Origin of the sequence: Nonlabens dokdonensis DSW-6 (genome assembly GCF_000332115.1) — a bacterium.
GTDB lineage: Bacteria > Bacteroidota > Bacteroidia > Flavobacteriales > Flavobacteriaceae > Nonlabens > Nonlabens dokdonensis.
In genome coordinates, this window is record NC_020156.1 from 1960069 (window position 1) to 2017739 (window position 57671).

The window sequence follows — 57671 nt, forward strand, 5'->3', positions numbered from 1 at the left end:
GGGTTTAGCATATTAGAGTTAATATTGCAAAAATTACCTGCTTCATTGTAATTATTACTATCTAAAGTAATACTGGCAGCTAAAGTGTTCAAACCACAAAAATTTGATAAATTAGGGTTGATAACTATATTGATAAATTGCACATGTTGTAATGATGTTAGACCGTTTAGGTTTTGCAAATTATTATTATAACTTATCACTAAATTACCAGAGATGTTTGTGAGGTTTGGAAAATCAAAACCTTGAGCGAAATCGCTATCATCCAAAGTGAGACTACCTACATTATTTAAATTAGAAAATAAGAGGTGATTTAATTGGTGATTATCTCTGAAGGTAAGTATTGGAATAGAAGTTAAACTATTATTTTGAAAATTTGTCAATTGATCATTATCTTCAATTAATAATCGCCCACAATTTTGAAGCCCATCAATGTTTAGATTAGTTATTCCATTTTTTTGAATGTTAAAATAATTTACAACATTGGTTAAATTTGGCAAATCAATTGTTCCTAATGACATATTATTATTAATTGAAATATAATCATCTACTGATGTTAAATTATTCAAATTAGAAATATCGTTGAGCATAATGTTACCTACAATTTCTAACTGATTTAAAGTTAAAATGCCATTTGGAAATCCGTTAAGACTTGTTAGAGCCTCATTTCTGTTAATTTCTACACTTTCAACAGATGTGATTCCTTCTAATCCGTGTATACTTTGTAGAGCAGGATTAGTTTGTATATGTATTGTTTGAGCGTTTTGTAAATTTGATAAACTGGCAAGATTAGTTAATTGAGTATGTCCAATGAATAAACTGTTCACGGCTTGTAAATTACTCAAACCAGAAATATCAGTGATCAAAACATTAGTTCTAATATCAAGACTTGAATTTACCACATTCAAATTATCTAAACCATCTAAACTTGTTAATAATTCATTCCTATGTATGGAAACATATTCTACTTCTTGAGCACCTTCTAATCCTTCTAGATTTTGTAGCACCGCATTATTTTCTATAGTTATAGAACTAAAATTAACGACGTTTTCTAAAGAATTGATACTTACTAATTGCTCATTATCTGTAATCCTCAATGATTTGATATCAGATTCTATATTTTGCAAACCATTAAGCGTATTCACATTAGTAGAAATGATACTTAGATCGCCTTCAATAATATTAATAGAGCTTAATGCATTTAGATTCGTAATTTCATTTTGTTGTAAATCATAGCCGTCGATAACAACATCACCAGTAATTTTAGTGTAGTTTTCTGCGGCAAACGTGTCAATCTCCAGCTGACTTCGTAAGACTAAATCATAATCAAAAATTTTTTCTCCTTCATTAATTGTTGTGTCATCGTTGTTGTCACTGCACGATAGGTTTGTTAAAACGAAAAAAAGTAAAAAAAGGTTACAAAAAAGCTTCATACACTATAAATTTAGATCAAAATACAAAAATAAATATCAAATCATTGTAAGTGCAGATTTTTAGGGAATTGTGAATCAAACAAAACTTTCAATAATTATTGAAAGTTTAAAAAGTAGTTGTATATTTGGCGAATGAAATTAGAAGAAGGTAGATCAAAATTTATTCAGGCTTGGGGTTCTTTAGGAAGCTCTTGGGGAATATCTAAATCCATGGCGCAAATCCATGCACTGCTGCTTTCTCATCCTGATGGATTAAGTACGGACGAGATCATGGAAGAAGTCCAGCTTTCTAGAGGTAACGTGAATACAAACGTACGCGAGTTGATCAACTGGAGATTGGTAAGAAAAGAAACCGTTCTTGGAGAACGTAAAGAATTCTTTATAGCACTTCATGATGTACATTCTATTGCGCAAAATATTATGGAAGAGCGCAAAAGAAGAGAGCTGGAACCGGTGAGACGATTACTTAACGAGCTCAAAGCCGCCAAACTTGAAGGTAACAAAGAAGAAATTGAACATTTTCAAACTTTAATTTCTGACCTATCTGATTTTGTAAGCCAAATGGAGAACTTAACTAATCTAATGACTAAAATAAACAGCAACAACTACATGAAAAAGCTGATCAAAGCGATCTCGTAGCTTTTTTATTTAAATTAAACTTTCAGTTTTTATTGAAAGTTCTAAAACTATAAATTATGAAATCTCTGTATAAACTCAATCTAGTTCTTTTTATTATCATGTTGGTACTTTTTGTAACCATTTATCTAGGTCTACTAATGATGCCTGTAGTTGGTGTTGTACAAGTTATGTCTGCATTTTGGTTGTATTCTAAATATAGCGAGTTGCCGAAAGAGATACAGCGCAAGCTTAATATTTACAGCATATTAAGTGTTTGTTTACTTACAATATTTATAATTTCTATACAGAATTCGTTCCATGATTTCTTTTTGGTACCGCTCACAGGTTGTGGATTGATGTCTATAGTTTTTATGCATATCCTATATAAGAACTATAAGTATACCGAAGAGAAATTCAATTAAACATCACTTTAAATTAAAACATCATGATCGCAAATCACAAATTACTCATCGACCAGAATTGCCCTATGTGCAACATTTATGGCAAGACATTTAAGAAGTTCAACATGCTTGATCAAGAATCTATCACACCATATCAAATAGTAGGTGAGGAGTTGACTTGCTCGATCGATATGCACCGCGCTCAAAACGAAGTGGCGCTGCACGATACCGTTACAGGTAAAACAATTTATGGTCTTGATTCTATGATTGAAATATTTGCTCAAGGCAAAAACTGGATCAAGAAACCATTGCAATTTCCGCTAGTTTATCTGCCTTTAAAACAACTCTATAATTTCATTACTTATAATAGGAAAGTCATTGCAGGTAATGCGCCTAGTCCTGCAGAAGATAGAGTTTGCGAGCCAGATTTCAACTACTTTTATCGCACGCTATTTATAGTGCTTACGGCTTTATTTACCGGTTTGGTGCTCAACTCCTACACCAATCACATTACGAACTATTTTGGTTTTACAACACCATGGTTTGTAGAATATATAATCTGTTTTGGTCAGGTTGTCTGGCAAGGAACTATGATTTTACTTTGGTCTCGTAAAAACAGTTGGGATTATCTAGGCAATATGAGTGCCGTTTCTACACTTGGAGGAATTTTATTATTGCCGTTACTGTTTATGAATTCGTTTTTTGACTTCTCAGGAATCGTTTTTCTAGTCTATTTTATGGTTGTGGTAGGAATCATGTTATTAGAACATTTACGCCGCTGCAGCAATATGAATCTCGGTTATCTACCTACGATTTCTTGGTTATCTTTCCGCACCGTCGTTTTGTTCTCAATTATCTGGATATTCAATTAAAGTTTAATTTAAAAAACTATGCTTGTTCCCTTTCCTTTGGAAAGGGTTAGGGATAGGCTCTATTCTCATGAAAAAAGTTGTTATCGCTGGTGGAACCGGCTTTTTAGGAATCGCTCTCAAGAATTATTTTGAGGCAAAAGGGTTTGTTGTGATCTCGCTTTCAAGGAGTGCAACGACGCAGAAGTTCACACAGAGCGCAGTCGAAGTGCGAAAGCGGAACAAAGACACCACTTACTGGAACGGTAAAGATCTAGGTGAGTGGACCAAGCATCTAGAAGATGCTGAGGTATTGATCAATCTAGCGGGAAAATCAGTGGATTGCCGTTATACCGATAAGAATAAAGCTGCGATTTTAAACTCACGTATTGACAGCACGCGCATATTAAATCTGGCTATAGAACAAGCTATCCATAAGCCAAAAGTATTCCTTAATGCAAGTACAGCGACTATTTATGTACATTCTGAAACGACCATAAATACAGAAGAAACTGGCGTGATAGGTGATGATTTTTCTATGAATATAGCCAAATCATGGGAGAAAGAATTCTATGCTACTGAAATACCTAGTGTGCGTAAAATTGCACTTCGTACTTCTATCGTTCTCGGTAAAAATGGTGGCGCTTTTCCAAAACTAAAAACCATCACAAGATTAGGAATGGGTGGCAAGCAAGGTCGTGGCGACCAATTTATAAGCTGGATTCATATCCATGACTTTTGTAAAGTCTTAGATTTTTTGATCAACTCTAACGTATCTGGATCTGTAAATATCACCTCACCAAATCCTAAAACCAACAAAGATTTTATGAGTGATTTACGAAAACAGTTAGGTGTTTCTATAGGTATTTCGCAACCAGTTTGGTTACTTGAATTAGCTAGCACCATCATAAATACAGAAACCGAATTGCTGCTAAAAAGCAGATATGTATATCCGCAGCGATTGTTAGATGCTGGTTTTCAATTTGAACATGAAACGGTTGAGGATTGTTTAAAGGAGTTAGTTTCTTAGAACTAGGGAATTAACTAGATTATCATGAATAGCTTGTTTTCTAGAGTCACCATGCACGGTAAGTAGGGAAATCCATCCAAGGGAATATTTGATGATCATTCTTAAAACAGCTGCAAAGAAGTTGACGGCGTTACCTTTCTCATTTTCAACTCTTATATTAATAAACTGCTGTCCTATCGTGCCTTTGAAAAAAGCGATAGAAACAGGCTCGTAAAGAAAGAAATAGGATACAAAAAGGATGAATCTCAAGTATGTGGGGACATTCTCAAAATTACCCAATACTTCGGATGTCATAAACATTGTAACGATAAGGATAATCTGATCAATTACCAAAGCTTTTATTCTATCCGATAAGCTGGCGTATTCCATAATTAATCCAGTTTATTTTGCAATTTATAATCCACGTAGAAATCTTCAACCACCTCAAGAACTGCTTTTGAATTAGGCAATTTCAGCTTTTGAATTTTAGTTGAAGGTGTTATCCATTCGCTTTTTCCATCAATTAATATTTGGATAGGCATCTCAAAACCATCTACTACATTGGTCCAGCGGTAATGCATTTTCTTTTTTACCATGGCATACTCTAAAACGGGAACACGCACATCTCTCAGGTATTGATCAAAAACAGGTTTTAAATCCATTCCCATTTTATCAGCAATATAGTTTTCTATTTGTGCGGTTGTAACCGTTTGATGATAAAAATCTGAATTGAGACCGCGTAAAATTTCTCTCCATTTCTTATCATCATTAGTTATGGTTCTTAACGTGTGCAAAAGGTTAGCTCCTTTATAATACATGTCACCAGAGCCTTCATGATTCACATCATACTGACCTATAAGAGGTCGGTCATTTCTAATACTGCGACGTGTTCCAATGACATACTCACCGCTAGCTTGTCTTCCATAATGGTAGTCTAAAAATAAACTTTCTGAATAAGCTGTGAAGCTTTCATGAATCCACATGTCGGCTATATCTTTATTAGTAATATTGTTTGCAAACCACTCGTGTCCTGCTTCATGAATAATGATAAAATCAAATTTCATTCCCCAACCGCTACCAGAAAGATCATTGCCTAAATAACCTTTTACATATTTGTTACCATAAGTAACTGAGCTTTGGTGCTCCATTCCTAAATAAGGAACTTCTACGAGTTTGAAACTATCTTCATAAAACGGATAAGGACCAAACCAATGTTCAAAAGCTTCCATCATTTTAGGAGCATCTTTGAAGTGTTCCTTGGCTTTTTCTAGATTGTCTTTAAGAACATAGTAATTCATATCTAGAGGTCCTTTTTCTCCTTCATAGACCTCAGAGAAATTTGCATAATCACCTATGTTGATATTCACACCATAGTTGTTAATAGGGTTTTCTACCAGCCATACAAAAGTTTTGGTTCCGTCGTCTTTAGAAGATTCATCAGTGAGTCGACCATTAGCAACAGCTGTCAATCCTTGCGGTATAGTTATAGCGATGGTCATTCCAGTTTCTGGCTCGTCGTACATATGATCTTTACATGGCCACCACACGCTAGCACCTAATCCTTGATTAGAAGTAGCTATAAAATGTTTGCCATTGCTATCTTTCTTCCAAGAAAAACCACCATCCCAAGGAGCGTTTTTTGCCTGTCGTGGATTTCCCTCAAAGAATATCTGTATGCTGTTTTTTGCGCCTGCATTTTGTTCTTTTTCTAGAGTTATAAAGTGAGCATTTCCTTCTCTAGTTACCGATAACTCTTTGTTATTGCCTAATACTTTAGTAATCTTCATAGGTTCTTGAAGATCGATTTGCATGACTTGCTGTGATTCAAGAACTGTATAAGTTACCGTATTAGAACCTGAAATAAATTTCTTTTCTGGCTCCACTTTCACATCCAAATCATAGCGAACTAAATCCCACCAAACACGTTCTGGAGTGATAGAACCTCTTAGAGAATCTTGTCTAGTAAACTGCTTTTTGTTTTGGAGGAGTTGTGCGTTTGTAATCTGGCTTGATCCTAAAAGGACAGCTGCAATTATTATAATTCTAAATCTTTTCATTTTGTTTCTTTTTCTCTTTCCCATTCTCACGAGCGGACTGAAGTCCGCGGCTAGGAATTTATTTTGTCGCCTTCGGCGTTCTTTTTATTATGGTTTTGAAATCTAAAAGGTTTAAGGCGTTATATTCAATTTCAAGTTTAAATATTTAAGAAACCTACACTTAAGGGTTAGGGAAAGGTTTCGTGTTATTTTTTTATTGGTCTTTTTACAAAACCCCATACCACATAGATACCAACTAAAAACATAATAGGAATTTCTGATAGACTTACGCTTTCACCAACTATAATTTGAATAGCAAAATATATTGCCATCACAATTAACACAACTCTCAATGTCCAGCTATTTTTTAAAAAGAGTATTATTTCTTTCATTATTCATAATTTTTCTAATTTAAAATTAATTCGGCTTTTTACATTATCGTTTAAATCCACCATATTCGTTTCAATAATCATTGCTGGCAGAATAAATTCTGCCGCTAGGAATCTGTTTTGTCGCTTTCAGCGTTCTTTCTATTTGCCGAATGAATTCGGCTTTTTCCTTGCTAATTAAATTGAGAATTTCGATTTTCATTAAACATTAAACATTAAACATTAAACATTAAACATTAAACATTAAACATTAAACATTAAACATTAAACATTAAATCCTAACTCGACTTCCCATAAGTCTCTGTGATTATTTGTGCTGCTTTCTTATCTTGAGGTGTAAAACGTTTTTCAAAGCCATGCCAGCGGCTGTCTTCAGCATGGTATTTCCAGAAAAAGCCACCTGCCATCCAGTCTTCATTCCAAACGTTTTTGAAAAGGCCTTCATAAAGAATTTTCTGTGCTTCTTGATTTACTTCATATTCTTTAGGAGCATTTTTCCATGGCTCGCGACCAGCAAAGTCTGCACTTATGTAACCGTATTCGGTAAATAGAATTTTCTTGTTATCGTGCTTTTGAGATACGAAAGCCAATTCTTCTTTCCATTTTTTCCAACTGGCATCTATATTTTTTGTATCAGGAGTTTTAAGATCGCACATCGGGAAATAGGCGTCCACACCAATATAATCAAGGTCATTCCAAAAATGTACTCGTTTATAATTATCCCAGTTTGCCGCATAGGTCAATTTACCTTTATAAATAGATCTAATTTCTTTGATGAGGTTGTTCCAGTATTTAGGTCTGGCTTCCACAAAAGAATCTAACTCAGTACCAATACAAAAAAGTGGTATATTTTTCTCTTCGGCTATTTTTACAAAACGCATAATATAACTAGAATAGGTTTTTTCTAAAAGCTGCCATTCTTCCTCTTTTGTCAGCTCAATATTGCCAGTATAGTCGCCGCGTCTTATCCATAATTGAGGTTTGATCATGGCTTGTATACCTTGATCGTTCAACAGCTGATTGGTAATTTTTACACCATTGGATTTTTCACCCCAATCACCTCGTTCCTCACTATAGAAAATTTCTGGTTCATCTAGACCTCGCATCCATGCATATGGAATGATAGCTGTATAATTTGCGTTAAAATCTGCTAGCGGTGTTATTTGAGGTGCTGTAATTGGATTGTTAGTCGCTACTAGAGAGATACCATTGATTTTTGCTTCTCCAGGCGCTGGAATGGTATTCAGATTTTCTACAAGATCTTTATTTTTTGAATTGCAAGAACTTATGATTATCGCAAAAAGGAGGAATAGGATTTTTTTCATGAATTTACAGTGTACTTAACTCAATAACATGCTTATTTAACCATGCAATAATTTCTTCAATTTTCATTTTACCTTCGGCTACTTTTATTGTGAAATCGTATTGACTTTCGAGGTGAAGAATTACACATAAACCATTCACTCTTAAAATTAATTCCATTAACACATAGCCAGTCCTTTTATTACCGTCTATAAATGGATGATTAATTAAAGTGCTTTCTAAAATTGCTGCAGCTTTATCTATAGGTTTTGGATACAAGTCCAAACCATCAAAAGTGGCAAATGGTCTTGCTAGAGCTGCTTCTAATAATGATTGATCTCTAATTCCTTTGGCACCACCATGAATTTTAATTTGTAATTCATGTATTTTAAGCGCTTGTTCTAAGCTGATCATTCTGCTAGGCGCTTCAATAGTTCATGATTGTCTTTCATTATTCTTGTCACGTGCTTTTCTATATTTTCATCAGAATACAATGACTTCTTAGAATCTTGTTTATTTTCAACTAATGTCTTAATGGCTTCAAGAAAAGCTTTATCATTGATCTTTTTAATATTTTCCGATATATATTCTTTTAATTCTTGAGCGCCCATAGCTTTTTTACTTTTTATAAATTTACTGAAATTTTTGAGAATTCAGGTACTATTGTTACTACTCAATCTTCTTGCCAGTTTATTTTTTATAATGATGTTTTTATAGTTCTCGCTTTCGCGAAAGCGGAACACATAACAACGCTCTCCTGATACTAATGTGATACATAATGTTTATACTTGTGCTAGCTGGTGGTGGAATCACATAAACAAAGGGAAGAATATATCATAAGCAATGTACAATTCACCTTTGATTCACTGAAGCATAGTAGTTGATTTGTAAAACGATAATTAACCAATCCTAAGTCCATGGAACATATAGTCATTATAGGTAATGGTATCGCTGGCGTTACCGCTGCAAGACACATTAGAAAAAATTCTGATAAACGTATTACTATAGTTTCTGGCGAGACCGATTATTTTTTCTCTCGTACTGCGCTTATGTATGTGTATATGGGACATATGAAATTTGAGCATACGCAACCTTATGAAGACTGGTTCTGGAAGAAAAATAGAATCGACTTAAAAAATGCTTGGGTAGAAAAAGTTTCAGGAACAGATAAACAACTTCATTTTAAAAATGGAGAGACGATGGATTTTGATAAATTAATTATCGCAACTGGTAGTGTTCCTAATAAATTTGGCTGGCCGGGACAAGATCTAGGTGGTGTACAAGGATTATATCACAAACAAGATCTTGAAAAATTAGAAAAAAATGCACCTGATAATAAAACTTGTAAAAGAGCAGTCATTGTAGGTGGCGGATTGATAGGAATCGAGATGGCAGAAATGCTGCACTCACGACATATTCCTGTTACCTTTTTAGTACGAGAAGACAGTTTCTGGAATGGTGTTTTACCGGCTGGTGAAAGCGCGCTGGTGAATGAAGAGATTCTTGCTAATGGAATAGACCTAAGATTAAGCACAAATCTTGAGGAAATCATAGATAATGGTAGTGGAAGATGCAAAGCTGTCAAAATCAAAGAAACTGGAGAAATAATAGATTGCGACGTTGTAGGTCTTACTGCAGGAGTTACTCCTAACATTAATTTCTTGAAAGATTCTGATATTGAATTGGGTAAAGGAGTCAAAGTGAACCGAATGCTAGAAACAAGCGTGAAAGATATTTATGCCATAGGCGATTGTGCGGAGCAGCGTGAAGCGATAGGTAGAAGAAGACCTATTGAAGCAGTATGGTATACAGGTCGAATGATGGGAGAAGCACTTGCACAAACTATTTGTGGCAACCCAATGGAGTATAATCCTGGGCACTGGTTCAATAGTGCTAAGTTTATAGATGTAGAATACCAAACTTACGGTTGGGTAAGTGGAAAAAATAAACCAGATTTTGAAGAGCATTTTCACTGGAGACATGATACCGAAATGTTATGTGTCACGATTGCTTACCATAAAGATACAGAAGAGTTTTTAGGGATCAACACTTTTGGAATACGTATGCGTCATGAGATTTTTGATCGCTGGCTTACTGAAGACAGAAAAGTAGATGAGGTCATGAAGTACCTCAAGGATGCTAATTTTGATCCAGAGTTTTATAAGCTACATGAAAATGCAATTGTTAAACATTACAATGAGCAACGCGGTAAAAATATCAAGCCAGTAAACAAAAGCTGGAAACGCATTTTTGCTTAATCATTTACAACCTTAAGAACAACAAGCTTTATGAAAGCATTACATAATATAGGATTAGTTATTTTCCTTATAGGTCTAGCTATTTTTACCGGTTCTATTTTTGCAGGATCTTTTAATCTCACCACTGAGGATATTAATACCTTCATGGATTCTAAAGGAATCGATAATGAATTCTTGAAAAAGGAATTACAACAAGCGGTTGTAGGAAATGAGTCAATGAACATTTTTGCTTTTTCAGGGAAAGTAAGAAGTGCCTTAGAAAAGAATAATGAACATTTCAATGCGCTTATTGAAAAATATAATGCTGAGAAAAATTGGGAGGCAAAGGGTGCGCAATACCAGTATCGAGTAAATACAAAAGAATTTAGAGCGATGAGCTTTTCTCTTGCTAAAGTCGCAGGAACAGGTTTTATAGTCGAGAATAAAGGGTTGATGTGGTTTATGACATTTGGCCTAGGAATTTTAGGAGCCTTGCTTTATATATTCCCACAATTACAATTGTTAGGGCGACAAGGGATAAAAAACAATGGCATATACCATGCTTCTTCCACTAATCGTGGTTGGATTGCTTGGCTAGTATTTGTATATCTGGTTAGTTTTTACCTACTGTTATATTTCTATGCAGACTATGTGGTGAACTGGACCTTTATTGTTGATCCTATAAGTAAAGCGCTCAATGGAGGAGAAGCGAGTCAGTGGTTTGTATATGGATTTCTATATTGTGTGATCATGATGGTCATGGCTGTGAGAATGTATATCAAATACCGTCATAACAAGTACCAAATAATGAGAACAACATCTGTATTGTTCTTTCAGATTGTTTTTGCCTTTCTCATACCAGAGATCATGACCAGTTTAAGTATGCCTGGTTATGATTTTAAAAATGCATTTCCTTTAGATTATGATTTTTTCTTTTCTTGGAATTTGAATAGTCTTATGGAAAGTGGTGCTATTGGAATTTTCATATTGGTTTGGGGAATTGCCTTGACTTTAATTGTTGTTCCAGTAATGGTTTATTTTTTTGGTAAACGATGGTATTGTAGTTGGGTTTGTGGCTGTGGTGGACTAGCCGAAACGCTAGGAGATCCTTACCGTCAACATTCTAGTAAAAAATTGATTGCATGGCAATTAGAAAGATGGCTAGTGCATTCTGTTTTAGTTTTCTCTCTAGTAATGACTTTGGTGGTTTTGTATTGTTATTTCACAGGAGCCTCTTCATTGATAGGGATTCCTGCAGAGTGGATTAAAGATGCGTATAGTTTATTGATAGGCGCTTGGTTTGCAGGAGTAATAGGTACTGGATTCTATCCTATTTTTGGAAACCGAGTATGGTGTCGTTTTGGTTGTCCGCTGGCGGCATATTTAGGTTTAGTACAACGTTTTAAATCACGCTTTAGAATTACAACTAATGGTGGGCAATGTATTTCTTGCGGTAATTGTTCTACTTATTGCGAGATGGGAATTGACGTGAGAGCTTATGCTCAAAAAGGGGAGAACATCATCAGATCCAGTTGTGTAGGTTGTGGAATTTGTAGTGCTGTTTGCCCACGTGGAGTTCTTAAATTGGAGAACGGTCCAGAAGATGGACGTATCAACCCTACCGAAGTACTTCTAGGAAACGATGTTGATTTGATGGAATTATTAAATAAGAATAAGTAGGATAAGTGTTCCGCTTTCGCGAAAGCGAGAAACTAACAATTCCTAGAATTTATACTAATACCTTGAATCTTGACAAATTTTAAAAATGGCAAATAAAACACAACCAAGCGATGAATCTGTAGAAGACTATTTACAAACCGTGGAACCCCAACAAAAAAGAGCAGATTGTTTTCGACTTCTTGATATAATGGAGGATGTAATGGGTGAAAAAGCGCGATTGTGGGGTAACATGATAGGAGTAGGTAAGTACCATTACAAATATGATACTGGTAGAGAAGGTGACTTTTTTATTATAGGTTTTGCGCCTAGATCAAAAAACATCAGTATTTATGCAACGGCTTATAACGAAGCGTTAGATAAGAAAAAGGCAGAATTAGGCAAAGTCAAGCTAGGCAAATCATGTATTTATATCAATAAACTGAGTGATATTAGTGAAGAGAAATTGAGGATTGTACTGGAAGAAAGCATCAGGATCAACAAAGAACGCTATCCTTAAATAATATTAGAATGTGGTTTTCTTATGTCTCTCGGCAATAGTTGAAATGATTTGGTGAGCATGCACGCGACTATTTTCAATGAACCATTTATGAGTTTCTTCACCACCGCATATCACACCTGCTAGAAAGATGCCATCAACATTAGTTTCCATCGTTTCAGAATTGTAACTTGGAATTCTTTTATCATCTTCTAATTTTATGCCTATTTTCTTTAAAAAAGTGAAATTAGGTTGATACCCAGTCAGTGCAACTACAAAGTCATTGGGTAATTTTTGAACTTTATTTGCAGTCTTAACGATGATGTGCTCTTCTAGAATTTCTTTTATTTCACTATTAAAATAAGCTTTTATGGAGCCTTCTTTGATTCGGTTTTCTATATCTGGTTTTACCCAATACTTAACGCGATCTCCTATGGACGCTCCTCTTACGATCATAGTAACCTTTCCACCTTTGCGATAAATCTCTAAGGCAGCGTCTACAGCGCTATTGCTAGCGCCTACGACGGCAACATCTTGAAACGCATACAGGTGAGGATCGTTATAATAATGAGTTACCTTTATTAAATCTTCACCCTTGACGTTCATTTTATTAGGGATATCATAAAAGCCTGTGGAAACAATGATGTTTTTAGAATGATATTGATTTTTATCAGTTTTGATCTTGAAGCTTTTTAGCTTCTCAATTTCTTCAACTTTTTCAAAAAGATTTATGTTTAGATGATTTGAAGTAGCAATTCTTCGATAATATTCTAAGGCTTCTTGCTTACTGGGTTTTGCTTCTTTAGAAATAAATGGGATATCGTCTAGTTCTAACTTCTCACTTGTAGAGAAAAATTGCATGTTTGCTGGGTAATTATAAAGCGAGTTTACCAAAGGTCCTTTTTCAATCACTAAATATGAAAGGCCTTTTTTCTTTGCTTGTAGTGCACAATTAATTCCTATAGGTCCAGCTCCTATGATTATTACGTCAAATAGTTTTGAGTTTTTCATTGATAACAAAGGTAATTACCGACTTGTAATTAAGCTCTTAAGGAAAGATTAATGCTTTGCCTAGATTTACTATTTACGATTCAATTCGCTTCTTCTCATAGGCATCCCGTCAATTATTGCAAACAGTTCTTCTGAGCTTATTGCTGCATTGCGCTCTTCTTTTACACCACCATCAAGACCTATGAGGACCACCTTAAAAGGTTTCTTATTTTCATTGTAAGTAGAATAGAGCTTAGAATTTTTAATCCAATTTGCTTCTTGATTAGTCGTAATGCCAAGAAGTCTATATTTATTTGGTAAAACTGTATATACTATTAATTTACGCTCGGTGTAGCCTTCAAGAGAATCGTTGATAACTTGCAATTGATTAGAATACTCTTCATTAGAATTATTTTCTTCACTTATCACTAGTAGAATCCTGTTTTCCCAGCGATGTTTTTCAATAGTTTGTGAAGAAGTCATGAGTGAAATAATTGAGCATAAAAGAAGTAAAAGAAATTTCATGTTTCAATTTAGCTAAATGAAGGGCTGTCCATTATTAATTTATGGTTAAAATGTGAGCTGATATTGATCAATAAAAAACCGCTTTTAAATCAAAAGACTTAAAAGCGGTTTTATACTTATTTTTAAAAAAGCTTAGGCTGTAGCCTCCACTTTCCTATTCAATATTAAGTTGAGGTATAAATTCACTTTTTTCTTAAGCTCATGTCTAGGACAGATAAAATCTAAGAAACCTTTTTCAAGCAGAAATTCTGCTGTTTGAAAGCCTTCTGGAAGCTCTTTACCTGTAGTGTCTCTTACCACACGTGGTCCTGCAAAAGCAATTAAAGCTCCCGGCTCACCTATGTTGATATCTCCTAACATAGCAAACGATGCAGTTGTTCCTCCAGTGGTAGGATCTGTACACAATGAAATGTAAGGAATACCAGCGTCACTTAGTTGTGCTAATTTAGAACTCGTTTTTGCTAGCTGCATTAATGATAAAGCGGCTTCCATCATACGTGCACCTCCAGATTTAGAAATAATCATGAAGGGAATATTGTTCTTCAAAGAGTAGTCTGCAGCACGAGCGATTTTTTCTCCTACCACACTTCCCATAGAACCACCTATAAAAGCAAAATCCATACAAGCCACAACGAGGTCATTACCTTCAGACTTTCCTACTGCAGTACGTACAGCATCTTTAAGTCCCGTTTTCTTTTGAGCAGCTTCTACACGATCGGTATATTTTTTAGTATCCTCAAATTTCAAAGGATCTTTAGATACCATATTAGCATTGAGTTCTTTGTATTTATTATCGTCAAATAATATTTCAAAGTATTCATTACTTCCTATTCTTACGTGGTAGCCGTCTTCTGGACTTACGTAAAAATTATTTTTTAACTGATCTGTATCTACTATTTTGCCAGTAGGTGATTTATACCATAAACCTTTAGGCGTGTCCTTTTTTGCTTCAGTAGGTGTGGTAATTCCTTTCTTATCTCTTTTAAACCAAGCCATATCGTTTTCCATAAAAAAGCATTTAAATCATTAATTATTTAAATGCTAGGGTTAATTTATAAAGTATTGATGTTATTTAAATCTTCAAAAGCTTGCTTAAGTCTCGCTTTAAAAGACTCTTCTCCTACACGTAGCCATTTACGTGGATCGTAGTATTTTTTGTTAGGAGAGTCTGCACCAGTTGGGTTTCCTATTTGAGAAAGTAAATAGTCGTTATTACTATCCATGTAGGTTTTAATACCATTTGCAAATGCCCATTGAAGATCAGTATCGATATTCATTTTAATAACACCGTAACCTATTGCTTCTCTAATTTCTTCCAGAGTAGAGCCAGAACCACCATGAAATACAAAATCTATGTGATTGTGCTCTACGTTATACTTCTTAGAAATATACTCTTGAGAATTCTTCAATATTTTAGGCGTAAGCTTTACGTTACCTGGCTTGTAAACACCATGAACATTACCAAAGGCTGCTGCAATCGTAAACTTATCGCTTACTTTCTTAAGCTCCTCATAAGCATAGGCAACTTCTTCTGGTTGCGTATATAATTTAGACTCATCTACATCGCTATTATCTACACCATCTTCTTCACCACCAGTAATTCCTAATTCAATCTCTAGAGTCATATCCATTTTGGACATTCTTTCTAGGTATCGTTTACAAATTTCTATATTTTCTTCTAGTGGTTCTTCACTTAAGTCTATCATGTGGGAAGAGTATAAACTTTTACCCCTTTCGCGAAAGCGTGCTTCACTAGCATCTAATAACCCATCAATCCAAGGAAGTAATTTTTTGGCACAGTGGTCAGTATGTAGGATAACACTTGCTCCATAAGCTTCGGCTAATCTGTGAACATGCTCAGCACCTGCAATACCACCTAAAATCGCTGCTCTTTGATTATCATTATTCAATCCTTTTCCTGCGTTAAAAACAGATCCTCCGTTAGAATATTGAATAATCACTGGAGAGTTTAACTCTGCCGCTGTTTCCATTACCGCATTTACAGTGTTAGAACCTACAACGTTTACCGCTGGTAGGGCATAGCCATTAGCTTTGGCGTGATTAAAAATTTCTTGAACTTGGTCGCCTGTAGCAACTCCTGGTTTTATGTTGTGACTCATAGTTTTAAATCTTGTATAGGCAAAAATAAGCAAAAATAAACGCCTATCTTAATCTTGTTAGAAAGGATAGTTGATACCTACGTTGAGAACAGATCTAGAAATCTTAAACTCTCTAAACCATCTTCTACCTTCCTCTAATGCTGGATTATAGGTTTTGAATCCCATATCAAATCTTAATACAAAAAATCCAAAGTCGTATCGCAATCCGGCTCCGGTTCCTAAGGCTAAAAACTCAAGGTCTTCTATACCGTCAAATATGGCATCAGGATCGTCCTCGCTATCCAGAACATTATAAATGTTACCTACATCTGCAAAAACAGCTCCTTTAAAAGCTCCCGCAATAGGAAATCTATACTCCGCATTAAATGCCAGTTTCATATTTGCTTCATTGAAATCATTAAGTCCACCGGTTTTTCCAGGTCCTAATTCATAAGCTTGCCAGGCACGATTATCATTAGGTCCACCAGCAAAGAAAGATCTAATGAAAGGAATGTTATCTGAGTTTCCATATGGTATTGCTATACCACCAAAAGCTCTTATAGCAAATACATGATTATTGACATATTGCCAGTGTTTGATGTAATCGATTTCAGTTTTTACATACTGACTATATTCTACGCCGAAAACACGACGTCTATTGTTGCTATTCTTGTCTATCCCTACTAAGCTAGAGATACCAGAAAGAACATTTCCTGCGGACTCAATTCTAAAATTGAAACGTGAGAAATCATCATCATAAATACCTTCACGATTGTTGCGTGTCCAGTTGTAACTGGAAGATATAATTAAGTTGTTTTGTGATAGTCTATCACGCCTTTCTCTCACATTTCTTAAAGTTTCCCGTTGATCTGCAGTGGCGCCTAGGTTACCAGCGATGGCATCGTTTATAAAGGTATTAGTTCCTGTAGGTATAGTTAAGTTACCTGCATCATTAACATAAGTAGGGTCAATTATGTTTAAATCGTTTGCCACATTGTTGACACTGCTATAACTACTTTGGTATACATTAAAAAAGTTTCCAGGATCGAGATTACGCACATATTGGGCATTAATCAAGTCTACACGTGTACTTTTTATTGCGGTCTGTCTCCAGTTATAGGTAAGTGCTCCATTTAAACTTTGTTTATCGAGACCTATATTAGTCTGGCTAAAGTAACCAACTGAGAAGTTAGTTGATGGAGACATGTATTTAGGGATCAAATTATCTACATCAAAAGGAAGAAATAGCCTCGGGAAACTCAAGCGAGCATCTGCTCCTAATTCTTGAAGGTCAAAAAATCTGGTATCACCATTTGCGGCATTTGTACTAGCACCTATATTACCTCTAAATGAAATATCTAATAGTTCACTACCTCTAAATAAATTTCTGATTAATAGAGAGGTGTTTAATCCTACACCTATCGCTTGAATATTACTATGAGTAGTTTCTACCCCATAAGTAAATTCAAACTTTTTCTTAGAAGTCAGTAAAACGTTTGCAATAAGGTCGGTACCAGTAGAATCTTTAGGGTCTGCAACATAGTTGATAGTAGGGTAGAGAAAACTTTGTAACTCTGTAATTCTACGATAGGTTCTATCTCTATCTATATCTCTGTAAACATCTCCCTTATGGAAGAAAATAGCATCAGTAAGTGAGGCTCTTTTATACTTGCGTTTACCAAACCTTAAAATATTATAATCTTCATATTTTAAAGTGTCCGGCCTTTGACTGCTGGTTGCGTTTTGATAATCTGGAACAATGTTTACCTCACTTATTTTGTGAATTTTATAAGGGATGCTATAAGTAGAGTCTGCAATTTTGAACTCTCGGTCTTTTATGATTAAAGTGATGTTTGCTTTTTGATTAGTGTTAACGGTATCACCTTCAAATCGTATGTTGTCTTTCTCCATATGGAAAGCACCGTGATTACGGAAATAAGAGTTTAAACGATCACGCTCTGCGTTGATATCTGGAGTAAAATATTGTTCCCCTTTTTTAAGAATACTTTCTGATTGAACTAATTGATATAAGGAGTCAATAACTGGTGTCGCTATTTGTGTAGTGATGCTATCAATTTTATAAGGCTGCCCTCTATCAACTAAATATTCAATTCTAGCTCTTTTAGGTCTATCGCTGTCTATGATGTTATGATCTACTTTAGTATTGAACCAGCCTTGATTCCAGTACCAAGCTCTTAATCTTTCTTTTGATTTATCTATTGCGACTTTATCAATCAAGCTAGGAGCCTCGCCAGTTCTTTTGAGCCATTTGTTAAACTTTACTAATCCTTGACCGAAGGCCATCGTTTGCTTTTCAGAAAGTATGGCATTTCTTCTTTCTAGACCTTCTGGGTTTTCTTGCATCCAATTTAAATAGATGGAATCTCTGTTAGGTCTAGCTAGGTTGTAAATATGAAGACGCAACGGTATAGTAAGAAGTCGTTGATTAGGTTGGAGAACAGGTAAATTTTGTACTCGTGGATCTTTAGGAGCCGCGCTATCTACCAGAATAGTACTTTTAGTCAATAGCTTTTTACCATCAGGCACTCGCTTGATAGCACTGCAAGAAACTAATAGAATTATAAGCAAGATAATTAATCCTATTTTTGCATGAAGTCCTGTTTTTCCCATAGTACAATATTCAAAAATACGATTATAAATGATTACAAAAAGCAAGTTAAAGCTTATCAAATCTCTAAGTAGAAAAAAATATCGAGAAGAGTACCAGCTTTTTGTAGTTGAAGGGTATAAATCTATAAGAGAGTTGATCAATTCTGGCGTTCATACAGAAGTTTTACTAGTCACAGAAGGAAATCATCAACTGGACGATTTTGATCCAGATGTCATAGGTGTAAAAGAAATGAACAACATTTCAAATTATACTACTGCTCCAGGTTATTTAGCTGTTTTTAAAATGATTACTAAAACCGAAATTCCCGATCAAGGAAAGATTTTAGTACTTGACGATGTAAAAGATCCAGGAAATTTAGGCACCATAATCCGATTAGCAGACTGGTTTAATATTCCTAATATTGTTTGTAGTAATGAAACGGTAGATATGTACAATACAAAATGTGTACAAGCAAGCATGGCATCCTTATCTAGAGTACAAATTCATTATGCAGAATTAGTTATGTTCCTTAATAACACGTCGCTGCCTATTTTTGTCACAGCTATGGACGGTAAAAATGTATATGAAACCACATTACCTGAAAACGCAATTATTATAATGGGAAATGAGTCTCATGGGATAAGCAATGAGATTCAAAAATTAGGTAAAGCTATAAGTATCCCTCAATACGGTACCATTCAGAAAACAGAGAGTTTAAATGTCGCGACAGCTACTTCTCTTATTTTAGGAGAATGGTTGCGTACTACTACAATTACTGAAAAGTAAAGTTGATAAACACTCCTCTAGATTGCATGCTGGTAATATTTCCTGTCCATGGACTATTAGGGTCTGCATCTCTGACTAGTTCATCACCCATTGCAAATACACCTCTGATGGAAGGAGAAAATTTAAAATAGAACAAGTATAGATCTATTCCTATACCTAGTTCATAATTAAAAACATTAGCTGTTTGTCTAAATTGGCCAGCGCTGTTGTCATCAGGATTATCAGAATTACTCGATAAGTTACTGGACCATGAAGCTCCTGCTACCACAAATGGTTTCCAGTTGTTGTTTCTTTTAGTAGAAAACTTGACTAATAACGGCACGTGAATGTACGTAGAAGTAACCTCTCGATTCATTTCTGCCTCTGTCATTAACGATGGATTAGGAAAAGTAAGATTCCTAGTTGCAAAAACAATTCCTGGCTCGAGTCTTAAATTAAAATAATCATTTAAACGTACATCGCCTACGAGTCCTACATTAAAACCTGCAGTCGTTTCTGTAATGATATCTTCTGTGACCTCGTCATAATCAAATTTGTAATCGTAAGAGTTAAAGCCTAGATAATAACCCCAAGTCAAACGTTTTTGATCAAAGTTTTCTAAATTTCTAATTTTTTCTTTTGAAAATAATTGAGCACTAGCGGTTTGAAAACCTAATACTACAACTATGATGACAATAATGTGTCTCATACTATGCTTTTACTGCTTTATAAATGGTAGATGCACCATGAAATTGTAATTCATTTTCTACTTCTTTAAACCCTACTTTCTTCAAAATATTGTTGAAACGGTCCCCATAAGGGAATTTAGAAGCACTTTTTGATAAATAACCATAAGCGATTTTATCTTTAGAGAATAGTTTCCCTAAGGTAGGAACGATTAATCCAGAGTATAAATAGTAACCTTGTTTAAAAGGAAACTTAGTTGGTATGCTTGTTTCTAGTACTACTAGAATTCCACCTGATTTTAATACCCTTAAGATTTCAGAAAGTCCTTTTTCAAGATCTTCAAAGTTACGTACTCCATAAGAAACCGTTACAGCGTCTATTGAGCCATCTTCAAACTTTAGATTTTCTGAATCACCCAGCACCATTTCAATGCGACTGTCTAGATTTTCTTCTTTCACTTTTACTTTTCCTACTTCTAACATTCCACTAGAAATGTCTAGACCTATCAACTTTGACGCATTAGTCTGTTGTGCCATTTTGATTACTAGATCTCCAGTACCAGTAGCGATATCCATAATCACGTCAGGATTTTGAGCGGCAACCATTTTCACCACATTATCACGCCATTTTTGATCCAGTCCCAAAGAAATCATTCTATTAAGGCCGTCATATTCACCGCTTATGGTGTCAAACATTTTTGTGACTTGTTCTTTCTTTCCAGAATTTTCTTCTTTGTAAGGCTTTACTTCTTCAGACACGATCTTGTTTTTAGAGAAGCAAAGATAATGCAGAGCGTTGAGCTTATTGCTATTCCGCTTTCGCGAAAGCGAGATTATCACACTCATAACCGTTAAAAACTTCACATTTTTTACAAATTAGACTCCATTCCAGTATCTTTGAAGCACTACAGAAACGATTTTATGAAAATCCTTATCGCAGGAGCTGGAGAAGTAGGTTTTCACCTTGCCAAACTGCTGTCTTACGAGTCTCAAGATATTACACTTATTGATCCGGTACAGGAGAATTTGCATTATGCTGATACACACTTAGATATAAGAGTGTTGCGTGGTGATTCTACTTCTATTAAAATTTTACAAGATGCACGCATTGATCAAGCAGATCTTGTGATTGCAGTAACGAGTAGTGAGACAACTAATATTACTATTTCGGTACTCGCTAAGCAGTTAGGTGCAAAACGTACTATTGCTCGTATTACTAATACAGAATTCTTGGAACACCAGGATTCTATAGGGTTTTCTGGTTTTGGAATTGATGAATTGATTTCTCCAGAAGCATTAGCAAGTAAGGAAATTGAGTTACTTCTTAATCAAAGTGCTTTCAATGATAGTTATGAATTTGAAGATGGCGCACTTACCATGGTAGGAGTGAATTTGCAACGTACCGCACAGTTTGTAGGTAAAACGGTGCAGCAAGCAGGAGAGATCTTTCCAGAGATTCATTTTATGCCTATTGCTATCCAGCGTTTTGGAACTCAGTACACGTTAATTCCTCGTGGCGATACCCAATTTAAAGAAGGAGATCAAGTATATTTTATAACGACCGCTGGTGGAGTGGACGAGCTGTATAAACTTACAGGAAAGACTAAGCATGTCATGCGTAATGTCATGATCTTGGGTGGTAGTAACATAGGAAAGCAAAGCGCCATGCAGCTTTCTAAAGCTGGCGTAAACGTGAAGCTCATTGAAAAAGATGCCAAAAAAGCCTTTGATCTAGCCGATTCCCTTCCTGAAGTTCTAGTTTTAAACGGAGACGGACGCAATGTAGAATTGCTTGAAGAAGAAAACATTCATGAAATGGATGCTTTTATTGCTGTAACTGGAAATAGCGAGACTAATATTATTTCTTGCTTGATGGCTAAAAGTAAGAGTGTCAAGAAAACGATCTCTCTGGTAGAAAATATGGATTACTTCCAGTTATCGCACAGCATAGGAATCGATACATTGATCAACAAAAAGCTATTAGCAGCTAATAATATTTTTAGGTATGTGCGTAAAGGTGAGGTAGTTGCCATGACTAAGCTAAACAACATGAATGCGGAGTTGTTGGAATTTATTGTTAAGCAAGAAAGTGAAGTTTGTGGTAAAACTGTTTCAAATGCTGGAGTTCCTAGAAGTGCTATTATAGGTGGTGTTATTAGAGAAGGAGAAGGTAATATAGTTTTAGGAAGCTTTACCATACAAGCTGGTGATCGAGTAGTAGTATGTTGCTTGCCGCGATCTATTTCTAAAGTAGAAAAACTCTTCTTATAATGACAAAACTCAATTATAAGATCATCGTTTTTATTATGGGACTTTTACTGGTCTTTAACGGTGGGTTTATGTCACTGTCTGCAATAGTAAGTGCTATTTATGGAGAAAGCGAAGGCTTACAAATACTTGCCGCGGCAGGTGTTGCTATTTCATTAGGTGGTGTTGTCATGTATTTTACACGCGATCACGTTAAAGAATTAAGTAAGAAAGAAGGTTACCTTATTGTTACTTTAGGCTGGTTGATTATGGCTTTTGCAGGTACTATGCCCTATGCTTTTACCGGAGCCATCTCAAATTATACTGATGCCTTTTTTGAAACCATGAGTGGATTTACCACAACTGGTGCCAGTATCATGAACGATATTGAGATCATGCCCAAAGGAATTTTGTTTTGGCGCAGTCTTACGCACTGGATAGGAGGAATGGGAATTATTGTACTTGCGGTAGCGATCTTGCCCCTATTAGGAATAGGTGGAATGCAGCTTTTTGCGGCCGAAGCTCCAGGACCGAGCAACGATAAATTACATCCTCGTATTACAGATACTGCTAAAAGGCTCTGGTTAATTTATGTAGGTTTCACTGGGTTAGAAACAGTATTGCTTAAAATCGCAGGAATGGGTTGGTTTGACGCTGTTAATCATGCGTTGAGTACGCTTTCTACAGGTGGTTTTTCTACTAAAAACGCGAGTACTGCTTTCTGGAATGATAATCCAGCAATTCAGTGGATTATAGTCATCTTTATGTTTATTGCAGGAACAAACTTTGTCTTGAGCTACTTTGCTTTCAAAGGAAGGTTTTCTAAAATATTAAAAGATACCGAGTTTAAATGGTATGCGAGTTTTGTCTTTGGGTTTTCAATTATAGGTGGTGTTTTAATTTATCTTCAAGCAGATCCTGCTGTTTCTTCTATTAATCACCCTATGGTTTTAGGAGAGTTTGAAAGTGCTTTTAGACACAGTACCTTTCAAGTACTTGCGGTGATCACTACCACAGGTTTTGTTACTGCAGACTATACTATGTGGACGCCTTTCTTAACCATCATGTTTTTTGGATTGTTTTTTATAGGTGGTAGCGCCGGTTCTACTTCTGGTGGAGTAAAAGTCATGCGTCATATTATTTTAATACGTAATGGTATTATGGAGTTTAAGAGAACGCTGCATCCTAATGCTATTTTGCCCGTACGTTACAATGGACGTGCGCTACAAAGCGGTATTGTATTTAATGTCCTAGGTTTTTTTATACTTTATATGCTTTCTTTTATTATAGGAGCAACAGTTCTTGCAGCTTTAGGGTTAGACTTTGAAACTGCCATAGGTGGCGCTTTAAGTAGCTTAGGAAACGTAGGGCCAGCTTTTGGTAACCTTTCTCCTGTAGATAATTTTGCTGGATTACCACCTTTAGGAAAGTGGTGGTGTAGTTTCTTGATGTTAATAGGAAGACTGGAATTGTTTACGGTCTTGATATTGTTGACGCCTTTCTTTTGGAGGAATAGGTAGGTATGGTTGAGGCGGGCAACAAAACCCAGGATGAATTTGAAAAGATCATTAACTGATGGTAAATTTAAAATTTCTAGTAATCAATTAACGTTATGAGAAAGAACATTAGTAAAGTTACTATCATGCTTATTTTGATTTTTGTAATTTTCAGTTGTGCTAATTATAAAAATCAGATGATTAGAGGTAAAGGAAATTTAGATCAAGCGCGGTTAAACTCCATGATTGATTTTGCCTATAAGTATAAAACTCCTAAAAAATATCTTAAAGAAAGGGGCGGCAAACCTTTTAATGTCTTTTGGGTTTTTGAAAAAAAAGTGATAATAAAGACATCTTTACTCTTACCATATTTCCTGAAAATGATGGTTATATAGCTTTAGGTATGGATGATAGACTTGGAGAAACCCCAAACAGCTATTTCCGAAATAGATTTAAAGAAATTAATGGAAATTTATTTGTTTGGAAAGATACTATTACTCCTTTAAAGAGTGATATTTTACAAATTATTGATAAGTATAAAGTTTTAGATTCAACAGATATTAAAAGAAGATTAGGTGTTCTCCCAAAAGACTTTATAGATAATAGAATTGTAACAATGGATCATGGGTTAAAATCAACTCATTATTATATATGTAAGAATCAATTGAATAAATATAAGAAAGTTAAATCTTCTGTCGCTTATGGTTATTACCGTGTTCCCGATGTAAATTGTCCTGATAACGGTAATGAGTTGGGTAATGGGTCAAAGTAATCGATTGTTATAACATGATATATAAATACTTGTAAAACAGCTACATCATCATCCACGTCGCGCGCGATTGCATCGCGTTCGTTAAAGTGTAGCATTTGCAATACGCTAGAATATTCAATAAAATTTAAAGAAGAAAAAGGAAGTTAGAGGCAGTTCTATACACGTAAAGCGATATCATTTGATCGTTATATTCAAAATTTCAGGTAAAAAGTAGGATGTTTTCATTTTCATAAGGGTAGAATTAATTCTACCCTTATGAAAGCCAGTAGGTTCAAAAATAAAGTAAACACTATTAGTTTCTTAATCCAGCACCTTTTTAATCCTCTTCATCGCTTCTTTAATTTGCCGCTTTAGAAACATATATGAAATTAAAGACCTCTTCAACTCTTTCTATATTTCATTTTGCTTTAGTAAAAATAAAATACCTATTATAAATAAAATGACAATACTAATAATTTGCATAGTCATCTTTTCATTTGGATAAACAAAAACAGAGTTGTCAGAATTTATTTTCAATTTGACTGTTTTATTCCTCTCTAATAGTCCGCAATATTCACCCTTAATATTTTTTGAATATTCAATTCCATTATAAATAAATGTAAAATAAGCCTTTACACTTTTATTACTGGATTTGCACGATATTGGAATGTCAAGGACAGGAACAATGACATCCCTGCCGTAAAATATTGCATCATACTTCTTGTAACTGTTAAAGGATGTAGATATTGAAATCAGAATTAATAAAATCCCTCCCATTTTGTAAATTCCTTTTTCTGATAGCAACTGATACATTTAATTGAATTCTTTACTGTTGTAACGTCATTCGTCTACTATTGCTTTTTACTTGAAAGTAAAAGTATATCATTTGATATTCAAAATGGTAGGCTTAAAGAAAATTGACTTTGCACCTAATCCAGCACCTCTTTAATCCTCTTCATCGCTTCTTTAATTTGCTCTGTGCTTGCCGCATAAGAAATACGTATGCAATTAGGTGCGCCAAAGGCATCACCAGTAACTGTAGCAACTAGCGCTTCTTCTAATAAGAACAATGAAAAGTCGGTAGCATTTTCAATTTTTTGACCTTTGATCGTTTTTCCAAAAAAGGCCGAAACATCTGGGAACACATAAAAAGCACCTTCTGGAGAATCTGTTTTAAAACCTTCGATTTCAGAAAGAAGCTGGAGAATTAAATCACGACGCTCTGCAAAAGCATCTATCATGTACTTTATTTTGGAAACAGGTGCTTCTAAAGCTGTGATTACCGCTCGTTGGGCGATACAATTCGTACCGCTAGTGATTTGTCCTTGCATCTTGTTACAAGCTCTAGCAATCCAGGTAGGAGCTCCTATATAACCTACTCGCCAGCCAGTCATAGCAAATGCTTTACTCACTCCATTAATTGTTACAGTACGATCATACATAGATGGAATAGAAGCCATGCTAGCATGTTTGCCCACATAATTGATATGCTCATAAATTTCGTCACTTACTACAATGATATCAGGATAGTCTGCAAGAACATCTGCAAAGGCTTGTAATTCTTCCTGACTGTATAAACTACCACTAGGATTATTAGGTGAAGAGAAGAGCATCATTTTAGTTTTGGGAGTGATGGCAGCTCTTAATTGTTCTGGTGTGATTTTAAAATTTTGCTCTACGCCAGCTCTTACTTCTACTGGAGTTCCTTCAGCAAGTTCTACAATAGCAGCATAGCTCACCCAGTAAGGTGCTGGCAAAATACACTCATCTCCTTTGTTTAATAAAACCATTGCAACATTTGCAATAGATTGTTTGGCACCTGTAGACACTACAATCTGACTGCGATCGTAGGTCAAGTTGTTGTCTCTTTTAAATTTGTGGATAATCGCATCCTTTAATTCTACATAACCGTCTACTGGAGTATAGCTGTTATAATTCTCATTAATGGCTCTAATGGCAGCTTCTTTCACAAAATCTGGCGTGTTAAAGTCTGGTTCTCCTAGACTAAGTCCTATAATGTCTTTACCTTGCTCTCTTAGTTCGCGAGCCTTTGCGGCCATTGCTAGAGTTGCACTTGTAGGTAAGTTATTGATGCGATCAGATAGTTGAGAATTCATAATAGTTGTATTGTTTTACAAAAATATCATAACACTTGAATTAACAATCGTCTTAGTCGATAATTAATATTTTATTTTTGCACAAATTATAAAATAGTGCATCAAATCATAAAAGAACATTTTCCGCATATTACAGATCATCAATTAGAGCAATTTTCTAAACTAGGTGACTTGTACAAAGAATGGAATGCTCAAATTAATGTGATCTCTAGAAAAGACATCGATCAGTTATACACACGGCATGTGTTACACTCGTTGGGTATTGTTACTGTGTTACGCTTTCGCGAAAGCGCACCTAATAAAAGCGGTGGAACTAGAGTGCTAGACGTGGGGACTGGTGGCGGTTTTCCAGGAATACCTCTTGCGATCATGTTTCCTAAAACAAGCTTTCACTTGATCGATGCGATAGGTAAAAAGATAAAAGTTGTAGACGCCGTTGTAGAAGCTTTAGGTCTTGAAAACGTTACAACGGAGCATGGACGTGCAGAAAAAGTAAAAGGACGTTTTGATTTTGTAGTTTCTCGAGCGGTGACTAATATGCCTGATTTTGTTAATTGGGTCAAGAATAAAGTGAGAAAAGATAGTTTTCACAATTTAAAAAACGGTATTCTTTATTTAAAAGGTGGTGACCTCACAGAGGAATTAGCAGCTTTTCCAAAGGCGACGATTTATGAACTGCAAGATGTTTTTGAAGATCCGTTTTTTGAGACAAAAAAAGTCGTTCACTTACCCTTATAATTAAAAAAGGAGCTTTAAAAAAGCTCCTTTTTTATTGAATAAATTCTAATCTAGAAAGTAGTACTCAAGTTGAGTGTAAATCCAGTATTCTCTGGTACAAACCTACAAACACCACCTACACAAATCAGACCACCACGCTGGCGACCATAATTAAATGCGATTCTACTTCTTCCTTTAGTGTAACTACCACCTACTGAATAGTAGTGAATATCTGTCTCGTCATAATTATATAGATCAAGAGCGTAGATAGAAAGGGAAGAGCTAAAAGCATATTCTAAGGTCGCAGCTGCCCAGTTCCCACGATCAGCATCAGCTGAAAGATGTTGCAAATCTAGTCGCACGCTTTTTCCATCTTCAAGTTCATAAAGAAAGTCACCTACGATCGCGGTACCATTAAGTCTAAATGTAGCTCCTTCGATAATGATTCCATCGTAATAGGTTTGTGTACCAGTAATTTTTGCAGAGAAACGATCGCTTAATTTCTTGTAAACCTCAAGGCTGTATTCTTCAAAATAACGCTCGCCTCTTGAAAAAAGAGAAGCTTCGTAGGTATTGTTAGGGACATCAAACTCAGCGTCTAGTCCGCTCCAGTTGGAGTAGTTAAAAGAAAAGGTAGTTCCTTTTTTACCGCCAAGAAAGCTCCCTTTTTTTGCAGTGTAAACTACATCTAGCTGGCCACCTATTTCACCTGCTTTATTTTCGGCTGGAGATAGTAAGGCTTGTGGTGCATACACATATATGTTACTTACTGCATAGCTACTTTGCTTTGTATAACCAGGAATGAAGTTAATAGTTTGCTGTAAAAAGGCATTGCCTTGCTGCTCTCTATCAGAGTAGAATCCCATATTCTCTAGTGATCTAAAAACAGCATTAACACCTAATCCAGGCACTGCATATCCTACTGTAAATAAAAATGCTCTACCATCGCTGTAATTACCGTTCAACGCATTTCCACCTAGGATAAAGGCGTCAGGCTCCTTATAAACATATTCAAAACCAAAATTGAGCGCATTCATGTATACATCAGATCTGATGCTGTAGGCATTAACCGTTGCAGGGAAATCAGGATCAGGACTAGTAGATTGCTGGTAACGTCCCACATAACTAGCTCCTACGTTTATAGAAGTTTCTAGATCAAGGGCAGTTCCTAAATCCAGCTCAGTATTAACACCTTGAACCGTTCCTTCAGATAATTCAAATGCGGCTCGTTGATTTCCAGAGAATCCAGTTGCTGCTAGATAATCGGTAAACTGATAGTTTACTCTTACACCTCTTATGGAATTATCTACACCCAAAGTATGGTCTTCCCATGATCTGTAAATTAAACCGCTACCAAATTGATCGTAGAAATTTCCAGCCGTAATATCTAGATTTTTATGTTTGAAATTGGCAAAAAATGTTGCAATACCATTATCTGCATAGCCAGGAAAATAACCTAATAAAGGAGATGGCTGGTACATTTCATATTGTGCGCCTACCGTAAACTTACCATAATTGTAATTGAGTTTAAAGTAATTATTAGATCGCAACTGGTCTTGTGGGGCTGTAATACCTATTCCGTCACCGTCATTATCTAGTCCGGAGTCATCTTGATACCATTGTGTGTTTGATTCAAAGCCTCCTGTGAAGGTTCCATTTTGTGCGAGTGAAATACTGGCACAACCTATCGCTAGAGCGATAAAAAGTAAATTTTTCATAAAGTTAGGGTCGGTTGCTTGATCGTTTTAATCCAAGTGTTTTTTAAATTCTTCAAATAATTCAAGTTCTGCGCCTGGAGTGAAACTAGAGTGGCGGTATACAATTTTGTTGTTCTTTACAATTAAGGTCAATGGAATCTGCGGATTTCCAAGAGATCTTATCAGTACATTTTTTGTGTCTAATAGTATTTCATAAGGCCAGCTGCGCCCCATAGATTCTGTTTTTACTCTTTGCTTAGTTCGAGCATCATCAGTCGCAATAGCAACTACTTCAAAGCCAAATTCTTCTTGCTTATCCTCATAATGTTCGTTAATAGCATCTAACTCTCTCATACAAGGTGTGCACCATGTCGCCCAAAAGGAAATGACAACTGGTTTATCTTTTGATAATTCTTGTACGCTGATTTTTTTTCCTTTGATGTTTCTAAGAGTCAATTCTGGTAATTCTGTTTGCGCTTTCGCGAAAGCGAAACTCAAAAAAGCTGTTAAGAATATTAATTTTTTCATAATGAAGATAAAATAGTTTAGAATGCAATTATAATTATTTCATTCTAATAATCATGCCAAACCATTAAAATCAATCTTTTATCGAAAAAATGGGATGTAAATTATGATAATTTCACAAAAAGTTTATATTTGGCACTTCCTTAATTAAAAGTTAAAATTAAATATTATGAAAACAGCTAATTTTTTAAAGATGTTTGCCTTATTTCTTGCAATAGGTATCACGTCTTGTACAAGTGAATCTACAGACGAAGATGGAGGTAACAATGCTGGCCTTACGCTGAGTGCTTCAAAAACCAGAGTCTATGATTTTAGTCTTATTACATTCACAGTGATGAATGGAAATACTGATGTAACTAGTAGTGCTGTAATTTCTGTGGATGGCGCTCCTATTTCTGGAAATTCATTCAACGTTTCTGGAGTAGGTACTAAAACTGCTACTGCAGTATTTAATGGAGAAAATACAAATTCTTTAAATATAGATGTAATAAACCCTAGTTTTTCTACTAAGGCGCTGATTGAAGATTATACTGGTGCATGGTGTGGATGGTGTCCACGTATATCTCAAGGTATAATTGATTTGCATAATACACCAGGTGGTGAAGATGTTATTGCGGTTGCTGTACACAACGGTGACTCTATGGAGTTTCCGTTAGAGGCTCAAATGAGATCTCAGTTTGGAGTTAATGGATTTCCAACAGGAATTTTAAATAGAAATGGTGAATGGAATTCAGCATCGGCTCATGCAATGAACTTAACTCAGCCTATGTCTTTATTAAATAGTGTAAAACCTTTAGGTCTTGCAATTAATTCTTCTATGAGTGGAAACTCTGTATCTGCAACGATTAAAGTAGGATTTGATTTAGATACTGAAAATATGAAACTAGTAGCAATGTTACTTGAAAACGGTAAAGTAGCTGCGCAAACTAACTATACAAACAATTGGGGTGGCGTGAGTACTATTTCTAACTTCGAACATAATGATATTTTGAGAGCAGCATTTACGGATGTTTTTGGAGATGCAATTCCTGCAGATCAACAAGTAGGTGGATCAGAGTATTCAGTAACTTTATCTGCTAATATTCCTGCTGGAACTAATACTACTGACATGGATATTGTTGCATTTGTAGTAGACGGAAGTGGTAAAGTGGTAAATGTACAACATGCAGAGGTAGGTGCAAATGTAGACTTTGATTAAGAGATTTAATTTTATAGTTTTAAAAAAGCGTCCTTAAACGGGCGCTTTTTTTATGGCTGTTATTTTAATAATAATCCTATTATTAAAAGCTAAATTGAGCTTTTTTTTGATTGTATTTTTTATCACTTACTATAATAAAAAAGCACTCATTTTACTTAAAAATGAATGCTTTTTAGAATTATAATGGAAGAATTTTACTCTCCTAAGAAAGGATATCTGTAATCTGTAGGTGTTACAAAAGTTTCTTTAATCATACGAGGTGAAACCCATCTCAACAAGTTCAATTTAGAACCTGCTTTATCATTTGTTCCTGATGCACGCGCACCGCCGAAAGGTTGTTGACCTACCACTGCGCCAGTACATTTATCATTAATATAGAAGTTACCTGCACAGTTTTCAAGCGCTTGAGTAGCTTGAGTTACCGCATAACGATCTTGACCTAATATTGCACCTGTTAAGGCGTACTCACTTGTTGTATCCACTAAGTGAAGCATTTCTTCATATTCATTATCTTCGTATACATAGATAGTAATCACGGGACCGAAAAGCTCCGTTTCCATAGTTACATATTTAGGATCTGTAGTAACGATTACCGTAGGGTCTACAAACCATCCTTTTGATTTATTGTAGTTTCCACCGATAACAACATCAGCATTAGAGTCGCTTTTTGCACCATCGATATATTTTGCAAGTTTATCAAATGATCCTTCATGAATCACTGCCGTGATAAAGTTACTCATATCCTCCGGAGAGCCCATTTTAAAACTATCTACGTCACGACGTATTAATTTTTCAACTTGTGGCCACATACTCTTAGGTATATAAGCTCGAGAGGCTGCACTACATTTTTGACCTTGAAATTCAAAAGCACCTCTTACTATAGCTGTAGAAACTTGCTCTGGTATGGCGCTGCTGTGAGCGACGATAAAATCTTTACCTCCAGTTTCTCCTACAATCTTAGGATAGGTTTTATAGGTATTTATATTTTCACCTATTTTAGTCCACAGACCTTTGAATACAGATGTAGAGCCTGTAAAATGTACTCCAGCAAAATCTGGATGAGACATTACTTCGTCAGTCATCATAACAGGATCTGCATTTACCATGTTAATAACACCATCTGGTACACCAGCTTCTTTAAATACCTCTACAATTACTTGTGCGCTCAGCATTTGATGATCACTAGGTTTCCATACACATACATTACCCATTAATGCGGCACTAGAAGGTAAATTCCCTGCAATAGCGGTAAAGTTAAAAGGCGATATACAGTATACAAAACCTTCTAACGGGCGGTATTCTAGTCTATTCCATGCGCCAGATGTAGATTCAGGCTGCTCTGCATAAATCTCTGTCATGTATTGCACATTGAATCTTAAAAAGTCAACAAGCTCACAAGCCGAATCGATCTCTGCTTGAAAAACAGTTTTAGACTGATTAATCATCGTTGCGGCGTTGATACGAGCGCGATAAGGTCCTGCAACAAGCTCTGCAGCTTTCAAAAAGATTCCAGCTCTTTGTTCCCAAGGCATTTGAGCCCATTTTTTACGAGCTTCTAATGCAGTTTCTATAGCTTCTTGTACTTCTTTTTTGCCACCTCTATGGTATTTTCCCACTATGTGCTGGTGATCGTGCGGCGGTCTTATGGGAGCAGTATCTCCAGTTTTTACTTCTTTTCCATTGATGTAAAGAGGTACTTCAGTGTCAGTATTCCACAATTCTTTGTAAGCTGCTAGCACTTGGTCTCTTTCTACAGTTCCTGGAGCATATGTTTTAATAGGCTCATTTACAGCAACTGGAACTTTGAAAAATCCTTTTCCCATGGTTGTATTTGAATTTATAATTTGCGTGTGAAATTACAAATATTCTATCGTTTACATAATAGAGAAGATGGTAAAGAAATCTTAATGTGAAATAGGTGGTGGTTTTTTATCTCGCTTTCGCGAAAGCGAGAACCTCAAAAATCAATTCAAGGCAAAAGGAGCACTCAAATTAAAGGTAGGTACTACAACTCTAAACTGATTTGAAGTAGCGAAATTTACCATATTGTAAAAGCCACTCATATTTCCAAATGGAGACGATAATAAACAACCACTTTGATAAGTATGAGAATCACCTGGTTTAAGAACAGGTTTTTTACCGATGACGCCTTCTCCATCTACGTGCTCTATGCGGCTCAGGCTATCTTTAATTCTCCAATGTCTCGAGGTAAGCTGGACAGAATCTTTACTTTGATTTTCTATAGTTATGGTATAGCTAAAGGCAAATTGCATCTTATAATTTTTATAAAACGTCCCTTCAAAACTGGTTTTAACAGTTATCTTAATGCCTCTAGTAATTTGCTGTAACATAATCTAATAAAGCGCTATTCCCACCAAAAGTAATAAACTTGTTCCTATCATAAGTCCTATTACAAATATAAAACTTACTAATAGAAATTTTATTATCGTTTTCAATCGTTTTTGCCCATAAAAATTACGCAAGGCTTTATAGAAATAAAATGGTCCTATAAACCAAAAGAAGACTTGTGTTAAATTTATATAGCCTAAGGTAATCCATTTTATTATGAACAATAAGATCATGCTCAAGAATACAAATGTCAAGGTGTTGAAGGCAAAGATCAAATGCTCCATATAGGTGAAATCTCTCCTGATGTAAAGCAACCATAGAAATAAGGTCAGAATAGGAGTGAATAGAAATAAAAAAATAGGAAGTTTAGGTAAGATGATATCTGTGAGAATAGAGGCGTCTTCACTTATTTTGTTCATTAAAATCACTTTATCATAAATCGCCTTATTGTACTTTGAATTATCATGCTCCATCTTTTCTAAAGCGATAGAAGAATCAGCGATTTTATTCTCGCCGTAAAAGTCAGAGTAATAATCTGTTTGGAGGAAAAACCGTTCTGTAGTGCTGAGACTATCCAACTTTGCTTGAGAAACTGGTTTTAGTTCTTTCTTTTTTGTTTTAGAACTCTTTCTCTGATTGAGGCTGTCTTTTTCCTTTTGAGTTTCTTGCTCTTTCCTTATGATATCTGAAGCCAGTTTACCAGCGATGGAGCTGTTTTCTATCTGTTCTAATTCCTCATCTGTAACTTGGTCTTTTTTTTCTACGTCGTCAAGTTTTATAGACATCAAACCATTTCCTACATCAATATCTGCATCTTGATTACTCGTTTTATTACGGGCTTTTTCTATTTGATCTTCGGTAAATATTTTGACAAACTCTTGCGCTTGTATCATTAAAAAGAACACAATACAAACACTTAGAAAAAATCGAAATGGATTTGCATAACTTAGGCGCTTACCACTTATAAATTGCTTACTTACAAAGCCTGGCTTGAATAAAAGATGCTTAATCGTACGCCAGATCCTACTGTCGTATGAAAAGATGTTAGAAAAAAACTCGCCAAAAAAATCTTTGAGCGCGAGCTGCTTTTTGGAATTGAGCTGCCCACATTGATGGCAGTACTTGTCTTCTATATCGAGTGGAGTGCCGCAATTAAGACACTCTTCACCTCTATATTTAATAAGCGATCTGGTAGTAGGTTTCATGCTGGATGGTTAATCGCCTCTAAAAATAACTAATTTGTAATATTCTGCGAGTTTGCCTCTCCTATTCCTATTAATTGATCATAACGACCACCTAACTCTCTATAGTAAGCAAGTACGGAATATTGATTCTCTGTTTGCCATTTATTACCGCTTATAAAACCAGGATCTTGCGTGCCGTCTTCATAAATGACTTGGTAACGGTAGTTGTAAAATCCTTGCTTTAATAAAATTACAGCTTCATACTTACCAGATTTAGGATTGAAAACAGCTTCATTTTCATCATGTAATTGAAAAGCATTATAATTTCCCATGATGTAAACTCTGGCATCCGGCGGTAATTGGATTCCTTGTGTATCTAGCGCAAAGTGAATATTTACATATTCTGCTTGGACGTCGTTATCTTCATTATCAATAGTAGTGACTAGAAAGTTACCGTTGATATCTGGATTAAAAGTGTATTCTAAATCTTTGCGAGGTCCATCTACAAATAAATAGGCTTCATACAAATCTTTCTTGCGTACAAAATCAATGTTTACATTAGGTGATCTAAAATCGCGATTCTCAAAATTTAAGAATTCGTTTCCTGCCCAGAAGGATGTCTTTTCATCATACCTATATACTTGCTTGTTGCCTAAATTAAATTGAGGCTTTATATCTGTAATGACCGTATTTAAATCACTGTTTTGAATAATGGCTACTTTAAGTTGATCGTTGGGATTAATAAAGTTGATCTCTCCAGAATCTACAAAGAATTGCACACGCTGCTGTGAGTTAACATATTGTAAATCTCTTGCTCTTTTGATTTCTACTCCTACGACAGCTTTGTCGTCAAGTACCATGAATTTTCTAGAAAATACAAGTTCTCGATCGTCATTATATATATGAATCATGTAATTACCACTTACTTTAAATCCTTGTGTAAATTGATTTGGGATTCTTAGATCATAATGTGAGTAGGGTTGAATCGTGGTAAAAGAGTTGCGGTAATTGAAAATGCGCATGTCATCAATACCTTTGAGGAATTCATTTTTGAATAACTGACTAGGTTTCCAGTTGTAGTCATAGTGTTCAAACTGGTAATAATAATCAGCCTCGTCGCCTATAACATCATCAAAGCTTATTTCAAATCCTTCACCTAAAGTAAATATAGGGAGCATGTTCTCTGGAGGTTTGTTGAAAGTAACCGATTTTATGTAATCAGGATCATTAACCAGCTCATCCATAGTTTGAGAATGGGCATAAAAAAAACCAGCTATAACTGTAATTGAAAGTAAAATATACGACTTCATATAAGATTGCAATAGGTGATAAATATAACGTAAAGTTGTTTGATAATTACGCTTTCGCGAAAGCGATGCCAAAACCAGCAAAAATCATTATTTAGACTAAATCTAAATAAATTTTTAAGTTAATTTTCAGATCATTATATCGTAAATTTGCAGACTTTTATAAAAGACTAAATATAACATCCTATGTCAAAGGACATTAAGATTAGAAAAGGGCTTGATCTTAAGCTCAAAGGAGAAGCTAGCAATACTATTGTAACAGCTTCAAAGTCTTCCATTTATGCTATAAAACCTGCTGATTTTCATGCTGTTGTCCCTAAGTTAATACTTAAGGAAGGAGCGGCTGTTGAAGCTGGTGAACCTCTTTTTTATTCTAAGTACGATGAAAAGGTGAAATTTGTAGCTCCTGTAAGTGGAACGATTACTGAAATTTTACGTGGTGCTAAAAGACGTATCCTAGAGGTGAAAATTACCGCAAACGGTACTTCTGAAGCAATAAATCATGGTAAAGTAGATGTGTCTAATGCTACTGCAGATCAAGTAAAATCAATGTTACTTGAAAGCGGTTGCTGGCCTTTTATTATTCAGCGTCCTTATAGTGTTATCGCAAATTCTGAGGATACACCAAAAGCTATATTTGTTTCAGCTTATGCCACAGCGCCGCTAGCTGGCGATCCTGAAGTGATTCTAGCAGATAAGAAGGAAGCGTTTCAAGCAGGAATTACGGCACTGAGTAAGTTAACCTCTGGTAAAGTTCACCTTTGTGTAGGTAAAGGATCTTCTTTGAAAGATATTAGTAATACAGATGTTCATACTGTAAAAGGACCGCATCCTGCAGGAAATGTCGGTGTTCAAATACACAAAATAGACCCTATTAATATGGGTGAGCGTGTATGGACTGTAGGAGCTGAAGATGTTGCTACAATAGGTAATTTATTTTTAACAGGTGAGTTTCATGCGGAGAGAACCGTTGCGCTTGTTGGGACTGATGCAAAAGAAGCAGATCGTAAATATTATAGAACAATAATAGGTGCAAACGTGAGTAGCATCATAGGCGAGGTAGATACTAATAATACCAGAATTATCTCAGGAGATGTTCTTACAGGTGATAAATTAGAAAACAATCAGTTTTTAAACTTTTATCACAATACACTTACTCTCATACCAGAAGGTAATGAATACGCCTTATTAGGCTGGTTACCGTTTACACGTAACAATATACCTTCTAATGCTGGTACTTCTTTTTCTAAATTATTAGGTGGGAAAAGAGAAGTAGATACAAATTTAAACGGTGAAGACCGCGCACTGGTAGTAACTGGTGAAATGGAAGAAGTAATGCCAATGGATATTTATCCATTACAGCTTATTAAAGCCTGTATGGCAGGAAATATAGAAAGAATGGAAAATCTAGGGATATATGAAGTAGCTCCTGAAGATTTTGCTCTTATTGATTTTACTAATACGTCTAAACTAGAAGCACAAGAAGTGATACGTCTAGGTTTAGATTTAATGTTAACAGAAGTAGGATAGACTATGAAATGGGTTAGAAACAAATTAGACCAAGCGAGAAAGCCGTTTGAACCTGGACAAAAATTTGAAAAATTTGCGCCAGCGATAAATGCTTTCGACACTTTTTTATTTACTCCTAATCACACCACTAAAAAAGGTGCTCACATTAGGGATGTGGTTGATTTAAAGCGTACAATGATTACAGTTGTACTAGCTTTAATTCCAGCATTGTTATTTGGTATGTGGAATACAGGCGCTCAGTATCTGTATCAAGATATGGGACTTGCAAATGTAACTGATGTTCCTTTTTGGGATGCTTTTATTGAAGGTGCGATTTTAGTAACGCCTTTAATTATTGTAAGTTACGTAGTAGGATTAACTATTGAATTTATTTTTGCGATCTACAGAGGTCACGAAGTAAATGAAGGATACTTAGTTACAGGACTTTTGATACCGATGATTTTTCCAGTAGATATTCCATTATGGATGCTTGCAATTTCAGTTGCTTTTGCTGTTTTGATAGGTAAAGAAGCGTTCGGTGGTACTGGAATGAATATTTTGAATCCTGCTCTTACCGCACGTGCATTTGCTTTCTTTGCATATCCATTATATATGTCGGGAAATGCAATATGGGTGCACCAAGGTTCTACAGACACTGTTTCTGGAGAAACTATTTTAGGTGCTCTTGCGAGTGGTAGTTATGATGGCCAAGTTACAGGTTACGCACAAAACGCTGTTGCCTTTTCTGGTACAACTGGTGCAGGGCAACCGTCTGCTCTAGCAGAAGCTTCTGTATTTGATGCATTTATGGGATTCATACCAGGCTCTGTTGCAGAGACTTCTGCTCTAATGATTTTATTAGGAGCACTTATTCTTATTGCCACTAAAGTAGGTAGCTGGAGAATCATAGTAGGTGGAATCGTAGGTGGAATGATTATGGGTGGTATTTTCAATCTTTTTGGAACCATGGGAAGTAATTATATTAATGAATTAGTCTCAAGCGGAACAATCACAATGGATCAGATACAAAATGATGCGAGTGCTGTTGCGGCATTAGGACTACAAGGTTGGGACGCTACTTTGTTAGAATTAGGAACGAATCAATTGATTAATTTCCCTTTTTGGCAGCATTTAGTCGTAGGTAGTATCTTATTTGGAATTGTTTTTATGGCAACGGATCCTGTAAGTGCAGCCCAAACTATGAAAGGAAAGTGGATCTACGGTATTCTTGCTGGATTCTTTGGAATTATGATACGTGTCTTTAATCCTGCATATCCAGAAGGAATCATGTTAGCTATATTATTGATGAACGTATTTGCTCCAACAATAGATCACTATGTTATTCAAGCAAACGTAAATAAACGTAAAAAACGCCTTTCTAAAGCAAAGGCTCAACTTCAAACAGCTTAGAAATGGATAGAAATTCAAATGCTTACACGTTTTTATTTGTTGTACTGCTTATCGCAGTAGTGGCAAGTGCTCTTGCATTGACAGCAACAGCTTTGCAACCAGAACAAGCCGAGAATGTAAAGAACGAAAAAATGCAAAATATTCTTGGTACGGTAGGTATCGAGGTTGCAAGAGATAGTGCGCAAATACCATTTGACAAATACATTGTTGAACGTATTGCACTAGATAGTAAAGGTCAAGAGCGTAACGATGTGGACGCTTTTACCGTTGATCTTAAAAAAGAACTAAAGAAAGATGTAGAAGAGCAAGCTTTTCCTCTTTACGTTGCTGACATCGAAGGAGCAAAATATTACATAGTTCCTTTAAGAGGTAAAGGACTTTGGGACGCCATATGGGGTTATATCGCTTTAAAAGATGATGTGAATACTATTAAAGGCGCTGTGTTTGATCATAAAGCAGAAACTCCTGGATTGGGAGCAGAGATTACTCAAGGCTGGTTTAAAAAGAGATTTGATGATGAGAAGATTTTTGATGGATCTGGTAACTTCATCGGTGTTTCTGTAGCAAAAGGATATCAAGGAGGAGAGAATAAAGATGATAATGCTGTAGATGCAATCTCTGGAGCTACTATTACTGGTGATGGAGTTACAGATATGATTTCAGAACGTCTGGTAAACTACCTTCCTTACTTTAAAAATAATACTAACGTAAAAGTGGCGGCTAATTAATTAGTTCCGCTTTCGCGAAAGCGATATAAATCCAACCGTAATGGCTGAAAATAAAAATATTAGTAAAAAAGAAGACTTGATTCTTTTCTTGTCGGATACCGATGAGAGAGAAGGTCTTTTAGGAAAGAAGAATAGAAAATTACTTGCAGATCCATTTACAGATAATAACCCTATTACTGTTCAAGTTTTAGGTATTTGTAGTGCTCTTGCAATTACAGTGCAATTGAAACCTGCTATCGTAATGTCCATAGCTGTAATGGCGGTAATGGCATTTTCTAACATGATTATCTCAATGTTGCGTAACTTGATTCCTTCTAGGATTAGAATTATCGTACAATTAGTGGTAGTAGCAGCGTTAGTAATTTTAGTTGATCAAATTCTTAGAGCTTATGCTTATGATGTTTCTAAGGAACTATCTGTTTTTGTAGGATTAATTATTACAAACTGTATTGTTATGGGACGTCTTGAGGCCTTTGCTTTAGGAAATGGCGTTTATAAATCCTTTCTTGATGGAATAGGTAATGCTGCTGGATATGCGTTCATTTTAATACTAGTTGCTTTCTTTAGAGAATTATTAGGTGCTGGTAAATTATTAGGAATGGAAGTTATTCCTCAATCATTCTACGATGCGGGATACGTTAACAATGGTCTAATGTTATTATCGCCTATGGCACTGATTACTGTTGGAATCATTATTTGGATACAACGTAGTCGCAATAGAACTTTAATTGAACAAAATTAATCTTAGAAATAGAAAACATGGATTTAATTAATCTCTTCGTTAAAAGTATATTTATAGAGAACATGGTTTTTGCCTATTTCTTAGGTATGTGTTCTTATCTAGCGGTATCAAAGTCTGTTAAGACGGCAGTAGGACTAGGAGCGGCTGTAGTTTTTGTATTAGGAATTACAGTTCCTATTAACTGGTTACTGGATACTTATTTATTAAAGCCTGGTGCTTTAACTTGGTTAGATGCTGAGTATGCAAGTATCGATTTATCATTCTTGAGTTTTATCATGTTTATCGCTGTAATTGCGAGTATGGTACAATTAGTTGAAATGGTTGTTGAAAGATTTGCACCAGCACTTTACGGTGCATTGGGAATATTTTTACCATTGATTGCTGTGAACTGTGCCATCTTGGGAGGTTCACTATTTATGCAGCAAAAAGATTTCTCTGGTATAAGTGAATCTGCAGTTTATGGTATAGGTAGTGGTATAGGTTTTTTCCTAGCTATTCTTGCTATCGCTGCAATACGCGAGAAAATTACTTATTCAAATGTTCCAGCTCCATTAAGAGGATTAGGAATTACGTTTATCATTACTGGACTTATGGCTTTTGGTTTCATGAGTTTTATGGGAATAGAAATTTAAAAAGAAAACATCATTATGGATTCTAATTTATTTACGATTTTAGCTAGTGTAGTTATATTTCTTACACTTATTTTACTTCTTGTTTCCTTGTTATTAGGAGCAAAATCAAAGTTATTGCCTTCTGGTCCAGTTACTATCAATGTAAATGGTGAAAAGGATATTACTACCGGTTCTGGTAGTACCTTATTGGGAACCTTAGGAGATAATAAATTATTCTTACCATCTGCTTGTGGTGGTGGTGGAACTTGTGTACAATGTAAATGTATCGTTACAGAAGGTGGAGGAACAATTCTTCCTACAGAAGAACCACATTTCACTAGAAAAGAGATTGCTGAAGGGTGGCGACTAGGTTGTCAAGTCAAAGTAAAGCAAGACATGAAAATCGAGATTCCAGAAGAAGTATTTGGAATCAAAAAGTGGGAAGCAGAGGTTGTACGTAACTACAACGTAGCTTCTTTCATAAAAGAATTTGTAGTGCGTCTTCCGGAAGATATGCATTATGAAGCTGGTGGTTATATTCAAATAGAAATTCCTAAATGTGAAGTTCGTTTTGAAGATATGGATATCACTGCTCACCCAGAAGAACACGATACTCCAGATAAATTTCAAGAAGAATGGGATAAGTTCAACTTATGGCCACTTGTAATGAAGAACGGAGAAACAGTAGAAAGAGCTTATTCTATGGCTTCTTTTCCTGCTGAAGGTCGTGAAATTATGTTAAACGTGCGTATTGCTACGCCGCCATGGGATAGAGCAAAGAATGGATGGATGGATGTGAATCCAGGTATCGCCAGTTCTTATATTTTTAACCAAAAGCCAGGAGACAAAGTTGTTGTTTCTGGACCTTATGGTGAATTCTTTATCAACCACTCTGATGCTGAGATGCTTTATGTAGGTGGTGGAGCAGGAATGGCACCTATGCGTTCTCACTTATATGAGTTGTTCAAGACTTTGAAAACAGATCGTAAAGTTACTTACTGGTACGGTGGTCGTTCTAAGAGAGAGTTATTCTATATTGAGCACTTCCGTGAATTAGAAAGAGAATTTCCTAATTTCAAATTTTTCATGGCACTTTCAGAGCCGATGGAAGAAGATAACTGGAAAGTAAAAGAGGATATTAACGATGAGTCAGGTGATGGATTTGTTGGTTTTATTCACCAAGTGGTAATAGACCAATACTTAAACAAGCATGAGGCTCCAGAAGATCTTGAAGTTTATTTCTGTGGACCGCCATTGATGAACAACGCGGTAGGAAAGATGGCTGAAGACTTCGGTGTGGATCCTGAAAATATACGTTTTGATGACTTTGGAGGTTAATACCTTTTAAACGTTAAATTTACAAAAAGCTCAATCTAAAAGGTTGAGCTTTTTTTGTGCCTGAATTTAATTGATTTTGCTTTTCATGTTTATTTCATTTCTTTCTATTAAATTTAGAAACCAACTATGAATGACAAAGCCTATTCCTTTCTTCAACATTTAATTTTATTATGTTGTTGTGCCAGTTCCTTTCTTGTCTATTGCCAGGAAGACGTGTATCATGAGGTATTTACTGCTAGAGAAGGTTTGGGGATTGATTTTATTCAAGATATTGTTCAAGATGATGCAGGTTACCTATGGATCTCTGGAGAGAACTTAGATAATAGAGAAATAATAGGGAAATCAGATTTATTGACCTTCCAGCGCTTTGATGGTACTAACTTTCACGATATCCAGCTGAAACATGATAATACAAGTGTTGCGGTAAGTAAAATGATTCGGTTTGATGATCAATCTATTTCACTTCATTCTAAAAACATCTTTGGCCCAAATATCAATTTTTCATATGATCCATTTAATAACACCTTAGAAATAAAGGACTCTTGGGAGCTATCAGGACCTTCTAATCTAAGGCGTATAGAAGACAGCTATTATGTATTAAATACATCAGATGAAACCACTGTTGAAGTTCATAAGATTGAAGACAATAAAGTGGGAACAGTTTTATTCTCTTTTGAAAATGAGGTAAACAAAATTGATTTAGATCGCAATACCACTTTTGTCAAATTTGGAGATATTTTCCTTATTAGTGATAACAATTTTCCCATTACTATTACAGATTCTCTAGGAGTTGTACTTAAAAAATACCCTTACAAAGGTTTTAATAGATCCAGAGATTTGCTGGTCAAAAAGTTATGGATAGAAGAGGCATTTGTTTTAAATGACCATTTGTATGCTTTTATGAATAATGACGATCGACTTTATGAGTTTGATCGTAAGTCGCTTGAGTTTAAAGTATTAAACAATGAGTTATTTGAAGGCAAACAAGGATTAAAGACCTACGTAGATCCTAATGGAAAAGTGATGATTGCATTTGAAAAGGAAGGATATCTTTTTCTAGCATATTTCATTGATAAAGGAAAAATCGATGTCATATATAAACACCCTATAAAAAATGCAGCGGCTATTCAAATGTGGTCTATGGATTTAAATAAAGAGCTTTGGATAGGCGTTCAAGGAGAATTACATTATTATAAATTTCCTAATGACCAATTTGAAAAGTTTTTAGTAGATAAACAACTACGTGCTATCAAGGCTATTGATTCGGTAAATTTCATGGTAGCCACTGAGAACAGTGGATGGTTCAAATACAATCATGACTTAAAAAACATAACTCCTTTTCTCATGTATGAGAAAGACGCCCCAGTTTCTCTGTCGTCCTCTCGCAACATAATTCTAGATCAGGATACATTATGGACAAATACCTCCGGTAATATTGTGGCAGTGCACAAAGAAAATGGAAACTCTAAATCGTACAGATATTACCCTATACAGTGCCTGGAGGAATTGGATGATTCCACATTAGTTTACGGTACTGGATATCATGCTTTAATGCAATTCAATAAAAACACTAAAGGACACAAGGCATTAGTAAAAACAGATACGTTAGATTTAATAGATCTTGCCATAGATCATGATAAAAAATGGATCGTAACCGCCACTCAAAATGGCGTGTTTACCTACAATCTAGAAACACAAAAAACAACACTTCACTCAGATCTTTTAAAGGAAAACTACTTTCTAATGGCAGATTATCATAAGGACTACGGCTTTTTGTTAGGTTCACGTAATGGAACAGTGATACAATTTCATCCTGAAAGCAGTTCTTTTGATGTTATTTATAGAGATAATCTAGAAGCTGGTATTGCAACTATAACACCTTATCGCAAGAATTTATGGATCAATACCTTCAACGGTTTGGTTCAGTATGATGTTGAGTCTAAAACATCAAAACGATTCTCAAGTAAAGATGGATTGGTACACAATGAAGGGAATCGTTACAGCGCTGCACGTACTCAAGACGGCATTCTGATAGGTAATTTAAAAGGACTTCATCATTTTGTACCAGAAGAATTGAATGCACTACAGAGTAAAGATTCTTTAAAATTATTAAAGGTTAGGACGTACGATCAGAACCTAGATCGATTTGTAGAGCTGTTTGATCAGTCCGCTTTCGCGAAAGCGGAACCTATACTATTACCTAGAGAGAACAGGCAACTAGAGCTGGATTTTTCATTAACAGGGCTGGACGTGCTGCGTAATGAATATTACGAATACCAGCTGAACGAAGGAGAGTGGACAAATCTAGGAGATCAGAAAAAAATAAAATTCTTAAATCTTGCTGCAGGAAGTTATGATTTACAAATACGAGCAAAAGATTTCTCTGGAGGAACAATAGGGCAACCATTGAACTTGAAGATCATTTCCAAAGAATTTTTTTACAAAACATGGTGGTTTATTACCTTAGTACTTCTTGTCATTGCCATAGTCATAGGTTGGTTTTTATATCAAGAGAGATTAAAGAGCTTGATGCAGGTAAAATTTTCTCAAGATCTATTACAAAATCAGGAAATTGAACGACTGAGAATTGCTAAGGAATTACACGATAGCGTGGGACAACAATTAACTTTAATTAAACAAACCGCTCAGAATAATAAATTAGATCGTATTTCTAGTCTCACTAATACCACCTTAGAAGAAGTGAGGAGCATCTCTCGCAATTTATACCCTGCAAATTTATATAGGTTAGGATTTAAAGCCAGTGTAGAGCAGTTGCTAGAAGACGTGGATAACCAGACACCTATGTTTGTTGATTTAGAAGTAGAAGACGTAGATGATTATCTAGACGACAAACAAACCCTCAATTTGTATCGCTTTATTCAAGAAGCGACATCAAATGTGATAAAACATGCTCATTCTAAATCGTTACAGGTAGCAATTAGACTAAAAAAGTCTCGTCTAGAATTAAGAATCGTGGATAAAGGCAATGGTTTTAATGACGTAAATGAGTTAAAGAATAATTCGTTAGGTTTGAAGACCTTATCCGAACGTATCAATATCATAAATGGCCAGCTAGAAATTAAGAGTAGCAAAGGCAAAGGAACAGAACTTATAGCAACAATTCCCCTAAAAAATGACGCTTTCTCCTAGAATACTCATTGCCGATGATCACCCTATGTTGCTCAGAGGACTTGAAGACACATTAAAATTTAATGGTTACAACGTCATTGCATCGCTGTCTGATGGAGCTACCGCTTTGCAAATGATCAAAGAATTAGAGCCGGATATAGCTATTCTAGATATAGAAATGCCTTTATTAAGTGGTTTTGAAATCATTCAAAAAGCGAGACTTCAAGAAATTAAAACCAAGTTTATCATTTTAACTTCTCACAAAGAAAAGGGATTCATAGCAAAAGCAGATCAACTACAAATAGATGGTTATGTTTTAAAGGATGAGCCTTTTGAGGAACTTAAAAATTGTATTGAAGCGGTACGATTAGGCAATTGTTTTTATAGCAATTCATTCACTGACATTATCGATAATCAAGTCAAACCAGAATTAGCTCGTATCAAACAATTGAGTGCTTCAGAAAAAATTATTTTAGGATTTATTGCTAAAGAGCTTTCTTCAAAAGACATTGCCCAAGAACTATCTATTTCTATTCGCACGGTACAAAAGCACAGAACAAACATTATCTCAAAACTGGAATTATCTGAAAATGAGGTGGCTTTAAAAGATTGGGTTAGGGAATTTCAGCAATTCCTGTAAGAATCATCATATTTATAACAGTACGTACCCTACGTAAATATTACGTAGTCCTACTTATTTCATTAAGTCGCACAACTAGTTAGCTTTATTCAATTAACTAACTAGACAATTTATTTCACTTAAACCAGCGACATTATGAAACGAATTTTACTAACTACCTTCTTGTCTTTTATTGTATTCTCCAGTTTTGGACAAGTTACTGTTCAGGATATCAATGTTTCCTTAGATAATTCTGGTAATGCAAGCATTAATACCAATGATGTTCTCACTAGTTCACTTCCTGCTGGAACTACGGCAACCTTAAGTAAGTCCAATTTTACTTGTGCAGACTTGATGCCACCTATACAGACATTTTCATTATCATTAGATAGTACCAATGATTATGCAGTAGTCAGTCATACACCAGATTTAAACCTTGACGGTTCATGGACTCTCGAAGGCTGGATCTATCGTAATTCAAAAAATCCTGGTGGAGATGTTATTATTGATAAATGGTCTGGAAACTCATTTTTTGATGAGTATTCTATTTTTATTTTCAATGATACATTCTTTGCTGAGGTTACTACAACCACAGGAAATTACGGTGTTGCAGCTGCAGGAATAACACCAGCACTTAATCAATGGTATCATGTGGCTGGTAGTTTTGATCGTGCTACTGGAACTTTAAAAATTTACATTGACGGTGTATTGAGAGGAACTACAACTGGAATCACAGGTGCATCGTTAAATTCTAATAACAATACTATTTTAGGTGGAATAGACTGGGGTAATGCGTCCATTAACGGTTTAATTGATGATGTAAGAATATGGGATAGAGTTCTAACAGATACAGAAATCGGGCAGTTTTATAATCAGCCGTTACGTGGTGATGAATTAGGTCTTGTGGCCAATTGGAAGTTTGAAGAGAGTTTTGGAAACACGACTAGTAGCAGCACAACTCAAACCTACCCAGCGGTATATCAAGAGAATGGTGTGGTGAGTTTAATAAGTTGGGCTGGTAACTCAGCTGTCACTGTAGGTAATAATTTAAACAGAATTTACCTCACTGCAACAGATAGTGGTGGCACATCGACCGATTATCCATTTGTAGCCACTGTTGAAGAGGTTGTTCCACAAGCAATTATACAGGATATTTCCGTAAATCTTGACTCTAGTGGCAATGCCACTATTACAGCACAAGATGTTGATAATGGCAGTTTCGCAAATTGTAGCGGTATAGCTAGTCTAACTTTGGATCGCTCAAACCTAGATTGTAATGATATTGTCGAAGGTAACAGAGGTATAAGAGTTAACGGAGTAAATCAACATGTTGCAATACCTGCTAGTTCTGCCAATAGAATAACAGGCAACTATACACTATCGGCTTGGGTAAAGTATGATGACACAGGAATAGACAGACAGTATGCTGTCTCTATTCCTTCCGGTTTTAACGGTACGGGAAACAGTATTTATATTAATAAAGTGAATCGCTTTGTATCAATGACCTTCATAGATGGAAATACAAATGCACCAAATGGTTTAAGTACAGGTCCTAATGTTATAATGCCAGATACCTGGACTCATATAGCTGTAAGTTATGATGGTGTTAACGCAAAAATTTTCATTAATGGTGTTTTATCTGCTTCACAGGCTAGAACTTTATTGTTTCCTACAAGTTCCCAGCCATTATATCTAGGTGTAGAAGGAGATGGTTCGATCATCGGGCAGCGACGTTTTAAAGGTGAGATCGATGAGGTGCGATTATGGAATGTTGCAAGAACAGAAAAAGAAATACGAGATGACATGAATTTTGACATCTCTCCACAGTCCACAGGTCTCAGGGCATTGTATCGCTTGGATGAAACCTCTGGAACAAGCATAATTGATGAGGTGAATGGCACATCAAGTAGTGTTTTTTATAACATGAATCCAGCTATAGATCGTATAGAAAGTGATAGAGTTAGAGGTGTACCTGTGACACTAACAGTTACAACTAATGATGGTGAGACAGATAGTGTTGTTGCAATGGTCACGGTTAACGATACGAGCAGTCCACAAGTTATAACACAAGATGTAACCGTTAATCTTGTAAATGGTTCAGCAACGATAACGGCTCAAGATATTGATAATGGCTCTACTGCCGGCGCATGCAACAGTATCACAAATTTGACCTTAGATAGAACATTATTTACGTGTGCCGACACAACAATGCCGGTAACCGTAACACTAACCGCGACTAGTACAAATGGAATTTCAGATACAGGAACAGCTCAGGTTACTGTGCTAGAAAATGATGTGCCAGTGGCAATTGCTCAAGACTTAACCGTTTCTACAGATGCAGCTGGTAACGCAACAATTGATGCTTCCATGGTAGATGCAGGAAGCTATATAGGTTGTCCTGGATCACCTGTTAATATTATTGTATCACCAGATACTTTTGATTGCACTAACATAGGTCCTAATACAGTTACTCTTACAGTAACTAATTCAAGTGGTCAAACGGCTGTAGACACCGCTATCGTAACTATTCTTGACAATAGTCAAACAGTTGCGAGGGCTAATCCAATTAGCGTCACTCTAAGTCCCAATGGAAGTGCCTCATTCACTGCGCAATATTTAGATAATGGTAGTACAGGAAATTGTAGTGGTCTATCAACAATCTTGTTATCACGATACAGCGTTAATTGCTTTGATGCCTTTTCGGGAAGTGCTACTGTTACACTTACGGTTATTTCTAACGATGGTCAAACAGATTCTGTTCAAACCACAATCACTGTTAACGATTTGCAAGGAGTTTTCACACAAGACATTTCAGTAACTTTAGATAACAATGGTATTGCGACCATTACTCCACAAGATGTAGACGCAGGAAGCGGTATACCATGTATCGATCCTAATCCTACGTTTAGTTTAAATAGAGATACTTTCACTTGTGCAGATGCTGGAATGGTAGTACCTGTCACTTTAACCATGAATATTAATTCTGGTGGAGCTTTCACAGGAATAGCAAATGTTACCGTACAGGATAGTGGTACCCTTAATGCAGTAGCGCACGATGCGACTGTTTCTTTAGATGCAACCGGTAACGTTACTGTAGATGCTTCGCAAATAGATGGTGGTAGTACAGCTGGTTGTGCTGGGATAGCAAGCATTGTTGTTTCTCCTAACACATTTGATTGTACGAATTTAGGGGATAACACAGTTACATTAACCGTAACTGATGGAAACGGAAATACAGATACCACAACTGCTATTATAACGGTGAATTTACCACCAGAAGATATTTCATTTAACGCAACCTCATTAACTGGTATAACCATTACTAATCCTTCGGATAGTGAGTTTAGTGATATAAACAATGATGGTTTACTAGACTTTGCTGTATTAGACAATGGTTATTTTGTACCTTTTTTTCAACAAAATGACGGTAGCTATGCTCCACAGCAGACTGGACTTGGCAGTATTATTACTAGTGGTGTTACTAACCAAGGATTACAACTAGCAGATTTTGATGGAGATGGGTTAAAAGATGTTATACTCACTAACAATAACATAATTAATTCTACTGTAGATAGATCCATTTTTAGAAGAGCAAACAATGGTTTTTATTCTTCTATTTTTAATGATAGTGCAAATGGTTCATTTATGATACCTATTGATTTAGATAATGATGGCAATGATGAGATTCTTGATCGCTCATCTCGATTAATTATGGGAGTACTTTCTGATGCTCTTTTACAATATGATTATGTTGGTGGGAATTTTAATCTTCAATCTCCTACAGTGCTTGATCCGTTAATTACAGATGGCTTTAAGGAGTCTGATGTAGACAATGATGGTGACTCGGATATATTAGCTCAAGTGCCTTTTGGCACTTCTGGTGATCCACAAGTACTTGTCTTTTATAATGATGGCAATGGTGTGTTTACACAAGAAACAAATGTCAATCTATTAGGATTTTTAAACGATGTGGTAGCTGGTGATATTAACGGAGATGGATCCACTGACTTTATAAGTTTGAATCCTACTATAGGAGGATCTCCTACGGCTTTAAATTATATAGTTCATATAAGTAATGCTATCGGTGGATATGATACTTACAATTTCAATTCTTCTGCTGGAACCTCTATTATCGATTCAGAACTTACTGATTTTAATGGTGATGGTAAAGAAGATTGGTTTATAATGAGCAATGGAGATAACATAAATTATGAATCTAGAATTTATGAATGGGATGATGCATCAAATACATTTATTGATACCGCAACTATTCCTGTACAAGTTCCTTCAGAAAGCACCTATGAAATTCTTGATTATGAAAATGATGGAGATACAGACCTTGTGCTGGTAGATCGCAGTGCGTTAACTATTACCTTATATGAAAGTAATCCTATTGCTGCTCTTGATATCATCACTCAGGATATTACTGTAACACTTGATAATACGGGAAACGCAAGTATTACACCTCAACAAATAGACAATGGATCTAATGCTCTTTGTGGTGTTATTTTATCACTGGATATTACTGATTTTGACTGTACTAATGTTGGAAGACCTATTCAAGTTACTTTAACGGGAATAGATGTAGCTGGTAATGTGGCAACAGAAACGGCTGTAGTTACTGTTGAAGATAATCTAATTCCAGAAATCACCCTGAACGGGAATGCAACGGAAACCGTAGGTCAAGGAGTGGTTTATACCGATGCTGGTGCCACAGCAATAGATAATTGCGGTGCTACTTCGGTTGTCGTGAGCGGCGATACAGTTGATACTGCTGTGTTTGGAACCTACACGATTACCTATACAGCAACTGATTCTGCTGGAAATACAAGTTCTGCGGATCGAGTAGTAACCGTTGCAGATATAGTGTTACCAGAGATTATAGCTGCTTCTATTACTAGTGATAATGGGAATTCCGCTTTCGCGAAAGCGGGAGATTTAGTAACTCTTACATTTACAACGAGTGAACCTGTGAGAACACCTCTAGTGTCTATTGCAATGATTAACGCTGCATTAAGCGCTACGGCAAATCCGAATGAGTGGATCGCCACAACTTTTGTCCCTAATACTAGTAGTGTCGACATGAGCACATTGCCTGATGGGATGGTTCCTTTTACTATAGATTTAGAAGATCTAAATGCTAATAATAGTCTGACTCCCCAAACGATTACCACTGATGGAAGTGAGGTCATTCTGGATAGAACGGCACCGGATGTGAACGCGATGAATGAAATTATATCACTAGACGTTTCAGGTAATGGTATTTTTAATCTCAATGATGTTGTAGGTTCCATAACAGATGCTTACAGTCATACTGCTTCAACCGATGTAAACACTATAGATTGTTCCCTTCTAGGTGCAAACGCCTTTAATCTTTTTGCTACTGATGAGGCTGGAAACACTGGTCAGGATTTATTCATTCTTACTGTAATTGATGAAATTGCACCAGTAATGACCCTAAACGGTAACACGACAGTAACCATAGATAGAGGATTAAGTTATATCGATGCTGGTGTTACCATTTCAGATAATTGTTCTAGCGGATTAATACCATCAATAGGTGGAGACGTAGTAGATACTAATATTTCAGGTACTTATGAAGTCACATATGACGTTAGTGATACTAGCGGTAATGCTGCAACTCAACTTACTAGAACAATCATTGTTAAAAATCCTGATTTCATATATGAAGGCGGTAGCTGGACACCTAATGACCCTAGCGATGTTGCTAATCCCGCAGGATTTAATGATAATGTAATAGTACGAGAAAATGTTACCATATCTGGAGACTTCAGAGCTAACGATCTAACCATAAATACAGGAGTAACCTTAACACTGGCAGCAGGAGTTACTGTAGGAATAGATAATGATTTTAATGGAGATACACTTGACGCACCTCAGGCCACCTTGTTTGCGTATGGGCAAGCGGCTGGTATCACTTGGAATCTAAATAATGCCACTATAGGAAGTATAGAACTTGCAAATGCTACATTAAACCTTACAGGAACCTATAGAATTATTGAAAGTCTTTATAACGACGATACGGCAAGTACTTCTGTTCTTAATGTCACAGGAGCAGTTCTAACTTTAGGAAGCACAGCAACACAAACGGCTGTAATCGATGGAGCTTTACTTGACGTTATAGGTGAACTTACCTTAGAGAAGTATTTTAAAGATAGACGGGCTTATAGGTTTATAAGCAGTCCATTAACTACCACCACTACTATTTTTGATAATTGGCAAGAAGGAGGATTAAATCCAGGAGATGCAGGTTATCAGTCAGGATATGGTACTCATATTTCTGGAAATGGTGGAGCAGCAAATGGTTTTGATGTAACAGGAAGTAATAACACATCCATGTTTAGTTGGGATAATATAAATCAAAACTGGGTATCACAATCAAGTACAGACGCTGTTACAGATTTATTAGTAGCTGGACAATTCAGTCGTTTGTTTGTAAGAGGAGATCGTGCTGTAGATTTGACAAATAATAATAGTAGTTCATCTACAACCCTTAGAACTAAAGGGTATTTATTGAATTCAAGCTATACGGTTCCTCAAATATCTAATAATGCTGGTGACTTTATGATTGTTGGAAATCCTTACCAAAGCCAGCTTGATTTATCTAGACTGATGAATGATTTATTTAATGGAGTTTCTGGTAATATTAATGCCGTACAACCTAACTTTTATTACGTTTGGGATCCACTCGCAAATACCAGAGGAGCTTACCGTACTTATGGTAGACAGGTAGATGCAATGATCGGGCCTAATGCTCCTAACTCTAACTATGATGAGGCTGGAGTTTTACAACCAGGACAGGCCGCTTTCTTTTTAACTTCAGGGACATCAGGTGGTACTTTTGTTTTAGATCGCACTTCAAACGCTATCACGCCACCTCCGGTAAATATTTCAAATACTCCTAATGGTCAATTACATATTAGTCTTTACGAAACAGCTCAATTTAATCAGGGCTTTGGTTCTTTAGAAGGACTACTCATACGATTTGAAAATGGTGCTAATAATGCTATAGATACTAACGATGCGGTAAAATTCAATAACCTCGATGAAAACCTTGGAAGAGCCCACATAACTGGTACTACGCTGAGTATTGAGCGTAGAGATTTACCACAACATGGTGAGGTCTTACCTCTAGTAATTAATAACGTGAGACATAATAATTATATTATTGAAGTGCAACCTGTAGGATTTACTTCAAAACAAGCGATTCTCAAGGATAATTTTAATAATACACTCACACCATTAGATAATAATCAAGTGACTATATATAGTTACTCGATAGATGCTGCAAATGCTTCAAGTATAGCTACCGACAGGTTTGAGATAGTATTTGAAGATGTCACATTAAGTATAGGTGAAGGAAATTTAGTTTCTCAGGCAATTTCTATCTATCCTAATCCAGTATTAGGACCAGAGTTTTATATTGATTTTGGAAACATTACTGGATTTAAAAAAGTAACCATCTACAATGCATTAGGCCAAAAGATAAACACCTATAATACTGAAGAATCTTCGGTTTATGAGTTGAAGAGTGATGCTTTGGCACCTGGTATGTACGTCATAGAAATTGAAAAGGGTGATGCAAAATTTGTTGAGCAATTGATTGTAAAATAATTTTTAGGGGATTTTATTTTTGATTAATGCTATAAACCTCAGCTGTAAAAAGTTGAGGTTTTTTTATGTTCTCGCTTTCGCGAAAGCGGAATAGCTATAAACAATTATAATTTATAGAACGTTAATGGGTATTTATACCCAATTCTACAGCCGTTCTTATAATTGTCGGTTTTTTACAATATTTATTTTATTTGCATCAATAAGTTTGTAGGAATTTAATTTTATGCAGTTTATATCAGATCCATTAGTTAAACATTTCTTTTTTAAGGACGTAGTAAGAATAGATTACAGCTTTGATACATCGCCTATGCTTATCAATGATTATGGATACAGCTATTTAATGTTTTGTTATGGAGATTTTACGGCCGTAGATCATAAAGGAAATAAGGTAGCCGTCCCACAATGTCTTATAAAAGGTACAGGTGATTATTTTAATATTACAGCACAAGCTGGCAATACTTGGATCACTTTTGAGCTTCCTAATCACGTCCTTCATAACATTACTGGTGTGCCAGGCATGGAAAGTAGGAATAAGTTATATGATCTTAAAGAATTTATTAATCCAGATTTATGTAATGAGCTGTATGAGAAACTCAGGGAAGAAAAGAATATTGATGAACTAGTGCGTATCACAGATAGTTACCTAGAGATTTTTTACAATGCATGGAATAGATCACTTACTTCGACGCCAGTAGTAGACTTTATTTATAAAGAAAAGGGACTGATTAAACTAGCAGACTTATTAAAACAAGTCCCTTTTTCTGAAAGAACACTAGAGCGATTATTCAAGAAAGAAGTAGGATCTACACCTTATCGATTTATTTGCTTGATACGGTTTAATTATGTGATACGAGAAGTAGAGCATAATCCAGACGTCAAAATCAGCACCCTAGTAGCTCGATATAATTACTTTGATCATTCTCATTTTGAGAAAGATTTTAAAAAATTCTTAGGGCAAAGTGTTACTAATTATAAGAACGACTACAACCCATTACTCACTCAAGCACTAACGAGAAAATTTAATAAAGAACAATAATTAATATATTATGAAAAGAGTATTACTATTATTTAGTGTTTTGTTAATGTCGCTAATAAACGCTGCACAAAACAATCCTACTGCCATTGCACAATCAGTTGAGTTATGCCATGATACTAATAATCAATATGTTTTATCACCTTCTGTCATTGACAACGGCTCTTCAGATCCAGATGGACCTATTACAATGACGGTAACAACAGCATTGACTTCTAGCCGTCCTTCAATAGCTTACAATGCTACACATCAAAATAAAGGCTCTTTGTACTTTGATGGTAATGGTAAGAGCTCTCAGGCAACAGTGAATGCATTGCCTATAGGAACTGCGGCTAGAACCTATGAAATATGGGTTAGACCTGAATCGGTTGGAAATAGAAATCAGTTCATTTTATCTTATGGTAGTGCTCCTAGTGGTAACTTTTTTAGCATTGGTATTGACGCTCAAGGTAGATTGTTTTACAACGATGGGGCAGCAAGTACTCTTTTTGGGAATGCTACGTTAAATTTTAATGAGTGGACTCACGTAGCAATTACATATGATAGTGGTTCATTTAAGGTATATATTAATGGTGTTGCTAGTAGTACTCTTACTATGACTAATCTTGTTAATCCCAGCAATCTTTCCTTAGGTGGATTGATTTACAGAAATGATTTTGGGTACAAAGGAAACTTGTCAGAGTTACGTATATGGGATGTTTCTAGAACTGCAAATCAAATTCAAACCAGCTATAATAAATATTTAAGTGGTGCTGAAGCAAACCTTGTTTATTACAATAAGTTAAATGAAGGAAGTGGAAATGCAGTTTATGATTCAAGATTTTTAACTGGCGGTAGCTTTCCTATTGCTGGTACTAATCAACCAGTGTGGAGCGATGAATATCCAGATATCACTTTTCAGAATGAGATAGGTACCTATCATGTTATTCTTAATGTTACCGATACTGACGCTAATGTAAGTACCGCACTAACCACCTTTACGCTGGCAAACAATCAACCTGAAGTCTCACTTAGTGACATTTCGTTAAATTTTGATGCAAATGGTAATGCTAATTTCACAAGTCAAGATTTCAACCCAATAATTAACACATGTTTAGGATTCTCTACTGTGAGTCTATCCCGTAACAGCGTGAGTTGTGAAGATTTTAATCGCCCAGATGGTGCCTTACAATTTCCAAATGGAGTTGTGCTTACTAACCCTAATTTACCAACAGGAAATGAATCTCGCACAGTCATGGGATGGTTCAGGGCAAATGGAAATACTACTCAAACTCAATACTTCTTTGATTCTGGAAGGAATAGTGCAAATCAATCATTTATTTTAGGACGACGCAATAACAATCTATTTCTTGCAGGTTATTCTAATGATTTAGATGTTCCTTATATCATGACAGTAGGTGAATGGATTCATATTGCAGGTACTTATGACGGCACTACTATGAAGCTATTTGTAAATGGGGAACTTATAGGTACTCGTGATGCAAATCTTAACACGGTTAATAGTAATAATCGGTTTGCTATATCTCGACCGTGGACTGCAAATGGGGCATTTTTTCAAGGTGGTGTCGCAGATTTAAAGATGTATTCTCGTGCTATACCAGATTATTTAATAAGACAATACTCTGTAGCAGCTGTAGATTTCAGTGACGCAGAATTGATCATGTATTATCCTTTAAGTGAAAATATCACTACTCAAACAGATCTATCTGGTAACGGAAGCTCTTTTTCTACAAGTAATTTTTATATACCTAATGGACCGCAAGAGTTTTATGGTCCTCAATATGTTACCTTATCGGTAACAGGGAATAATGGAGAAATAGGTCGCGCGGAAGCAGAAGTTACAGCAACAGATAATTTACCACCAGTTATTACTTTAAATGGAGCGTCTTCAATTGACGTTATTGCAAATACCGTATATACAGAGTTAGGTGCAGTAGCTATAGATAACTGTTCTTCTGATAGCGTGGTATCAATAGATGCTACAGCAGTAGATATGACAACTCCTGGCAGCTACCAAGTGATTTACACGGCTACACCAGATGATGAAGGCAACGTTCCCACGCCAGTTAATCGCACAGTAAATGTTTTAGGTGATACGGTGGCACCAGTTATTTCTCAGGTTACCTATAATACTGATAATAGTTTAAATGACGCTTTCGCGAAAGCGGGAGATTTCATCAATCTATCATTTGAATCTACAGAACCTTTACCTAACGTTCAAGTAACAATAGGTGGACAAGTTGTAAATGTTACTGAAAATTTAGGAGTTTATACAGCTCAACGCCTAATCACAAATGCCGATCCAGAAGGCTTAATCACATTTGAAATATTAAATATTGAAGATGCTGCTGGAAACAGTGTCCTTCCTATAACTACATCTACTAATGCAAGTACCGTTACTGTTGACCTTACTCCACCAGTAATACAGTTAAGTGTTGCTAGTAATGGTGTAAACCCATCAGTAGCTTTACTAGGTGAATCTTTAGATTTTACCTTTTCTGCTAATGAAGATATATTAGTTAATGATGCTACTATCTATGGTGACCCTTTAACTTTTTCTGGAAGCAACGGTACATATAGCGCATCTTACACAACCACATCTAGTACCCAACCTGGTGTAGTCCCTTTTATTTCTTATAGTTCTATTACAGATCTTGCAGGTAATGCAGTCAACTTAAATACTTATAGTAGTGCAAATGTGCAAGTGGACGTAAACAGTTCTGAATTGATACTGGGTACAAATCCAGTAGCGTTAGATCAATCTGGAACAGTAACACTGTCAGATTCATTTAATGTTCTCTCTGCAACTGACGTTGAAGGTCCTGTAACAGTTACAGCAACACCAGATACCTATGATTGTAATGACCTGAATTATGTTCCTACTTCAAACTCATTCTACTTAGATGGAAATGACTACCAATATATTGATGTAGATACCCAGCGAGCTAACAATGCTGACGGTGGAATTTCTTTCTGGATCAAACCAGACGCCTCAATGACAGGAAATAATTATCACGTAATCATGGGTCTAGGTACCGAAGGTCCCAACGGGAATAATACCTATATCGCTTTCAATCGTGGAGCATTGTTTGTGATAACTGCTAATCAATCATTTCAATCAGTTAGGATGTCTTTTAATACCATTCCTTATGATGAATGGACTCATATTGTCATAAATGGTAATGGCGGTGCAAGAAGATGGGGTGTTTTTGTGAATGGCGTTTATGG

47 protein-coding genes (2 of these 47 only partly in view) are annotated in these 57671 nt (G+C 35.7%); 25 read left to right on the plus strand and 22 right to left on the minus strand.

What is annotated here, in order from left to right:
- On the minus strand, positions 1-1430 hold the 5' portion of the coding sequence (locus tag DDD_RS08660; protein ID WP_015362453.1) for a hypothetical protein. It extends 22 nt beyond the left edge of the window; 1430 of the gene's 1452 nt are visible here — the first part of the coding sequence; the start codon lies at positions 1428-1430; its stop codon lies off the left edge, out of view.
- 132 nt (positions 1431-1562) lie between these two features.
- Here DDD_RS08660 and DDD_RS08665 point away from each other — a divergent pair, with 132 nt between their 5' ends.
- From DDD_RS08665 to DDD_RS08680, 4 genes are read left to right on the plus strand one after another with little or no spacing between them, the layout of a single operon-like run.
- On the plus strand, positions 1563-2069 hold the full coding sequence (locus tag DDD_RS08665) for a GbsR/MarR family transcriptional regulator (protein ID WP_015362454.1): 507 nt from the start codon (positions 1563-1565) through the stop codon (positions 2067-2069).
- Between the two features lie 56 nt (positions 2070-2125).
- Positions 2126-2470 carry a hypothetical protein gene (locus DDD_RS08670; RefSeq protein WP_041567044.1) on the plus strand — a complete coding sequence of 115 codons (345 nt, stop codon included), beginning with the start codon at positions 2126-2128 and terminating at the stop codon, positions 2468-2470.
- A 23-nt stretch (positions 2471-2493) separates the two neighbouring features.
- Positions 2494-3321 (plus strand): hypothetical protein, encoded by an 828-nt coding sequence (locus DDD_RS08675; RefSeq protein ID WP_041567045.1) that lies wholly within the window; start codon positions 2494-2496, stop codon positions 3319-3321.
- A gap of 22 nt (positions 3322-3343) precedes the next feature.
- Positions 3344-4327 (plus strand): TIGR01777 family oxidoreductase, encoded by a 984-nt coding sequence (locus tag DDD_RS08680; RefSeq protein ID WP_015362456.1) that lies wholly within the window; start codon positions 3344-3346, stop codon positions 4325-4327.
- Here the strand turns inward: DDD_RS08680 and DDD_RS08685 are convergent.
- The 6 genes from DDD_RS08685 to DDD_RS08710 all read right to left on the minus strand — a co-directional run bounded on the left by DDD_RS08685 (position 4316) and on the right by DDD_RS08710 (position 8644).
- Positions 4316-4696 (minus strand): RDD family protein, encoded by a 381-nt coding sequence (locus DDD_RS08685; protein ID WP_041567046.1) that lies wholly within the window; start codon positions 4694-4696, stop codon positions 4316-4318. The genes DDD_RS08680 and DDD_RS08685 overlap by 12 nt on opposite strands.
- Before the next feature lie 2 nt (positions 4697-4698).
- Complete coding sequence (locus tag DDD_RS08690) at positions 4699-6363, minus strand: M1 family metallopeptidase (protein ID WP_015362458.1); 1665 nt, start codon at positions 6361-6363, stop codon at positions 4699-4701.
- Positions 6364-6548: 185 nt separating this feature from the next.
- Positions 6549-6734 (minus strand): hypothetical protein, encoded by a 186-nt coding sequence (locus DDD_RS08695; RefSeq protein WP_015362459.1) that lies wholly within the window; start codon positions 6732-6734, stop codon positions 6549-6551.
- Between the two features lie 275 nt (positions 6735-7009).
- The gene (locus tag DDD_RS08700) at positions 7010-8056 is read right to left on the minus strand and encodes a glycoside hydrolase family 113 (RefSeq protein ID WP_015362460.1); all 1047 of its coding nucleotides are present in this window, start codon (positions 8054-8056) and stop codon (positions 7010-7012) included.
- 4 nt (positions 8057-8060) lie between these two features.
- A complete protein-coding gene (locus tag DDD_RS08705; RefSeq protein WP_015362461.1) occupies positions 8061-8447 on the minus strand; it encodes a type II toxin-antitoxin system death-on-curing family toxin in 387 nt (128 codons plus the stop codon).
- The gene (locus DDD_RS08710) at positions 8444-8644 is read right to left on the minus strand and encodes a hypothetical protein (protein ID WP_015362463.1); all 201 of its coding nucleotides are present in this window, start codon (positions 8642-8644) and stop codon (positions 8444-8446) included. Before DDD_RS08710 ends, DDD_RS08705 begins: the two co-directional genes overlap by 4 nt.
- Before the next feature lie 306 nt (positions 8645-8950).
- Here DDD_RS08710 and DDD_RS08715 point away from each other — a divergent pair, with 306 nt between their 5' ends.
- From DDD_RS08715 to DDD_RS08725, 3 genes are all read left to right on the plus strand, one after another.
- Positions 8951-10291: an NAD(P)/FAD-dependent oxidoreductase gene (locus tag DDD_RS08715; RefSeq protein WP_015362464.1), complete on the plus strand. Its 1341-nt coding sequence runs from the start codon at positions 8951-8953 to the stop codon at positions 10289-10291.
- 30 nt (positions 10292-10321) lie between these two features.
- The gene (locus DDD_RS08720; protein ID WP_015362465.1) at positions 10322-11950 is read left to right on the plus strand and encodes a 4Fe-4S binding protein; all 1629 of its coding nucleotides are present in this window, start codon (positions 10322-10324) and stop codon (positions 11948-11950) included.
- Between the two features lie 85 nt (positions 11951-12035).
- Complete coding sequence (locus tag DDD_RS08725; RefSeq protein WP_015362466.1) at positions 12036-12446, plus strand: DUF1801 domain-containing protein; 411 nt, start codon at positions 12036-12038, stop codon at positions 12444-12446.
- Positions 12447-12452: 6 nt separating this feature from the next.
- On the opposite strand, the gene DDD_RS08730 is transcribed toward DDD_RS08725, so the two are convergent.
- From DDD_RS08730 to tamL, 5 genes are all read right to left on the minus strand, one after another.
- Positions 12453-13436 (minus strand): YpdA family putative bacillithiol disulfide reductase, encoded by a 984-nt coding sequence (locus DDD_RS08730; RefSeq protein WP_015362467.1) that lies wholly within the window; start codon positions 13434-13436, stop codon positions 12453-12455.
- Between the two features lie 69 nt (positions 13437-13505).
- Positions 13506-13940, minus strand: a complete 435-nt coding sequence (locus DDD_RS08735; protein ID WP_041567047.1) for a DUF4174 domain-containing protein — start codon at positions 13938-13940, stop codon at positions 13506-13508.
- Positions 13941-14072: 132 nt separating this feature from the next.
- Entirely contained in the window at positions 14073-14936 is an 864-nt protein-coding gene (gene accD / locus DDD_RS08740; protein ID WP_041567393.1) for an acetyl-CoA carboxylase, carboxyltransferase subunit beta, read from the minus strand.
- Between the two features lie 56 nt (positions 14937-14992).
- On the minus strand, positions 14993-16060 hold the full coding sequence (gene fbaA, locus DDD_RS08745; RefSeq protein WP_015362470.1) for a class II fructose-bisphosphate aldolase: 1068 nt from the start codon (positions 16058-16060) through the stop codon (positions 14993-14995).
- A 57-nt stretch (positions 16061-16117) separates the two neighbouring features.
- The gene (tamL, locus tag DDD_RS08750; RefSeq protein WP_015362471.1) at positions 16118-18670 is read right to left on the minus strand and encodes a translocation and assembly module lipoprotein TamL; all 2553 of its coding nucleotides are present in this window, start codon (positions 18668-18670) and stop codon (positions 16118-16120) included.
- 28 nt (positions 18671-18698) lie between these two features.
- Between tamL and DDD_RS08755 the strand changes: the two genes are divergently transcribed.
- Positions 18699-19436 carry a TrmH family RNA methyltransferase gene (locus tag DDD_RS08755; RefSeq protein WP_015362472.1) on the plus strand — a complete coding sequence of 246 codons (738 nt, stop codon included), beginning with the start codon at positions 18699-18701 and terminating at the stop codon, positions 19434-19436.
- Here DDD_RS08755 and porT read toward each other — a convergent pair.
- Positions 19423-20124 (minus strand): type IX secretion/gliding motility protein PorT/SprT, encoded by a 702-nt coding sequence (gene porT / locus DDD_RS08760; RefSeq protein ID WP_015362473.1) that lies wholly within the window; start codon positions 20122-20124, stop codon positions 19423-19425. The genes DDD_RS08755 and porT overlap by 14 nt on opposite strands.
- Before the next feature lies 1 nt (position 20125).
- A complete protein-coding gene (gene ubiE, locus DDD_RS08765; RefSeq protein WP_041567048.1) occupies positions 20126-20860 on the minus strand; it encodes a bifunctional demethylmenaquinone methyltransferase/2-methoxy-6-polyprenyl-1,4-benzoquinol methylase UbiE in 735 nt (244 codons plus the stop codon).
- A 162-nt stretch (positions 20861-21022) separates the two neighbouring features.
- Between ubiE and trkA the strand changes: the two genes are divergently transcribed.
- The 4 genes from trkA to DDD_RS08785 all read left to right on the plus strand — a co-directional run bounded on the left by trkA (position 21023) and on the right by DDD_RS08785 (position 24616).
- On the plus strand, positions 21023-22372 hold the full coding sequence (gene trkA, locus DDD_RS08770) for a Trk system potassium transporter TrkA (protein ID WP_015362475.1): 1350 nt from the start codon (positions 21023-21025) through the stop codon (positions 22370-22372).
- Positions 22372-23868, plus strand: coding sequence for a TrkH family potassium uptake protein (locus DDD_RS08775; protein ID WP_015362476.1), 1497 nt, complete (start codon positions 22372-22374; stop codon positions 23866-23868). The genes trkA and DDD_RS08775 overlap by 1 nt, the downstream gene beginning before the upstream one ends.
- 92 nt (positions 23869-23960) lie before the next feature.
- The gene (locus DDD_RS08780; protein WP_041567049.1) at positions 23961-24239 is read left to right on the plus strand and encodes a hypothetical protein; all 279 of its coding nucleotides are present in this window, start codon (positions 23961-23963) and stop codon (positions 24237-24239) included.
- A gap of 8 nt (positions 24240-24247) precedes the next feature.
- A complete protein-coding gene (locus DDD_RS08785; RefSeq protein ID WP_015362478.1) occupies positions 24248-24616 on the plus strand; it encodes a hypothetical protein in 369 nt (122 codons plus the stop codon).
- Positions 24617-25006: 390 nt separating this feature from the next.
- Here the strand turns inward: DDD_RS08785 and DDD_RS08790 are convergent, their stop codons facing one another.
- Positions 25007-25399 (minus strand): hypothetical protein, encoded by a 393-nt coding sequence (locus tag DDD_RS08790; RefSeq protein WP_146250823.1) that lies wholly within the window; start codon positions 25397-25399, stop codon positions 25007-25009.
- Positions 25400-25524: 125 nt separating this feature from the next.
- Entirely contained in the window at positions 25525-26712 is a 1188-nt protein-coding gene (locus DDD_RS08795) for a pyridoxal phosphate-dependent aminotransferase (protein WP_015362480.1), read from the minus strand.
- Positions 26713-26808: 96 nt separating this feature from the next.
- On the opposite strand from DDD_RS08795, the gene rsmG reads away from it, so the two are divergent.
- Positions 26809-27450 carry a 16S rRNA (guanine(527)-N(7))-methyltransferase RsmG gene (gene rsmG / locus DDD_RS08800; RefSeq protein ID WP_015362481.1) on the plus strand — a complete coding sequence of 214 codons (642 nt, stop codon included), beginning with the start codon at positions 26809-26811 and terminating at the stop codon, positions 27448-27450.
- A gap of 50 nt (positions 27451-27500) precedes the next feature.
- On the opposite strand, the gene DDD_RS08805 is transcribed toward rsmG, so the two are convergent.
- Together DDD_RS08805 and DDD_RS08810 are read right to left on the minus strand one after the other, a co-directional pair.
- Positions 27501-29147 carry a DUF6029 family protein gene (locus tag DDD_RS08805; RefSeq protein WP_015362482.1) on the minus strand — a complete coding sequence of 549 codons (1647 nt, stop codon included), beginning with the start codon at positions 29145-29147 and terminating at the stop codon, positions 27501-27503.
- A 27-nt stretch (positions 29148-29174) separates the two neighbouring features.
- A complete protein-coding gene (locus DDD_RS08810) occupies positions 29175-29654 on the minus strand; it encodes a TlpA family protein disulfide reductase (protein ID WP_015362483.1) in 480 nt (159 codons plus the stop codon).
- Between the two features lie 166 nt (positions 29655-29820).
- Between DDD_RS08810 and DDD_RS08815 the strand changes: the two genes are divergently transcribed.
- On the plus strand, positions 29821-30849 hold the full coding sequence (locus DDD_RS08815) for an Omp28-related outer membrane protein (RefSeq protein ID WP_015362484.1): 1029 nt from the start codon (positions 29821-29823) through the stop codon (positions 30847-30849).
- Between the two features lie 194 nt (positions 30850-31043).
- Here the strand turns inward: DDD_RS08815 and pruA are convergent, their stop codons facing one another.
- The 4 genes from pruA to DDD_RS08835 all read right to left on the minus strand — a co-directional run bounded on the left by pruA (position 31044) and on the right by DDD_RS08835 (position 35773).
- A complete protein-coding gene (gene pruA, locus DDD_RS08820; protein WP_015362486.1) occupies positions 31044-32672 on the minus strand; it encodes an L-glutamate gamma-semialdehyde dehydrogenase in 1629 nt (542 codons plus the stop codon).
- Between the two features lie 141 nt (positions 32673-32813).
- On the minus strand, positions 32814-33200 hold the full coding sequence (gene apaG / locus DDD_RS08825; RefSeq protein ID WP_041567051.1) for a Co2+/Mg2+ efflux protein ApaG: 387 nt from the start codon (positions 33198-33200) through the stop codon (positions 32814-32816).
- Positions 33201-33203: 3 nt separating this feature from the next.
- Complete coding sequence (locus DDD_RS08830) at positions 33204-34403, minus strand: DUF3667 domain-containing protein (protein WP_015362488.1); 1200 nt, start codon at positions 34401-34403, stop codon at positions 33204-33206.
- Positions 34404-34432: 29 nt separating this feature from the next.
- Positions 34433-35773, minus strand: coding sequence for a type IX secretion system plug protein (locus DDD_RS08835; protein WP_236613369.1), 1341 nt, complete (start codon positions 35771-35773; stop codon positions 34433-34435).
- Positions 35774-35875: 102 nt separating this feature from the next.
- Here DDD_RS08835 and DDD_RS08840 point away from each other — a divergent pair, with 102 nt between their 5' ends.
- From DDD_RS08840 to DDD_RS08890, 11 genes are all read left to right on the plus strand, one after another.
- A complete protein-coding gene (locus DDD_RS08840) occupies positions 35876-37219 on the plus strand; it encodes a Na(+)-translocating NADH-quinone reductase subunit A (RefSeq protein WP_015362491.1) in 1344 nt (447 codons plus the stop codon).
- Positions 37220-37222: 3 nt separating this feature from the next.
- Positions 37223-38608, plus strand: a complete 1386-nt coding sequence (nqrB, locus tag DDD_RS08845) for an NADH:ubiquinone reductase (Na(+)-transporting) subunit B (RefSeq protein ID WP_015362492.1) — start codon at positions 37223-37225, stop codon at positions 38606-38608.
- A gap of 2 nt (positions 38609-38610) precedes the next feature.
- Positions 38611-39336 (plus strand): NADH:ubiquinone reductase (Na(+)-transporting) subunit C, encoded by a 726-nt coding sequence (nqrC, locus tag DDD_RS08850; RefSeq protein ID WP_015362493.1) that lies wholly within the window; start codon positions 38611-38613, stop codon positions 39334-39336.
- A gap of 40 nt (positions 39337-39376) precedes the next feature.
- Positions 39377-40078 (plus strand): NADH:ubiquinone reductase (Na(+)-transporting) subunit D, encoded by a 702-nt coding sequence (locus tag DDD_RS08855; RefSeq protein ID WP_015362494.1) that lies wholly within the window; start codon positions 39377-39379, stop codon positions 40076-40078.
- Between the two features lie 17 nt (positions 40079-40095).
- Positions 40096-40710: an NADH:ubiquinone reductase (Na(+)-transporting) subunit E gene (gene nqrE / locus DDD_RS08860; protein ID WP_015362495.1), complete on the plus strand. Its 615-nt coding sequence runs from the start codon at positions 40096-40098 to the stop codon at positions 40708-40710.
- A 15-nt stretch (positions 40711-40725) separates the two neighbouring features.
- Complete coding sequence (gene nqrF / locus DDD_RS08865; RefSeq protein WP_015362496.1) at positions 40726-42027, plus strand: NADH:ubiquinone reductase (Na(+)-transporting) subunit F; 1302 nt, start codon at positions 40726-40728, stop codon at positions 42025-42027.
- Positions 42028-42153: 126 nt separating this feature from the next.
- On the plus strand, positions 42154-45177 hold the full coding sequence (locus DDD_RS08870; protein ID WP_015362497.1) for a sensor histidine kinase: 3024 nt from the start codon (positions 42154-42156) through the stop codon (positions 45175-45177).
- Positions 45161-45796: a response regulator transcription factor gene (locus DDD_RS08875; protein WP_015362498.1), complete on the plus strand. Its 636-nt coding sequence runs from the start codon at positions 45161-45163 to the stop codon at positions 45794-45796. The genes DDD_RS08870 and DDD_RS08875 overlap by 17 nt, the downstream gene beginning before the upstream one ends.
- A gap of 135 nt (positions 45797-45931) precedes the next feature.
- Positions 45932-53410 (plus strand): LamG-like jellyroll fold domain-containing protein, encoded by a 7479-nt coding sequence (locus DDD_RS08880; RefSeq protein ID WP_015362499.1) that lies wholly within the window; start codon positions 45932-45934, stop codon positions 53408-53410.
- Positions 53411-53633: 223 nt separating this feature from the next.
- Entirely contained in the window at positions 53634-54446 is an 813-nt protein-coding gene (locus DDD_RS08885; protein ID WP_015362500.1) for a helix-turn-helix domain-containing protein, read from the plus strand.
- Positions 54447-54456: 10 nt separating this feature from the next.
- Positions 54457-57671, plus strand: partial view of a LamG-like jellyroll fold domain-containing protein gene (locus DDD_RS08890; protein WP_015362501.1) — the 5' end (the start) only. The gene runs 8473 nt beyond the window's last position; the window shows 3215 of its 11688 coding nt (coding positions 1-3215); its start codon is at positions 54457-54459; its stop codon lies beyond the right edge, outside the window.

Excerpts from the sequence above, each read along its gene's own strand:
- DDD_RS08830 (WP_015362488.1), bottom strand. The coding sequence starts at position 34,403 with ATGAAACCTACTACCAGATCGCTTATTAAATATAGAGGTGAAGAGTGT.
- DDD_RS08730 (WP_015362467.1), bottom strand. The coding sequence starts at position 13,436 with ATGAAAAACTCAAAACTATTTGACGTAATAATCATAGGAGCTGGACCT.
- DDD_RS08675 (WP_041567045.1), top strand. The coding sequence starts at position 2,494 with ATGATCGCAAATCACAAATTACTCATCGACCAGAATTGCCCTATGTGC.
- DDD_RS08780 (WP_041567049.1), top strand. The coding sequence starts at position 23,961 with ATGAGAAAGAACATTAGTAAAGTTACTATCATGCTTATTTTGATTTTT.
- nqrE (WP_015362495.1), top strand. The coding sequence starts at position 40,096 with ATGGATTTAATTAATCTCTTCGTTAAAAGTATATTTATAGAGAACATG.
- DDD_RS08885 (WP_015362500.1), top strand. The coding sequence starts at position 53,634 with ATGCAGTTTATATCAGATCCATTAGTTAAACATTTCTTTTTTAAGGAC.
- trkA (WP_015362475.1), top strand. The coding sequence starts at position 21,023 with ATGAAAATCCTTATCGCAGGAGCTGGAGAAGTAGGTTTTCACCTTGCC.
- DDD_RS08810 (WP_015362483.1), bottom strand. The coding sequence starts at position 29,654 with ATGAAAAAATTAATATTCTTAACAGCTTTTTTGAGTTTCGCTTTCGCG.
- DDD_RS08855 (WP_015362494.1), top strand. The coding sequence starts at position 39,377 with ATGGCTGAAAATAAAAATATTAGTAAAAAAGAAGACTTGATTCTTTTC.
- DDD_RS08805 (WP_015362482.1), bottom strand. The coding sequence starts at position 29,147 with ATGAAAAATTTACTTTTTATCGCTCTAGCGATAGGTTGTGCCAGTATT.
- porT (WP_015362473.1), bottom strand. The coding sequence starts at position 20,124 with ATGAGACACATTATTGTCATCATAGTTGTAGTATTAGGTTTTCAAACC.
- apaG (WP_041567051.1), bottom strand. The coding sequence starts at position 33,200 with ATGTTACAGCAAATTACTAGAGGCATTAAGATAACTGTTAAAACCAGT.
- DDD_RS08870 (WP_015362497.1), top strand. The coding sequence starts at position 42,154 with ATGAATGACAAAGCCTATTCCTTTCTTCAACATTTAATTTTATTATGT.
- DDD_RS08690 (WP_015362458.1), bottom strand. The coding sequence starts at position 6,363 with ATGAAAAGATTTAGAATTATAATAATTGCAGCTGTCCTTTTAGGATCA.
- DDD_RS08795 (WP_015362480.1), bottom strand. The coding sequence starts at position 26,712 with ATGAATTCTCAACTATCTGATCGCATCAATAACTTACCTACAAGTGCA.
- DDD_RS08685 (WP_041567046.1), bottom strand. The coding sequence starts at position 4,696 with ATGGAATACGCCAGCTTATCGGATAGAATAAAAGCTTTGGTAATTGAT.
- DDD_RS08710 (WP_015362463.1), bottom strand. The coding sequence starts at position 8,644 with ATGGGCGCTCAAGAATTAAAAGAATATATATCGGAAAATATTAAAAAG.
- pruA (WP_015362486.1), bottom strand. The coding sequence starts at position 32,672 with ATGGGAAAAGGATTTTTCAAAGTTCCAGTTGCTGTAAATGAGCCTATT.
- nqrC (WP_015362493.1), top strand. The coding sequence starts at position 38,611 with ATGGATAGAAATTCAAATGCTTACACGTTTTTATTTGTTGTACTGCTT.
- DDD_RS08705 (WP_015362461.1), bottom strand. The coding sequence starts at position 8,447 with ATGATCAGCTTAGAACAAGCGCTTAAAATACATGAATTACAAATTAAA.
- tamL (WP_015362471.1), bottom strand. The coding sequence starts at position 18,670 with ATGGGAAAAACAGGACTTCATGCAAAAATAGGATTAATTATCTTGCTT.
- nqrB (WP_015362492.1), top strand. The coding sequence starts at position 37,223 with ATGAAATGGGTTAGAAACAAATTAGACCAAGCGAGAAAGCCGTTTGAA.
- DDD_RS08735 (WP_041567047.1), bottom strand. The coding sequence starts at position 13,940 with ATGAAATTTCTTTTACTTCTTTTATGCTCAATTATTTCACTCATGACT.
- DDD_RS08840 (WP_015362491.1), top strand. The coding sequence starts at position 35,876 with ATGTCAAAGGACATTAAGATTAGAAAAGGGCTTGATCTTAAGCTCAAA.
- DDD_RS08720 (WP_015362465.1), top strand. The coding sequence starts at position 10,322 with ATGAAAGCATTACATAATATAGGATTAGTTATTTTCCTTATAGGTCTA.
- DDD_RS08815 (WP_015362484.1), top strand. The coding sequence starts at position 29,821 with ATGAAAACAGCTAATTTTTTAAAGATGTTTGCCTTATTTCTTGCAATA.
- DDD_RS08700 (WP_015362460.1), bottom strand. The coding sequence starts at position 8,056 with ATGAAAAAAATCCTATTCCTCCTTTTTGCGATAATCATAAGTTCTTGC.
- DDD_RS08755 (WP_015362472.1), top strand. The coding sequence starts at position 18,699 with ATGATTACAAAAAGCAAGTTAAAGCTTATCAAATCTCTAAGTAGAAAA.
- DDD_RS08725 (WP_015362466.1), top strand. The coding sequence starts at position 12,036 with ATGGCAAATAAAACACAACCAAGCGATGAATCTGTAGAAGACTATTTA.
- DDD_RS08695 (WP_015362459.1), bottom strand. The coding sequence starts at position 6,734 with ATGAAAGAAATAATACTCTTTTTAAAAAATAGCTGGACATTGAGAGTT.
- DDD_RS08775 (WP_015362476.1), top strand. The coding sequence starts at position 22,372 with ATGACAAAACTCAATTATAAGATCATCGTTTTTATTATGGGACTTTTA.
- accD (WP_041567393.1), bottom strand. The coding sequence starts at position 14,936 with ATGGCTTGGTTTAAAAGAGATAAGAAAGGAATTACCACACCTACTGAA.
- DDD_RS08715 (WP_015362464.1), top strand. The coding sequence starts at position 8,951 with ATGGAACATATAGTCATTATAGGTAATGGTATCGCTGGCGTTACCGCT.
- DDD_RS08785 (WP_015362478.1), top strand. The coding sequence starts at position 24,248 with ATGGATGATAGACTTGGAGAAACCCCAAACAGCTATTTCCGAAATAGA.
- nqrF (WP_015362496.1), top strand. The coding sequence starts at position 40,726 with ATGGATTCTAATTTATTTACGATTTTAGCTAGTGTAGTTATATTTCTT.
- fbaA (WP_015362470.1), bottom strand. The coding sequence starts at position 16,060 with ATGAGTCACAACATAAAACCAGGAGTTGCTACAGGCGACCAAGTTCAA.
- DDD_RS08665 (WP_015362454.1), top strand. The coding sequence starts at position 1,563 with ATGAAATTAGAAGAAGGTAGATCAAAATTTATTCAGGCTTGGGGTTCT.
- DDD_RS08670 (WP_041567044.1), top strand. The coding sequence starts at position 2,126 with ATGAAATCTCTGTATAAACTCAATCTAGTTCTTTTTATTATCATGTTG.
- DDD_RS08875 (WP_015362498.1), top strand. The coding sequence starts at position 45,161 with ATGACGCTTTCTCCTAGAATACTCATTGCCGATGATCACCCTATGTTG.
- DDD_RS08880 (WP_015362499.1), top strand. The coding sequence starts at position 45,932 with ATGAAACGAATTTTACTAACTACCTTCTTGTCTTTTATTGTATTCTCC.